This window comes from Streptomyces sp. BE20 (assembly GCF_036322525.1).
Classification (GTDB): Bacteria; Actinomycetota; Actinomycetes; order Streptomycetales; family Streptomycetaceae; genus Kitasatospora.
Genome location: NZ_JAQYWW010000680.1, coordinates 1 through 54,685 on the forward strand (window position 1 = coordinate 1; position 54,685 = coordinate 54,685).

A 54,685-nucleotide genomic window follows, 5' to 3' on the forward strand; every position below is an offset into this window, starting at 1 on the left:
AACGCGCGATCTCCAAGTACAACGCCAAAGGCACCATCGACCGGACCAGCTACAAAGCCACCATCAGCATCGACATCCTGACCACACCAGACCCGTGACAGGAATCCGCAAGCTCTATCTACACGGCATTGGGGCTAGCCCGGGCCGACTGCGGCCTCGATGTGGGCGAGCTGGGCGGCGAGGATCTCTTCGAACGCGGCGCGGCGGTCCGCCCCGAGAGGGCGGACGTCGCGGGCGAAGTGGGCCAGGGCCGGGAAGCGTTCGGGGTCGGCGCCGAGTACCGCGACGCGGAAGAGCTCCATGCCCTGTTCGTACTCTTCGGGGGTGACGGTGCTGACCCAGGCCTCGGAGGCGATCAACGCGGCGATGAGGACCGCGATCCGGTGGTAGCGCGCCGGGATCTCCTCGTCCGGCAGTCCCGACGCGCGCAGAGCCTCCAGCACCTCTTCCATGACCAGCCGGGAACCGGTGCCGCCTGACGCGTAGCGTCCCCAGACCGCGGCGAGCTGGGGCTGCCGGCCGAAGGCCTCTCTCACGCGCAGGGCCAGGGCGGTGATGCGCTGCTTCCAGTCGCCCTCGGGGCGGTGCCCGTCCATGGCCTCGAGAAGGATCCGGTCGGCGACCGCGCGCAGCAGTTCGGTCTTGCTGCGGAAGTGCCGGTAGAGGCTGGAGGAGTCGGTCCCGAGGGCCGCCGCCAGCTTGCGCACGCTGAACGAATCCGCGTCGCCCGTGCGCAGCAGCTCCGCCGCCGCATCCAGGATCTCTTCGGTCGACCAGCGCCTTCGGCCTGCCATCTTGCTCCTCTCGCCGGATCTCAGCCTAACCCATGCACTTGGTGTTGCACGCACCGCGTGCATAATGAGGACATGGATATGCCGCACGGCCCGGCAGGAGACGGGCCGGTGTGCCGTGCGTGGCCTTGCCATCCGGGTCGGGCGGCCGGTGCGGCGCTCACCCCGAGGAACACGAAAGGACGCATGACATGAAGAACCCACTGGATTCCGCGGCCTTGGACGCCGCCATCGAGGACGTCCACCGCGCCGGGATGCCGGGCCTGTTCGCCGAGGTGCGGGACGACGGCCAGGTCTGGCGCGGCGCCGCCGGGGTCGCCGATGTCACCACCGGCCGCCCCGTCACCGCCGGCATGCGGCACCGCGTCGGCAGCATCACCAAGACCTTCACCGCCGCCGCCGTCCTGCAGCAGGTCGAGAGCGGTCACCTCGGTCTCGACACACCGATCGGCCGGTACCTTCCGAAGCTGGTCCCCGGCGAACGCGGTGACGCCATCACGGTCCGGATGCTGATCAACCACACCAGCGGCCTCGCCGAGTACCTGCCGTACGCCTATCCCTCCCTCAAGGCGCTCCCCGCCCTCGCGGACACCGGACCGCAGAGCCTGGACGACCATCGCCTCACGCGGTTCGACCCCGCTGAACTGATCGAGATGGGGGTCGGCGCGCCGGCCGTCGGTGTCCCGGGCGGCACTCCGGGCGTGTACTCCAACACCAACTACCTGCTCCTCGTCCAACTCCTGGAACAGGTGACCGGCACGACGGCCGAGCGGTACATCACCCGGAACGTCATCGAGCGCGCCGGGCTCCGGGACACCGAACTCCCCGCCGGGCCGCACGTCACCGGGCCGCACTCGAAGCTCTACGAGGCGTGGTTCGGCATGATCGACCCGCCGCGCGACTACAGCGTCTACGACATGTCGTGGGTGGGGCCGTCGGCCTCGCTGATATCGACCGTCGCGGACCTCAACCGCTTCTACGGCATGCTGCTGGCCGGGAAGATCGTCAGCCCGTCGTCGCTGGCACAGATGCAACACACCGGCCCGGTCATCTCCCAGGAGGGGAAGACGATCGACTACGGCCTCGGCCTGTACCCGGTGGAAAGTCCCGGTCAGGGTACCTTCTGGGGCCACGGCGGCACGGTCTGGGGTGGCGGGGCACTGGCCATGATCCGTGCCGACGGCAAGCGACAGATGGCGGTCGCGGTGAACATGCAGAGGTGGAACAGGCTCGGCTCCTCCGGCAGGCCGCAGCCTCACCCCATCGACGACGCGCTTGCGACGCTGTACCGGATCGCGATGTACGGCTGACCGAAACCGCCCGCGACCTCCGGGTGGGCATCAACCAGTTGCCCCCGCGCATCGAGCCCCACCCTCGTGATCGGCGGCAACCGGGTCCTCACCGTCCCGGTCGAGCACAGCCGCGCCCTCCGCGTCGAGCTCGGCCAACCCCTTCGCCGAGCTCGACGCGCGCCACGTGCTGTTCCACGAGCTGGAGGACGCGTTCGTCCGGCTCGCGCCCGACTTCACGGACGTCCGAGACGTCCGAGACGTACGGCGGTTCAGGCGATGAGCAGGCGCAGGCCGAGCTCGGCCGCGTCGAGGGCGACGAGGTCGCGGTTGCGTTCGGCCCACCGGCCCGAGGAGAGGCCGTCCCGCAGTCCGAAGCCCCGCCGCCGGTAGGCGAGCACCTCCCGCAGCCGCTCCACGTCCACCGCCGAGTAGGCCCGGTACCCGGCCCCGGTCCGCGCGGACGGCTGCACGAGGCCGATCTCGTCGTCGTGGTGCAGCGTGCGAACGCTCACGCCGGCCAGCTCGGCCACACGCCCCACGGTCAGGTGCTCTTCCACGCCGCCGACGATGCCGCATGATGCCGCGTGAGGGTCGAGCACCCCGCTCCCGCCCCCGCAGCACCTCGTGCGGCTGCGTACGACCGGGCTCCGCCGCCACCGGTCGCCGACCCGACCGTCATACCGGTGCTCGGCCCCAGGCGGCGAGGGCCTCGAAGTCGGCTGCGGTCAGCCCGCGGGCGGGATGCACCCGGTGCAGCAGCGCGGGACCGGCATGGTGCTCGGCCACGTACGCACGGTCGGCCGGACCGATGTCGTCGTCCACCCAGGCGAACGGCCGTCCGGCAGCCCAGTCGACGATCGGCCAGGTCTTCGGGCAGGTGTCGTCCGGCCGCCACTCCGCCGGGCCCGGCAGCGGGATGTGCGGCAGCTCCGGCAGCCCGAGCGCCGGACCGATCCACGCGTTCGCGCCGTCCTGCCAGGTGGTCGCCCAGACGAGGTCGTACGGGAGTGCCCGCAGCTGCGCGCCGTGCGCCCGGTCCAGCCAGACCTCCACCGGCCCGGAGGCCCAGGCAGGTTCGGTCCGGAGCGGCCGGTACGTCGGCGGGCGCTCCGCCGCCGTCGCGTAGTACGGGTTGAGCGGTCCGTCGACGTCCAACAGGAGCAGGGGGCGTGGATCCACGGTACGGAACCGTACCGGGCGTCCGGTGTCCGGCATGATCGAAAACGGCTCGCAGCCGGGGCCGCGGGGCACCGATAATGCGCGCATGACGAACAGCACGCCACGCGGCACCGCGGAATCCTGGACCGTTTCGGCCGCCGACGTCGGCTCCCCGGAGGCCCTGGCGCTGCTGCGGGAGTACTACGTGGACGTCGCCAACCGGTACTACCGGCTCCACCTCGGCCGGGAGGGCACCGCGCAGGAGATCGAGACCGGGCTGGCCGACTCGCCCAGCGACGACCTCGCCCCGCCCACCGGGGTGTTCCTGCTCGGGCGGTACGACGGCGCGGCCGACGCCTGCGCCGGCCTGCGGGTGCTCGACCCCCGGACGGTGGAGCTGACCAGGGTGTACGTACGCCCCTCGCGGCGCGGCACCGGCGGGGGCGCGCAGCTGCTGGCCGCCGTCGACGAGGCGGCCCGGGAGCTCGGCGCCGCGCGGGTCGTGCTCGACACCCGTCTCGACCTGGTCGAGGCCCGCACGCTGTACCTGCGGCACGGCTACCGGGACATTCCCGCCTACAGCACCAGCCCCTACGCCGAGGTCTGGTACGGCAAGGACCTCGCGCCCGGCCGGACGGACGGCGCGGCCGGGGGCTCCGCCCCGGCCGGACGCAGCGTGCCGGGACCGGCCGTCGGCGGGCACCGTGCAGACCGTTGAGCTGCTCTGCGACGCGCCGTTCGACCGCGCCGTACGGACGTTCTGGCAGCGGCTGGCGGACGGCGGCGTGGACAGCCTCGCGCACAACACCCACCCCGGTCACCGCCCGCACCTGACCCTGGCCTCGTGCGCCCGGATGCCCGACGGCGCCACCGAGCGGCTCGACCGGCTGCTCCGCGACGCCCTGCCGCTGACGGTCCGGCTGACCGGCCTGCTCTCGTTCAGCGCGCGCAGCCGACGGCGGGTGCTGAGCCTGCCGGTGGTGCCGACCCTCGATCTGGTCCTGTTGCACCACCGCGTCTGGGAGGCGCTGGACGGGGCCGAGGACCCGGACCAGCACTACGTGCCGGGCCGCTGGTCCCCGCATCTGTCGCTCACCCGCCGCCTCACCCCCGAGGACATCGCTCTCGCCCACACCCTGCTCGGCCGTCACCCCGACCACGTCGGCAGCTTCGACGCGGCCCGCAGCTTCGACTCCGAGACGCAGCTGGCCCGTCCACTGGGTGCGGGGTGAGGACCGGATCGCCGAACGCCCCGCGATCCGGCCCTACCTGACGTACCGTCAGTTCGGCGTGGAGGCCGGGGCCTCCAGGGCTGCCGCGAGTTCGGCGGCGTCGGGCGGGTTGGCGCCGGGGCGGGAGACGGTCAGCGCCGCCGCGGCGGCGGCCCGGGTCAGCGCCTCGTCGAGACCCGCGCCGGTGTGGCGGGCGTGGAGCAGCGCGGCCGTGAAGGCGTCGCCGGCGCCGACGGTGTCGGCGACCTCGACCGGGCGGGCCGGCACCTCACTGCGGCGACCGTCGGCGGTGACGGCGAAGGCGCCGTCGGGCCCGAGCGTGACCGCGACGGTGGCCGGGCCGAGGCCGAGCCAGTGGCGGGCGACGTCCTCGGGGTCACGGCCCGGGTAGAGCCAGGCGAGGTCCTCGTCGCTCGCCTTGACGAGGTCGCTGAGCCCGACGCACCGTTCGACCCGGCGGACGGCCTCGTCACGCCCTCCCAGCAGCGCGGGCCGGACGTTCGGGTCGTAGCTGACGCCCGCACGGCCTCGCCAGTGCTCCACCAGCGCGAGCACCGAGGCCGCGCCGGGCTCCGTGACTGCGGCGATCGAGCCGATGTGCAGGTGGCCGGGCAGGTGCGGGAGTTCACCGGCCGGGAGGGTCCAGCCGATGTCGAAGGTGTAGCGGGCCCGCCCCTCGCCGTCGAGCCGGACCACCGCGGAGGGGGTGCGCAGCCCCTCCGCCGGGCCGGCGAGGACGGCGACGCCGGCCGACTCCAGGTGGGCCCGGATCAAGCCTCCGTAGGGGTCGTCGCCGAGCTGGGTCAGCAGGGCGGTCGGCAGCCCGAGCCGGGCCAGCCCGTACGCGACGTTGGCCGGGCTGCCGCCGGGGTGGACGGTGTCGGGCGCGCCGTCGGTGCGGACGACGTCGGCGACGCATTCGCCGATCACCACGAAGTGCGGGCTGGTCACGGGGCTGCTCCTGCCGGTCCGGGGCACCGGCGGGGCTGCTGGGCGGCCGGCACGGCTGCCCAGCCTACGAGGCGGCGGACCGGCGCGGTCCGGCGCGGACGGCGGGCGCGCGGACCGCGACTGCACCACCGGCGGGCGCGGCCGGGCCGGGCGGGAGCAGCGGGGCGGTCGGGGACGGCCGCAGGGGTGCGGCCGGGGAGCGCGGGTGCGACCGTAGGCATGAGTACGGCCGCCGGACCTGGCCAGGTTCTCCGGCGACCGTGGCCCCGCCCGTCAGGAGGTGGGGCTCTTCGAACCTATGACACTGCGCAGCCGCTCGGCTACCGCACTGGTCCGTCCGGGGGACGGCCGCGTGTCGTGCGGCGGCGACAGGGTCGACGGGAGCGAACGGACTGGGGGTTGTCGGACCCCTCTGCTACGTTCCGTGTCCGGAAGGTCGCTCTGCGGGACCGGGCCGCGCCCGGGCCGTGGAGCGCGCCGTACGACACGAGAGAGGTGATCACCTTGTCGAGGTGCCGCTCCGCCCTTGCCGCCGCCCTCGCCCTCACCGCCACCGCCCTGCTCGGCCTCGCCCCGCCGGTCTCGGCCGTCCCGGTACCGGGCGCGGACGTGGGAGCGGAGGCGACCGCGGGCACCGGGGACCCGGTGTTCCCCTCGCTCGGCACGACCGACTACGACGCGCTCGCCTACGACCTCGCCCTCACGTACCGGGCCGACACCCGCACCGTGGACGGCACCACCGTGCTGACCGCCCGGGCGCTCACGGCGCTGCGCAGCCTGGAGCTGGACGCCCTGGGGCTGACCGTGCACACGGTCCGGGTCGACGGCCGGCCGGCGGAGTTCCGCACGCACGACGAGAAGCTGACCGTGGTACCCGCCCTGCCCGTGCGGCGCGGCGCGGCCCTGCGGGTGGAGGTCGCCTACACGGCCGATCCGCGGGCCGCGCTGCCGCACACCGGCTGGGTGGTGACACCCGACGGCTTCGCGGTGGCGGGCCAGCCGGACGGCGCGCACACCGTCTTCCCGTGCAACGACCGCCCCGGCGACAAGGCCCGCTTCGCCATCGCCGTCACCGCGCCGGACGGTCTGTACGGCGTGGCCAACGGACTGCTCGCCGCCACCGAGCCGAACACCGACGGCACCACCACGCGGCGCTACCGCTCACGGGAGCCGATGGCGACCGAGCTGGTCCAGGTATCGGTGGGCCGGTACACGGTGCGTGAGAGCCGGGGCCCGGGCGGGCTGCCGCTGCGGGACGTCGTCCCCACCGCGCGCGCCGCCGCGCTGGAGCCCGCCCTCGCGCTGACCCCCGGACAGCTCGCCTGGGCGGAGGCGCACCTCGGCCGGTTCCCGTTCGAGACGTACGGCCTGATGCCCGCCGACACGGACGACCCGGCGGCGTTCGACTTCACCGGGCTGGAGACGCAGACGCTCACGCTCTACAAGCCGAACTTCCTTCGCCAGCCCGAGCACCTGATCGGCTCGCACATGGTGCACGAGCTGGTGCACTCCTGGTTCGGCAACAGCGTCTCCCCCGGCACCTGGGCCGACCTCTGGCTGAACGAGGGCCACGCCGACCTCTACGGCCTGATGTACCGCTACGAGCGCGGTTGGCCGGACTCGTCCGGCTACACCACCCTCGCGGACCGGATGCGGTCGGTGTACGCCAAGGGCGACCAGTGGCGCCACGACTCCGGCCCGGTCGCCGCCCCGACCGCCGCCACCCTCTTCGACAGCCAGCGGTACACCGGCGGAGCGCTGGTCCTGTTCGCCCTGCGGGAGCGGGTCGGCGCCGAGGTGTTCGACCGGATCGAGCGGGCCTTCCTCCAGCGCCACCGGAACGGCAGCGCCACCACCGCCGACTTCCTGCGGACCGCCGACGAGGTCTCCGGGCAGCAGCTGAGCGGGTTCCTGACGGAGTGGCTGTACGGCGAGCACACCCCGCCGATGCCGGGCCACCCCGACTGGACGGTGGACCAGGTGGAACGCGCCGCCCGCCGGAGCGCCGAGGCACCGCGCGGCTCCGGAACGCTCTGACACCCGGAGCGCTCTCCGCGCCGACCGCTCTGGACCTGGGCCGCCATGAAGCTGTACCGCCCTGAACCTGGACGGCCCTGAACCTGGACGGCTCCGGATCCCCGCCGGTTCGGCCCTCCGAACCGGCGGTCCGAACCGGTCGGGCGGACCGACGCGCCGGGTCGGTGCGCCCTGGCGCCGTCCGCGCGCCCCTGGACGGCCCCGGCGGACGCGCGGATCGTGGTGTCCACGGCCCGCCCGCCGCCCGGCAAAGTCCCGGCCGGCTCGCGGGCCGTCCACCGTTCGGGAACGGACCACCGTTTCGAGAACCGGTCACCGGACGCTAGACCCACCGCCGCGCGGGACCGGGGGCGCCGTACGGTGCGGTTCCCGGTTCACCTACCGTGGAGCCGACCCCTGCCGGGTCGCAGGCCGACGGCCCGGCGGCGGCGGAACGGACACCGCCCGTCCGGCCGGGGCTCGGAATGTCACTGCGGCGAGGCAACCGGAAACCCGGTCCAACGCGTTCAGCAGCCGTGAGAACGACAGCGAGGACACGGCGGCCACGGCCGACCTGCAGGGCCTCCGTCGCCGGCACGGCGGCGGAGGCGACCGAGACAACGGCGGAAACGGCATGGCGGGGGCAGCAGGATGAGGGACGCGACACCGGACTTCGAGGAGTTCGTCGCCGCCCGCAGCCCTCGGCTGCTCCGGATGGCGTGGCTGCTCACGGGCGATCCGCATCTGGCCGAGGATCTGTTGCAGACCGCGCTCGCCAAGGTCTGGCCCCGTTGGGAGCAGATCTCCATCGACCGGCCCGAGGCGTACGTCCGGCGGGTGCTGGTGAACTCGCACGTCTCCTGGTGGCGTCGGCGCTGGCACGGGGAACTGCCGCACGACCGACTGCCCGAGCCGCCGACCGACGCGGACCCGTTCGAGGACGTGGTGGTCGGCCAGGTGGTGGCCGCCGCCGTCCGGGCACTGCCGGCGCGGCAGCGGGCCGTCGTGGTGCTGAGATTCTTCGAGGACCTCAGTGTGGAGGAGACCTCCGAGGTCCTGGGTTGTTCCCCGGGCACGGTCAAGAGTCAGACGCACCGCGCCCTTCAGGCCCTGCGGGGCAAGATGCCCACCCGCGAGCTTCTGCTGCACGGAGGACACCGTGACGGGGCGTGAGTCCGACCCGGACGACGGCAGGCCGACCGGCCCCGAGGTCGAGGACGAACTGCGGATCCTGCTCCACCTGGCCGCCCCTCACCTCACGGCGCCCGACGACCGGATGGCCCGGGTCCGCGAGCGGGCCGCCCGGACCCGGCGGCGGCGCCGCACCGCCGCCCTCTCGACCGGGCTGGCCGTCGGCCTGACCGCCGCCGTGCTGGCCGCCGCCCCTGCCCTGGCACCGGGCCCGCCGGGTACGGCGCTCGCTCCGGGGTCCTCCGGACCCGTCGCGCCCGGCTCGGTGCCCCCGGGTGCGTCAGCGAGTGCGTCACCGGATGCCGCCCCGAGCGCGTCACCGAGCCGCAGCACCGGATCGGACACCGGCGGGCCGGTCAGGTTCCCCGAGCTGGACGGGGTGATCATCGACATCCCGCCCGACTGGTACCGGCTGTCGGTCCCCGGCACCGACAGCCGGAAGGACGACACCGCGTACGCGCGCGGCTACACCGCCAGCCAGCCCCTCGTCGGCGAGCCGGGGTGCCCGACCAGGAACGGGACCAGGGAACGGGTCTGCCTGGCCGACGGGGCGCTCGACGCCGGCGGGATGCTGGTCGGCCTCACGCTCGTCCGGGACCCGGTGGTGACGGGCGAGCAGAAGGGCCAGACGGGGCCCCTCTTCTACGCGGTACCCGAGAAGTCCTGTGTCGTCCAGGGCGGAACCCGTACGCTCCGGGGATACCGGACGGTGCAGGCGCCGTCCGGGCCGGCGGTCGTCGAGCTGACCGCGTGCCTGCGCGTGTCGGACGCCGTGTCGGTGCTGGCGGTGGAGCGGATCCTCGACTCGATCCGGGTGAACGGCGGGGCCGTGGACGCCCCGACCATCGCCCCCGAGTGACGGCGGGCCGGGCAGCCGGAGCGAGCCGGGGCGGGACAGCCGGGGCGGCCCGTAACCCGAGTGGCGCAGCGTCGTTGGACAGGGCATGAAGAAGCGCAGCATGCTCGCCGTCGCCTCGCTCGCCGTGGGCGTCGTGGCCTCCCTGACCGCTCCCAGCGCCCACGCCTCCGCCGTCGGCGGGCAGGGTGACCTGGCCGGGCCGCTCCAGGGCGCGCTGCCGGCCTCGGCGCCGGACGCGCTGCCCGGCCAGGTCGGCGACGCCGGCGGGGTGGTCGGGGAGGCGACCGGGTACGTGACGGGCCAGGCACCCGGGCTGGTCGGGCTGCCCTCCTGACACTCGGCCTGACCTCGACCTGACACTCGGCCGGACGCTCCTGCGGACCGTGGGCGCAACGGTCGGTCACGCGGGCGCGGTCGCCCCGCCGATGACCCTGCGGGCCCGGTGGCCCTGGCCGGACCGCGTGGTCCGGCCGGGGATCAGCCGAGCGGCGCGCCGAGGTCCTGGGTCCAGTAGAGGCCGGCCGGGCCGCCGGCCACGCCGATGCCGACGTCCTTGAAGGCGCAGTCCAGCATGTTCGACTGGTGGATCCCGCCGTCCATCCAGCGGGAGAAGACGACGGCCGGGGCGCTCGGTCCCCGGTCGAGGTTCTCGCCCCACTGCGACCAGCGGTAGCCGGCCGCTCCCAGCCGGGAGTCCGCGCGGGTGCCGTCCGGACTGACGTGGTCGAAGAACGTGCGCGCCACCATGTCCTCGGAGTGCTTCTGGGCGGCCGCGTGCAGCTTGGGGTCGATCCGCAGCGGGCCGCAGCCGATCCTGGCACGCTCGGCGTTGACCAGGTCCACCAGCTGACGCTCCGGGCTGGGCGGCGGAGTGGCCGAACGGCTGCTGCTCGGGGTCACAGTGGCCGGCGGTGTGCTCGGCACGGGCGGCTCGACGGGCGCGGGCTCGGCAGCGGCCGTGACGGTCGGGGACGGCACCGCACTCGGGGTCTCCGGCCGGGGCTCCGGCGGTGCGGGTATCGAGACCGTCGACGGGGTGTCGGGAGCGGCGGCCGGGGTGGTCGGTTCGGGCACGGTCTCGCCGGGCTGCGGGTGGTGGGGCCAGACCATGGCGAGTGTCGCCGCCGCCAGCACGGCCGCCGTTCCGCCGGCCAGGACGGTCTTCCGACGGGCGAACTCGGCCCAGCCGCCGTGCCCTCCGGCCGGGTCGGCCGGGGGCGCACCGGAGCCGCCGGGCGCCGTGGCGCCGGACCCGGTCCCTCCGGAGCCGGCGGGCGGAGCGGCCGAGGCGGCCGAGGCGGCGGAGGCGGCCTGAAGGGCGAGCCCGGCCGGGGAGTCCATCGGGACGGGGACCAGCGCCAGACCGGCCAGCAGTCCCTCGGCCGGGAAGAGGTCGCGGCCCAGTCCGTCGCAGGCGGCGCAGGCCCGGATGTGCCGGGCGATCCGCTTGCGCCAGACCGAGTCGGGCGCGCCGTCCCACCCTCCGGTGAGTTCGGCCAGTTCGGGGCACCGCGGGTAGGCGGTCAGCGCACGGACCACCACGCGGCCCGCCTCCAGTTGCTTCTTCATCCGCTGCACCCGGACGGCGGTGTGCTGGGGAGTCAGGTCGAGCGCGGCGGCCAGCTCGGCGCGGGTGAGTTCACCGCTCGCCTCCAGCCACCAGAGGGCGAGCAGTTCCTGGTCGTCCGGGTCCAGCCAGCGGGTGGCCTCGGCGACCTCCCGGCGCTGGCCGGAGAGGCCGAGCCGGAGGATGGTCAGATCGGTGAAGTCCGCGCGGGGGTCGGCCAGCTCCCAGGTCTCGTCGAGACCGCCCACGGCGGCCTGCTGCTGCCCGGTCGACCGCCGACGGACCTGGTTCATGGTGATCGCGACCAGCCAGGAACGGAACGCCTCGGGGTCGCGCAGGCCGTCCAGGCCGTCCAGGGCCCGGATCATCGTCTCCTGCGCGACGTCGTCCACGTCGGCATGGCCGTTCAGCGCCCGGCCGGCAACGTTGTAGACCAGCGGGAGCCAGGCGGCGACCAGCGCTTCCCGCGCCTGCGGATCGCCTGCCTGGGCCGCGAGCACCAGGGTCGTCCCGGTCCTGCTCTGCACGTCAACGTTCATGGGTCCGCACTCCGTCTTGCTGTCGTCCGTCCGCCGCTGCCTCCTCGGAGACCTTCGGGGAGTGCTCAGATAACAACAATTCGCGCGGATTCGGAAAATCCGAGGTCAGCGAGGGTCCGCCCCGGTCGGCCCCGGCCGGCCCCGGCCCCGACCCCTGCCGCCGGGGCCGGACGCGGGACCGGATCCCGGATCCCGGACGCGGTCACGACGGTGAGGCGAAGACCTGCGTCCACCAGGGGCCGCCGGATCCGGTCCGGACGCCGACACCGATCTGCTGGAAGGAGCAGTTGAGGATGTTGGCCCGGTGCCCGGGGCTGTTCATCCACGACTCCATGACCGCCGCCGGGTCCTTCTGGCCGCGCGCGATGTTCTCGCCCCAGCTGCTCCAGCGGTAGCCGGTCGCCTCGATGCGCTGGTCGGCGTGGTTGCCCTCGGGGCTGGCGTGGTCGAAGTAGCTGCGGGTCGCCATGTCCTCGCTGTGGACCTGGGCGGCGGTGTTCAGCCGGGAGTCCACGGTGAGCGGCCCGCAGCCGGCCTGGGCGCGCCGGGTGTTGACCAGGTCCGCCACCTGCTGCGCGTACTGGCTGTTCGACCCGCCGGGGCCGGCGGTGGAGGTCGGCCGGGCGCTGGTCGCGGACGGCTTGGCGGGGGCGGTGGTGACGGTCGTGGCGGCGGGAGACTCCGGCTTCGCGGTGGCGGTCGCGGAGGTGCTCGCGGCGGGGTTGCGCGGCGTGCCGGAGCCGGAGCCGGAGCCGGAGGCGGGCGCGGCCGAGCCGGACGGGCCGGGCACGACCGCGGAGGCCGACGGCGACGGCGTCGTCGACGGTGCGGCGGACGTGCCACCGGTGGCCGGGGCCGCGGTCGCGGCGCGGGCCGGGTCACCGGAGGCCGGGGAGGCCGCGGCCACGGCGGCCGGGTCGACGGCGCCGGCCCCGGGGACCTGGATGCCGTCGTGGTCGCCGGCCTCGGCCGCGATCAGCGCCTCGTAGGCCACGGCCTGCTGCCCGCCGTCGGTGCCCTCCTCGCCGCGGTACACCGCGAATCCGGCGCCGGCCAGCGCGGCTATCACCCCGGTCCCCGCGACGGCTGCGACCACCGCCACGATCGGTCCGAGGCCGCCGCGCCGCCGGCCGCGGCGGCCGGACCCGCGACGCCGTGCGGCGGCCCGCCGCGCGGCGCGTCCACCGACGCCGTCCTGGCGTCCGGTCGCGGGGAGGATGGTCGTCCGGTCTTCGCTGTTCACCTGCGCACGCTTCCTGTATCCGGGTCCGTCGGGAGGGTGCCGACACCTGGGAGACCCCGCGGCGGAGGGGGGATAACAGAAAGTACGAACGAATTTCCGAAGCATCTCGGCCAGGCGCGGCAAGGGTACGCGGTCGCGGTCAGCCCGCCCGTCGACGGGCCCGCTTCGCCTCGCGGTCGACCGCCCAGGCGTCGGCGACCGGCCCGAGGTGACCGAGCTTGTCGGGGTTGATCACGCGGCGGACGGTCTGGATCCGCCCGTCCAGCACATCGAGGACCACGACGTACGGTGCGCATCCCTCCGACGCGTACCCCCGTCCGGCGGTTCGACGGCCTGCCCTCCCCCACGTGCGGCGGGGCCGGCCGCGTGCCGCTACCCCCGTGGGGGTATCTGCGCCGAGGGCTTCCTCGGGTTCTGGCCCACCGTCCTCGACACGGAGGGGGCCGACCCGCGCGACGTGGGCTTCGCGAAGTGGCTCGTCGACACCGAGAAGGCGGTGCTCTCCTCCACGCTCCGCGAGGCGCCCTGGGAGCGCACGACGATCGTCGACGGACCGACCGCCGAGGTGGTCGCGGACCTGAAGTCCGCCGAGGGCGGCGACATCCTCGTGCTCTCCGGCGCGAGCGTCATCAAGGCCCTGCCGGCGGCCGACCTCGTCGACCGTCCGGCGCTCACGGTCTTCCCCGTCTTCCTCGGCGGCGGCCCCCGACTCTTCGACGACGGCCTGCCGACCGGGAAGTGGACACTCGTCAGTCAGGCCGCGGGCGAGCACGGCACGGTGGCCGCGGTCCACGACCGGGCCCGCCGAGTCGGGCGCCCGGCCCGCCCGGCCCGGCCGGTCAGTGCCCCGTCGCGGCGGCGGAGGCCGCCGGGGGCATGTCGTAGGTGACGAACATCGTGCGGATGGCGACCTGGTCGTACTTGCTGCGGGCCCGGTGGTTGTCGTCGGCGGTGATCCACCGGACCGTGTTCCAGTCCCGCTCGGCGGCGATCCCGCGCAGGCGGGCGAGCAACGCGTCGACCGCGCCGCCGCCGCGGACGGCCGGGGCGACGAAGAGGTCGTCGAGGAAGCCGGCGACGGCGCCGTGCAGGGGGCGGACGAAGGGGCGGTAGTGGGCCAGGCCGACCGGGGTGCCGTCGGTGTCGCGGACCAGCAGACCGTCCAGCTCATGGGCGGGGTCGGTGAGCCACGACCAGACCAGCTCGGCCTTCTCCTCCGGGCACGGGACCCGGTAGAACGCGCAGTACCCCCGGAACAGCTCCCGCCAGGCGGCGAAGTCCCCGCTGTCCGGGGCGTCCACGGTCCAGCGGGCGGGGGTGGTCTCGGACGTCATGGCGGGCTCCCCGGGTAGCTGCGGTCCTGGTGCGGTCCTGCGGTCGCGGGACAGCATGACGGACCGTCGGTTCGGAGCCGATCGACAGTCCGGCCAAGTACGGTCCCGCCCTCACTCCACCGCGGCAGCGGACAGGGCGGCAGGGCGGCGCGGCACGGGGCAGCGCGACCGCCCGGCAGCGCCGACCGGGAGCGGGACGGGCGGCAGCGGGGCGTGTCTGCCGCGCGCGATCGGTCCGCGTCGTCGATGCTGGACCCCGCCCGCCCACCCGTTCCCCCGTTCCCCGAGGAGCCCGCGATGCTGCTCCGGCACCTGGCCCTGACCTCCCGAGCCGTCGCGGCCGAGCCGGGCCGCCGGGCCAAGACCGAACTGCTCGCGGACTGCCTGCGCGGCCTCGGCCCCGAGGAGGCCCCGGCGGCGGTCGCACTGCTCTCCGGCGAGTCCCAGCGGATGCGGACCGGCATCGGACCGGCCGCCCTGCGCGATCTGCCGCCCGCCGGGGCCGAGCCCGTGCTCGGGGTCCGGGAGACGGAGCGGATCCTGGAGGAGATCTCCGCCGTGCACGGCACGGGCGCCCAGGCCGAGCGGCGCCGGCTGCTGGCGGGCCTCTTCGAGCGGGCCACCGAGGCCGAACAGACCTTCCTCCGCGCGGTCCTGATCGGGGACCTGCGCCAGGGCGCGCTGGACGCGGTGGTGGCCGATGCCGTGGCGCGCGCCGCCGGGGTGCCGGCGGCGGCCGTGCGCCGGGCGCTGATGTTCCGGGGCTCGGCGCGGGCGGTCGCGGCGGCGGCGCTGACCGGCGGCGTGCCGGCGCTGGACGCGTTCCGGCTGGAGGTGGGCCGCCCGGTCCGGCCGATGCTGGCGGCCTCGGCGCCGGACGTCGGGACCGCCCTGGAGCGGATCGACGGCCCGGCGGCACTGGAGTGGAAGCTGGACGGCATCCGGCTCCAGGTGCACCGGGACGGCGGCGAGGTGGCGGCCTTCACCCGCTCGCTGGACGACATCACCGCGCGGGTCCCCGAGGTGGTGGAGGCCGCCTTGGCCCTGCCGGTCCGGTCTGCCGTGCTGGACGGCGAGGCGATCGCGCTCGGCCCCGACGGCCGCCCGCGCCCCTTCCAGGAGACCGCCGCCCGGACCGCCGCCCGCCGGGACCCGGAACGCCTGCGCGCCGAGGTCCCGCTCAGCGTGCACTTCTTCGACCTGCTGCACCGGGACGGCGAGGACCTGGTGGACCGGCCCGGCCGGGAACGCTGGGCCGCCCTGACCGGGGCCGTCCCGGAGGATCTGCGGGTGGCGCGCGCCGAGACCGACGACGGCGACGAGGCGCTGGCCTTCTTCCGGGCCACCCTCGCGCGCGGACACGAAGGGGTGCTGGTCAAGGACCCGGCGGCCGGCTACCGGGCGGGCCGGCGCGGCGCCGGATGGATCAAGGTCAAGCCCCGGCACACCCTGGACCTGGTGGTGCTGGCCGCCGAGTGGGGCAGCGGGCGGCGGAGCGGCCTCCTCAGCAACCTGCACCTCGGTGCCCGCGCGGGCGCCGAACCGGGGCTGGGTCCGTGGGTGATGCTCGGCAAGACCTTCAAGGGGCTGACCGACGAGACCCTCGCCTGGCAGACCGCGGCGCTGCTCGCCCGTGAGGTCGAGCGGGACGCGTGGACGGTACGGGTGCGGCCGGAGCTGGTGGTGGAGATCGCCTTCGACGGTGTGCAGCGCAGTCCCCGCTACCCGGCCGGGCTGGCGCTCCGCTTCGCCCGGGTGGTGCGCTACCGGAGCGACAAGCCCGCGGCCGAGGCGGACACCGTGGCCGCCGTCCGGGAGATCGCCGCCGCCGAAGGGCTGTGAGGACGCCGCGCGACCGGGCCGGCCACCCGGGCGGTCGGCCCGGCACTCCGTCCGATCCGCAATCAAACGTCGGTTTTGCCACACGCGTTCACGAGCAGTGGCAAACCGGCCATTCTACGCAGGGCGGCCACGCACTCTTCGTGTGCGACGGGAGCTGGGGCTAGGTTGACACCGACAGCGGGGGCGGCACGGCCCGGGCAGTCCGGTGCCACACCAGTGAGAGGTGTCCGACCATGCGCGTGAGTGTCGATCCGGACCGCTGCTGCAGCTCCGGCCAGTGCGTCATGACCGTGCCGGAGCTCTTCGAGCAGGACGACGCGGACGGGCTGGTGAGGCTTCGTCCGGTCGTCGTGGAGCTCTCCCGGTTCGCCGACGTCCGACTCGCCGCCCAGCTCTGCCCGGGTGGCGCGATCACCGTCACCGAGGGCACCGGCCCCGCCGGGGGCTCCGACGGCCGGACGAGCGGCGACGCGGCGTAGGCACCGGACCCTCCCCGCCCCTGAACCACCCCGTCGCGCCGCGCCCCGTTCGCCGCACCGTGCCGCGTGCCCCCGCCTCGCGCATCGCGTCACGCATCACTTCGTCGACCTGTGCCCACGTCGTCATACGAGGAGACCTCACCTTGACGAGCACACCCGCCGCCCCGGCCCCGCTGCTCCCGGCCCGCCACGACACCCGTTGCCCGTACAGCCCGCCGCCCGTGTACACCGAAGCGGCCGGCTCCGGCCCGGTCAGCCGGGCCGAACTGCCGGACGGCACCTCCTGCTGGCTGGTCACCGGCTACGAGGAGGTCCGCACGGTCCTCTCCGACCGGCGGTTCAGCGCCGACGCCCGCAGGCCCGAGTTCCCGTTCCTCACCGTCGGGCAGCGCGAGATCATCGCCACCAACCCGTCCTTCCTCCGTCTCGACGACCCCGAGCACGCCCGGCTCCGCCGGATGGTCACCGGCGACTTCCTGGTCAGGCGGGTGGAGGCGCTGCGGCCCGGCATCCAGCAGATCGTGGACCGGGCGCTCGACCGGATGACCGCCGAGGGCGCGCCCGCCGACCTGGTCGCCCACTTCGCGCTGCCGGTGCCCTCCCTGGTGATCTGCCTGCTGCTCGGGGTCCCGTACGCGGACCGGGAGGCGTTCCAGGAGCGCAGCCGGCTGCTGCTCACCATCAACGCCGCGAAGGAGGAGGTCGCCCGGGCGCAGAACGAGCTCCTCGACTACCTCGGCGACCTCGCCACCCGGAAGCGGGACCGGCCCGGCGACGACATCCTCAGCCGGCTCGCGACCCGCGACGACCTCACCCCCCGGCAGATCGCCACGACCGGGCTTCTGCTCCTGGTCGCGGGCCACGAGACCACGGCCAACATGATCGGGCTCTCCACCGCCCTGGTGCTGCGCCACCCGGAGCAGGCCGCCCGGCTGGCCGACCCGGCAACGCTCCCCGGAGCGGTGGAGGAGCTGCTGCGGCTGCTCACCATCGTGCACACCGGGGTGCCACGGCTGGCGGTGGAGGACGTCGAACTGGGCGGCACGCCGGTCCGCGCCGGGGAGGGCGTGATCGCGATGCTGTCGACCGCGAACCGGGACGAGCGGCTGTTCGGCGGCGAGGACCGGCTGCCCAGCGACGAGCTGGACCTCGGCCGGGACGCCCGACGGCACGTCGCCTTCGGTTTCGGGGTGCACCAGTGCCTGGGCCAGCCGCTGGCCAGGGCGGAGCTGCAGATCGCGCTGGCCACGCTGTTCCGGCGGCTGCCGGGACTGCGGCTCGCGGTGCCGGAGAGCGAGCTGGACTTCCGCACCGAGGCGGTGATCTACGGGCTCAGGTCGCTGCCGGTCAGCTGGTGACCTCGGGGGCCGTCGGCCGGCGGGGGCGGCCGACGGGGGCGGGCGGGGTCCCGCGGAGCAGGGCTCGGGGGGCGGCCGGGTCGGGTGGTCAGTCACAGGAATGCTCTTCGAAAGGCCGGGCAGCCTTCCCCTCGAAGGTCGCCCGTGCGGCCTCCGTAGGGCCTCCGCACCGTCCTTCGCACGACCTCCCGCCGGCTTCCGGGCCGGTCCGGTTGGCCGTGGCGCGGGCGCGGAGGCAGGCTTGAGGGGCGAGAGAGAGCACGGCCGGTGTCCGTCCGGCACGGCGGCGTGTCGCGCCGGATCGGGGCGGCCCGGCCGGCCCGAGCAGAGGAGCCCGCGATGACCGACATGAGCGCACGCTCCGAGGTGGGCGCCGACCGGGACGAGGACGTCCGCGCGGCCGACCCGGAGGAGGGCATCACCTCGATGCAGAACCAGCACGCGCAGGACACCTCCCAGGCGGAGGGCGATTCCCTGGCGGAGCCGGGGGCGAGCGACTGACCGCTCCCGACGGGGGAGTGACGACGAGGCCGCCCGCTCCCACGGGCGGCCTCCGCGACCGACGGTGCCGCTCCGCGAGCGGTGGCGGACCGCGAGGGAGGATGGGCGCATGACCGAACAGCAGCAGGGCGCAGCAGGGCGCGGTGCGGCCGGGCAGGGCCCGGCCGCACCGGAACCGGCCGGGACGCGCGGCGCCGGACCGGTGGATCCGCCGGTGGACCCCCGGGCCTCGTGGGCCACCTGGACCACCCAGTCGATCATCAGCGGACCGGGCGGAGTGACCACCACGGAGGTCGGCCCGATCTCCGGCGACCTCACCGTGCACACCACGTGGGTGGACGGTGAGGCCCGCCTCACCGTGCAGTACACGGGGGCACTGGACTGGTACAGCGTGGCGGGAAGCCCGGTGCCGGCGTCCGACGAGGCCGCGGCGCGGGCCGTCCACCAGGCGATGGTCAACGGCGTCAAGTCCGGGCGGGGCGCCGGGGCGCCGTCACCCCCGGCGGGCTGACGGCACGGGCCGACGGCTCTCGGGGCTCCCTCGACTTCCCGGGCCCCGGGGGCTTCGGCCTTTCTTCGGCCACCGGGTCCGCGCACGGTCACCGGGTCCGCGCACGGGTGCCGCGGCCGGGTTCGGACGGCGGATCCGCGTCGGGCCCTGCGTCCCGGCGGCGCCTGCCCGGCCCGATCCCGCCGCCCCCGGCACCCCGTGCCCGGCGCCGGGGGCGAGCGGTCAGCCGCGCGGCTCGCCCCGGTGCACCGGGGCGGCGGCCGACCAGTAGCCCGGGTCTACCGGGAGGCGGCTCTTCAGGTCCTCGCGGACCTCGCGGGCCAGCTTGCGGGTGTCGCGGCGGTTCACCGTGGCCCCGATCCCCGCGCCCACCAGCAGCGGCGTCAGGGAGGGCAGCCGGCGCAGCGAGCTGCGGGTGAGCCGACGACGGACCTGCTGGCGCACCTCGGAGCCGAGGGCCATGGCGGCCAGGCCGGCCGGCTTTACGAGCAGGGAGCCGTCGATGCCGCGGCGGTTGGCCCAGGCGGTGACGTACGCGCCGGCCCGCTGGGCGGTGTTGCCCTGGGCGGGGACGCCGTAGACCTCGTGGAGTTCGGCGATCAGCTTGATCTCGACGGCCGCCACCGCGAGCGTCTCGGCGGCGATCTCCAGCGGCATCGCCGGAGGCACCGGGAGCATCGCGGCAGCGCCGACCCCGGCGCCGAGGGCGCTTGAGGCCCGGCCGGCGCCGACGATCAGCAGCTCGGCGAGCTTGTCGGCGTCGGCGGCACCGGGGTGCTGGGCCCGCAGCGTCGCGAGGTTGCGGACGGGGATGCGCGGCGCCGTGTGGATCAGCTGTTCGGCGAGGGCCCGGCCGCCGTACGCGGCTCCCTTGGCCGCGGCCTGGCCGCGGGTGCCGAGCCGACGGGCGATGTCGGCGACCAGCCGGGCGCCCCGCCGGCGGCCGCGTTCGACCCCGGCGCCGTACTCGACGACCTGTCCCACGGGGCCGCCTGGGGCTTCCGGGACGGGGCGTTCCAGCTCCTCGACCAGTTCGGCGAGTTCGTCGGCGACACGGTCCGGGGTCGGCTCGGGCTCACTCCCGCGTCCCGGCTTCCTGAAGATTGCCATGTTCTGCGGGTACCCGGTGGTGCCTCGCGGTACGCACCACCGGTGTCCGGGTCCTGTGACGGTCCCGCCACGGCCGCGTGCCGCCCGCCGCCGCCCCGCCGCGTCACCCGGTGATCTCGACCCCGCGCCAGAACGCCACCCGGTCCCGGACGTGCTCCGCCTCCGGCTTCGGGTCGGTGTAGTACCAGGCCGCGTCGGGGTTGGTCAGCCCGTCGACGTCGAGGGTGTAGTAGGCCGCCGTGCCCTTCCACCCGCAGACGGTGGTGGTGTCGGACGGGCGCAGGTACTCGGCGCGCACCGAGTCGGCCGGAAAGTAGTGGTTGCCCTCGACGACGGTGGTGTCATCGCTCTCGGCGATGACCGTGCCCTGCCAGCTCGCTGTGGTCATACCGCGATTCTGCCCGACGCCGTGCGCGGGGCCCGGCGGTCGGGGCGGGTTCCGGACAGCGGGCGAAGCCCGGGTGGCGGCGGGCTCAGGGCAGCGGGCTCAGGGCAGCGGTTCGGCGTGGACCGGGAAGTGCGGCGTCTGGTGGCCTCCGCTGGCGAGCATCCGCACCTCCCCCGCGTCGCTGATCTCGGCCCGGACGATGCCGCTGGCGTCCTCGTACACCGGGTGGCCACCGGGGCCGGTCGCGCTGGTGCGGGCGACCACCACGACGTCCTGCGGGGCCTGGGTGCCGGGGGTGCCGGGGAAGGTGAGTGCGTAACGGCTGGCTGAACTCATCGCCGGCCTCCTGGTCCCTGCTCGTCCTGCTCGTCCTGCCGGTCACTCCGGGTCGTTCCGGGTCACCGCCGGTCTGCCGTTGGTCGTCGCCTCTCGTCACGGCCCCGGGCGCTGGTCGCCGCCGAGCCGGTGCGGGCCCGTGGCCGGTGCTAGGCCGAGGCTCCGGCGGACCGTGCGACGGCGCCGCGGACCTCCAGTTCGTCGAGCAGCCGCCCGGTCGCCTCGGCCACGGCGTCCACCGCCCGGTCGAAAGCCTCCCGGTTGTGCGCGGCGGGGGCCCGGAAACCGGAGACCTTCCGCACGTACTGGAGGGCTGCCGCCCGGAAGTCCTCCTCGGAGGCGTCGGGCGTCACGGGTGGTCTCAGCGTCTTGATACTGCGGCACATGCTCCCAGTCTTGCGCGCGAGCGCCCGACTGGCGACCCCCGTACGTCACCGGTCCGCCATGACCGCCACACGGTGTGGTCATCAGACCGGATTAGGATTTCGGCCGAACAATCCTGACTCCTCCCGCTCGTCCCGGAGTATCCCCTTGCCTCTCGCGCTGGTCGCCCTGGCCGTGACCGCCTTCGCCATCGGAACCACCGAGTTCGCCGCCATGGGGCTGCTCCCCCAAGTGGCCGGCGACCTGGACGTCTCCATCCCGCAGGCGGGCTGGCTGATCTCCGCCTACGCCGTCGGCGTGGTGGTCGGCGCTCCGCTGCTCACCGCCCTCGCCGCCGGCCGGCCCCGGAAGACGGTGCTGGTCGCACTCGCCGGGTTCTTCGCCGCCGGAAACCTGCTCTGCGCGGTCGCCCCCGACTTCTGGTCCCTGGCCGCCGCCCGGCTGATCACCGGGCTGCCGCACGGCGCCTTCTTCGGCGCGGGCGCGGTCGCCGCGGCCGAACTCGTCGCCCCGCACCGGCGGGCCCGGGCCGTCGCCGTGATGTTCTCCGGCCTGACCGTCGCCAACATCGTCGGCGTACCGGCCGCCACCCTGCTCGGCCAGCACCTGGGCTGGCGGGCGACGATGCTGGTCGTGGTCGTGATCGGCGTGGCCGGGACGATCGCGATCGCGCGGCTGGTCCCGCACCTGCCCTCCCCCGCCCAGGCCGGCCTCCGGCACGAGCTGGGCGCGTTCCGCAGCGGCCAGCTCTGGCTGGCGCTGGCCACCGTGGTCTTCGGCTGCGGCGGGTTCTTCGCCTGTTACAGCTACATCACCCCGCTGCTCACCGAGGTCTCCGGGTACGCGACCGGGTCGGTGACCCTGGTGCTCGCCCTGTTCGGGGTGGGGATGACGATCGGCAACGTGCTCGGCGGATACGCGGCCGACCGTGCGCTGCGACCCACGGTCTGCGCCGCGTTCCTGCTGCTCGCCGCCGTACTGGCGCTGTTCGCGGTGACCGCACGCACCGAGTGGTCGGCGGCGGTGACGGTGGTGCTGGTCGGGCTGTTCGGCTTCGCGATCGTGCCGGCCGTACAGACCCTGGTCCTGCGCGAGGCCCGCGGCGCGCCGACGCTCGCCTCGGCGACCGTGCAGGGCGCGTTCAACCTCGCCAACGCCCAGGGCGCGTACTTCGGTGGGCTCGCCCTCGACGCCGGGCTCGGCTGGACCTCGCCGACGCTGGTCGGCTCCGGGCTGGCGGCCTCGGGGGCGGTGATCGCGGTGCTCGCCTGGGCCCTCGACCGCCGCCGGAAGGCACTGGCCGGGCCTGGCCCGTCGAGCGTTCCCGGCCCGGCTCCGGCCCCCGAGGCCGGCGTCCGCGCGGACGTCGGCGACCGGGTGGTGGGCGCCGGGGCCGGCGCGGGCTGCTGAGCGGTACCCGACCGGAGCCGCCCGGGCCGAGCCCGGCCCGGGCGGTTCCGCTACGCGGGCGCGCCGGGGGCGGGCGGGACGGGACGGAGGTCCCGGTGGCCCTCGGCCAGCAGCCGGTACCCCTCCGCGTTGACCTTGATGCCGGCGCGCTCGTCCTCGGTCAGCTTCCGCCGGACCTTGGCGGGGACGCCCGCGACCAGGGAGCCGGGCGGGACCTCCATGCCCTGGGTCACCACGGCACCGGCCGCCACCAGCGAGCCGGCGCCGATCCGGGCACCGTTCAGCACGGTGGCGTTCATCCCGACCAGGACGTCGTCCTCGATCACGCAGCCGTGCAGCACGGCGTTGTGCCCGACCGAGATCCGTTCGCCCATCACCAGCGGGAAGCCGAGGTCGGCATGGAGCGTGCAGTTGTCCTGAACGTTGCTGCCGGCGCCGACCGTGATCGCCTCGGCGTCGCCGCGCAGCACGGCGCCGTACCAGACGCTCGCCCCGGCACCGAGTGTCACGCTGCCGACCACGACCGCGTTCGGCGCGACGAACGCGGTCGGGTCGACGGCGGGTGCCCGGCCCGCGACCTCGGCTATCAACGGCTCTGCCATGCTGCGTCCTCCCGGTGACGACCGCCCATCAGGTGCGGGCCATGATGGCATCCCCGGCCGCCGGACCGGCCGGGGGCCCGGGCCTGCCGCCCCGGCGCCGGGTCCGCTCCGGGTCGGTCCGGCCGGTCCGGAGCGGCACTCGGTCAGGCGCCGGTCAGCTCCCGTCGGGCACCGGTCAGGTGCGCGGACCGTCCAGCACGCCCTCCACGGCCGGCACGACGGTGCGGGGCGCACCGGCGGCGGGGGCCGGCGGCGGGCCGCCGCAGACACCGGTGTTGATCAGGTTGTCGAACGCCGCGTTGGTGGCCGGGAGGTCCGAGACGTCGTACGCGTTGACCGAGGCCGCGAACTGCCGGCGGTTGTCGGCGTCGCCGAACACGAACGTGTTGTAGCCCGGGATGCCACCGGCGTGGCCCCAGACGTCGCCACAGGCGGTGGGCGTCCGCTGGAGACCGAGGCCGTACTGCGCCTCGCCGCTCTGCGGGGTGACCGCCTTCATCTCGGCCAGCAGGCGGGCGGGCAGCAGCCTGCCCCCGAGCAGGGCCTTGAGGAAGGTGGTGAGGTCGGCCGTGTTCGAGATTCCCGCGCCGGCCGCGTCCGCCATGCTCGGGTCCAGCTCGGTGACGTCGGCCGGGCCGGTGGGCAGCTTGTAGTAGCCGTGTGCGTGCGGACCGGGGACGGTCGTCGAGTGGATCGGCATCGAGGTGGCGGTCAGGCCGAGCCGCCGGACGATCCGGCGGTCCACCTCGTCGGCCCAGCTGCGACCGGTGACCCGCTCGATCAGCAGCCCGATCACGACGTAGTTGGTGTTGGAGTAGTGCCAGCCCTGCCCGGGCGCGAAGTAGGGCTGGTGGCCGTTGGCGATCGCGACGAGCTGCTCCGGCCGGTAGACCGTCCAGCGCCCGGTGTCGAGCCACCGCTGCATCGATTCGGCGCTCTCCTCGTGCGCGAAGGCGTCGTCCTCGGTGTAGTTGAAGAGGCCGCTGGTGTGGTCGAGCAGCTGGCGGACGGTGATGTCGCGTCCACCGGGGACGAGGCCGGGCAGGAAGCGCTCGACCCTGTCGTCCAGGCTCAGCCGGCCCTCGGCGACCAGTTGGAGAACCACCGTGGAGACGAACGTCTTGGTGACGCTGCCGATGCGGAACCGGCCGTCCGCGCCGGCCTTCCGTCCGGTGGCGAAGTCGGCGGTGCCCGCCGCGCCCTTCCACACCGACCGGCCGCGCTCGCTGACCCTCGCCAGCGTGGCCGAGGCCCCGCCCTGCTCCACCATCCTGCGTACCGCGTCGTCCAGCGCCTTCACGTCGACGCCCTTCCCGGCTCCCGCCACGACCACTCCGTCCGGCCCGGGCGCGCCGTGGGCACCGGCCGCCGGGGCGACCACGCCCACCAGGCCGGCGCCGGCCAGCGCGACCGCGAGCGCGCGGACCGCCGCGCCGCGCCGGCGCCCGGGCCTCGTCACCCCCGCCCGGTCTGCGGTCTCGCCGCCGACCCCGCCGTCCACCGTTCCCCTGTACGTCCCGGCCATGATGCCTCCCGAATCAGCGCCGACGGGTGTCCACAACACCCTTGCCTTCCATGGCAGCTGACACTCTGCCAGCCGTACACGAAGGAGGCGTCAGCCCCTGGTCCGGACCTTCTCCGCCCCTGGTCCCATCCTTTGCCGCGTGTCGCTCACCCTCAGGTCGGCGGCGCCCCCGACGGGCCTCGGGGTGCGCCTCCGACCAGGGGTGGAGACGCCGGGACGGAGACTCAGGGGCGGCGGCCGGCACCGGGAGGTCGGTGCCGGCACCGGCCTCGGGATCAGGCGACCGGGGCCTTCACCCGCAGCACCTCGACGAACGCCCGGAGCCACGCCGGGTGGTCGGGCCACGCCCGCGCCGAGACCACCACCCCGTCGACCACCGCTTCGCCGTCCACGTAGCTCGCGCCGGCCGCCCGCACGTCCGGCTCCAGAGCCGGGTAGGCGGCGCTGGTGCGCCCGGCCAGGACCCCGGCGGCGGCCGGAACCAGCGGGCCGTGGCAGATCTGCGCGACCGGCTTCTCGCTCTCGAAGAAGTGCCGGACGATCCGCTGCACGTCCGGATCGTTGCGCAGGTACTCGGGAGCACGGCCACCGGGGATCACCAGCGCCACGTAGTCGGCCGGGTCGACGTCGGCGAACGCGACGTCGGCGGGCCAGGTGTAGCCGGGCTTCTCGGTGTAGGTGTCGAAGCCGTCGACGAAGTCGTGCACGACGAACTGGAGCCGCTTCTTGGCAGGGGCCGCGATGTCGACCTGGTAGCCCTCCTCGCGCAGCCGCTGGTAGGGGTAGAACACCTCCAGTGACTCCGCGGCGTCCCCGGTGACGAGCAGGATCTTCGATGCCATCGCGACATCCCTCCGAATCGATCGATCGTCAGTTCTGTTGCATGCCCCGCCCGATGGGATCCCGGCGCGGGCCGCACCCAGCGTTCCGCGCCGTACGGCGCCCGCGCAACAGGGCGCACGGGCATCCGACGGCGCATGTGCGCCCACGTGCGCCGGACGTGGGCGGTGCACGCCCCCTGAACGGCCTGCGCCTAGACTCCCTGCTGCCCGTACCCCTGCCCACGGAGGGAATCCGCCCCGATGTCGGACCGCACCACCTACCTCGTCCTGCCCGGCTACCAGAGCTCCGGCCCGGACCACTGGCAGAGCCGCTGGGAGGCGGGCGACCCGGCGTTCGTCCGGGTCGAGCAGGCGGACTGGGACCACCCGGACCCGGTGGACTGGGTGGCCCGGGTGGACGCGGCGATCGTTACGGCAGCGGCGCACGGGCCGGTGGTGCTCGTGGCGCACAGCCTGGGCTGCGCGGCGGTGGCCCGCTGGGTGGCCGGGGCGCCGGCCGCGCGGACCGCTCTCGTCCGGGGCGCCCTGCTCGTCGCCCCCGCCGACATCGACCACGCCGACGTCCCCGAGCTCCTGGGCTTCCGTCCGGTCGCCCTGCCGCGGTTCCCGTTCCCGGCCGTCGCGGTCTCCAGCACCGACGACCCGTGGGTCACGCCGGACCGTGCCCGTTACTTCGCCGGTTCCTGGGGCGCCCGCTACGTCGAGCCGGGCGCGTACGGGCACCTCAACTCCGACTCGGGGCTCGGCGACTGGCCGGAGGGCCGCGAGCTGCTCGCCGCCCTCTGACACGACGACGGCGCAGCGGCGGCCGACTCGGCGGTCCCGGACTCGGCAGCCGGTGACGACGGGGGCCGCCGGCGGGGCGGACCGGCCGGCATCCCAGACTTCGGGGATGGGAAGTGGATCAGCCCTCCGGACAGAATCGGGGCAGACCGACTACCCGAAGGGTGTGCACCGATGAACCGTCTCTCCCGCTCGTTCGCCGTCCTCGCGCTCAGCGCCACCGCCCTGCTCACCGGGACGGCGGCCGCCCAGGCCGCCGCCCCGCCCGGCGCCACGACCGGGGACCTCGCGGTCGACCCCAAGCCGGTCGAGCAGGTCGCCGCCGCCCACAAGTGCGACGTCGAGTACACCGTCGCCTACTACAGCTACCGCCAGCAGGGCTACCCCGAGCTGGAGTCCCTGCTGCACGCGGAGAAGACCTACGCCCTCTGCGCCTCGGTGGGCTGACCGGCGCCCGGCTCCCCCGGGCCGGGGGCCGGCCGCGGTGCGTGACCGCGGCCGGCCCCCTCCCGTTCCCCGGGGCGGGGTTGCCCGGGCGTGACGGGAGGGGTTGGCGGGGCGGTCCCGTTCTCCGGGCGGGCGGTGGGTGTCGGAACTTCTCCCGCAGTTCGCCCGGAGGCCACCCGGCCGGGCGCGACGGCTCCTAGTCTGCGGGCGACGACCCCGACGCCACGCCACCAGGGCGACCAAGGAGAACCCATGACGACCCGTCCGCTCGACGGCAGCAGCCCGGCGGAGCCCGCCGAGGGCACCGGATCCTCCCGCCGCCGCTTCCTGCGCGCCACCGGCGCGGCCGGGATCGGCGCGGCGGCGTTCGCCACCGCCGGTGCCGGGGAGGCCTTCGCGGCCCCCGGCGGGGACCGGCCGGACGCCGAGCAGCCCGCCGCCGACGAGCGCGCCGCCGCCGCGGGCCGTCCGTCCGGCACCCGCCCGCCGGTGCGCACCGGTACCGGTCTGGACCGGCTGCCGCACCCGCTGATCGTCGGACACCGCGGTGCCCCCGGCTACCGCCCGGAGCACACCCTGGGCTCGTACGACCTCGCCCTCCAGCTCGGCGCGGACGTCATCGAGCCGGACCTCGTCCCGACCAAGGACGGCCACCTGGTGGTCCGGCACGAGAACAACATCACCGAGACCACGGACGTCGCCGACCACCCGGAGTTCGCGGGCCGGAAGACCTCGAAGACCATCGACGGCGCGGCGCAGACCGGGTGGTTCACCGAGGACTTCACGCTCGCCGAGCTCCGCACCCTGCGGGCCAAGGAGCGGCTGCCGCAGCAGCGTCAGCGGAACACGGTCTACGACGGCCGCTGGGCGATTCCCACCTTCCGCGAGGTGGCCGACTTCGCCCGCAAGCGCGGTCGCGAGCTGGGCCGGGACGTCTGGGTCTACCCGGAGACCAAGCACCCCAGCTACTTCCGCTCGATCGGCCTGCCCCTGGAGGAGCGGCTCGCGGACGAGCTGCGCCGCACCGGGCTGGCCGGGCGCAACGGACGGGCGATCCTGCAGTCCTTCGAGCCGAGCAGTCTCCAGCGGCTCGCCAAGCTGGTCGACAACCCGCGGATCCAACTGCTCAGCGGCGCGGCCAGCCGACCGTACGACTTCGAGCTGGCCGGGGACCGGCGCACGGTGGCCGACCTCGTGACCCCGGCCGGGCTGCGCTGGATCGCCGGCTTCGCCCACGGCATCGGCCCGACCACGCAGCTGATCGCACCGGTCGACGCCACCGGCAAGCTCCTTCCGCCGACCACGCTCGTCCGGGACGCACACGCGGCCGGCCTGCTGCTGCACCCCTACACGGTGCGCAACGAGAACGGCTTCCTGCCGCTCGACTACCGCAGGGGCACCGACCCGAACGCGTACGGCGACGCGATCGGCTGGGCCCGGTACCTGTACGAGCTGGGCGTGGACGGGTTCTTCACCGACCAGACCGACACCAGCGTGCTGGCCCGCCAGGACTTCTGGGCCGCCAAGGGCGTGCACTGACATCCGGCGCTCCCGGCTGAACGACCGTGCCCCGGACCCTCGTCGGACGGTCCGGGGCACGGTCGTCGGCGCGTCGCCGGACCCGGCCGGGGTCAGCCGTCGGCGGACCCGTCGGCGGATCCGTCGTCGGACTGCGTCCGCGTCTGCTCGTCCGGCTTGGTCTGCGGCTGGACGGGCTTGGCCGGCTGGGTCGGCTGCGAGGTGCGCGGCCGTCCGGGGGCGGTGTTGCGCCCGCCGGGCCAGGTCGGCGCAGTGTCCGTCGCGGAACCGCCCGGCCACGGGGAGCCACCGGAACCGGTGGGGCTCCCGGACGGGTCGCGCTTCGGCGGCGGGTCCGGGATGTGGACGGTCGCGAACTCCTTCTCGGGCATGCCCTTGACGGCGTCGCTCATGCCCATCTGCCAGATCGGTCCCGGGCCGGTGGCGCCGAAGACCTCCTCGTAGTACCGGCCGCCGATCCTGATGTTCTTCATCGGCACGCCCTTGGCCGGGCCGCCCAGCCAGACCGAGGCGGCCAGGTTGCCGGTGTAGCCGCTGAACCAGGCCGACTTCTTCTCGTCGCTCGTACCGGTCTTGCCGGCGATCTGCCGGTCGTCGTCGAGGCCGAGGTCGCGCCCGGTGCCGCCCTTCTCGGTCACGCCGAGCAGCACGGTGTTGATGACGTCGGCGGTGTTCTCGGAGAGCACCCGGTCGCACTTGGGCGGGCTGACCGGGATCTCCTTGCCGTCCACCGTGCTGATCCTGCTGATCGCGAGCGGCGCGCAGTAGGTGCCGCGGGCGGCGAAGGTGGCGTAGACGTTGGCCATCGCCAGCGGGCTCACCTCCTGGGTGCCCAGGCCGAGGGCCGGCAGCTCCTCCAGCGGCATACCGCTCGCCTTGCCCGCCACCCCGAGCTTGTTGGCCATCTGCTTGACCGCGCAGAGGCCGATCTCCTGCTCCATCTGCACGAAGTAGGTGTTGACCGAGAGCGCCATCGCCTCCTTGAGCTGGTACGGGCCGACCTCGCCCGCCGACTCGTTGGGGATGGTGCCGTTCTTCTTGTCGTTCTTCGCCAAGTTCTTCCAGGTGCCGTCGCAGGTGCTCATCGTCGGCCAGTCCATCCGGTTCGGCGACGGGTAGGACTGCGTGGCCGGCAGGCCGGCCTCCAGAGCGGCGGCGGCCACGATCGGCTTGAAGTTGGAGCCCGGCTGGAAGCCGTTGCCGCCGCCCATCGCCGCGTCGACGTTGTAGTTGACGACGGTCTGGTTCTTGTTCGGGTCGAGCCCGTACGGGCGGGTCTGGGCCATCGCGAGGATCCGGCCGCTGCCCGGCTCCACCATGGTCATCGCCGCGGAGACCTGGTCGGTCACGTTGACCCGCTTGGTCACCGCGTTCTGCGCGGCGGCCTGCTTGACCGGGTCGAGGGTGGTGTGGACGGCCAGGCCGCCCTGGTCCCACAGCTTCTTGCGTTCGGCCGCGGTCTTGCCGAAGACCGGGTCCTGCTTGACCACGCGCCGGACGTACTCGCAGAAGAAGCCCATCCCCGACTGCGCCGTGATGCAGCCGTTCTGCGGCTCCTTGTAGCGCAGGCCGAGCGGCGCGGCCTTGGCCTCACGGGCCTGCTCCGGGGTGAGGTGCTTGTTCTCCACCATCTTGTCGATGACGGTGTCGCGGCGCTTCTGCGCGGCCACCGGGTGGAGCTTCGGGTCGTACTGGGAGGGGTTCTGCACCAGCCCCGCCAGGGTCGCCGCCTCGGGGACGGTGAGGTCCTTCGCGTCCTTGCTGAAGTACCGCTGGGAGGCGGCCTGGATCCCGTACGCCTGGCGGCCGTAGAAGGTGATGTTCAGGTAGTTGGTGAGGATCTGCTCCTTCGTCAGCTCCTCCTCCAGCTTGATGGCGTACTTGAGTTCCTGGATCTTGCGGCCCAGGGTCTTGCGCTGGGCCGCCAGCACGGCCGCCTGGTCGTCACCGGCCTTCTCGACGTTCACGTTCTTCACGTACTGCTGGGTCAGCGTCGAAGCGCCCTGGACGGTGGCGCCGCTCTCGGCGTTCTTGGAGATGGCCCGCAGGACACCCTTGAGGTCGACCGCGCCGTGCTCGTAGAAGCGGGCGTCCTCGATGTCCACCTGGGCCTGGCGTATCAGCGGGGACATCTGGTCGGCGGCGAGCACCGTGCGGTCCCGCTCGAAGACCTTGGCTATCAGGCCGCCCGTCGAGTCGTATATCCAGCTCGCCTGGGTGAGCGGCGGGGTCCTGAAGTCGTCCGGGATGTTGTCGAATCCGTCGACGCTGTTCTTCACCCCGAGGCCGAGGGCGCCGGCCGCCGGCAGGGCGATGCCCGCCAGCAGGACGCCGGCCAGGGTGCTGTAACCGAGGAACTTCACCCCGTGGCCGAGCAGGCCCAACGGGGTCTCGCGGCGCCGGGGACGTGGCACCCAGGTGTCGAAGGGCTCCGGGGAGGCGTTGCGGCGGCTTCTCCGTGACATAGTCGGAACACTACGTCCACGAAAACCGCGCGAGGGGCCGGTGTTGGCCAACCTTGGTCACAAATCGGCGACAGATCGGCCTGGTTGGCGACGGCAGGTGGGCGGGTCGACGAACGATCCTTCGGACGGGGCGTCCGTTCGCACACGTGCCGACGGTTGGATCAAGGCGGCGGCAGCCGGTCGGCCGGCCGGCCGACGACGCACGGACAGACCGGAGGGGCGGACGGGCGGCGGCCCTGCGGAGCAGGCAGGCCGGGCACCCGGGCCGGCCCGGCGCGGCCGGCGGGAGTGGACCGGACGGGCGGCCGGCGGGCGCCGTCAGTCGCTCTTCTTCTTCCGCCGAAGGCCCAGGACCGCCCCCACCACGGCCGCCAGGAAGAGCACGCCGAGGGCCTGGTCGAAAGGACCGTCCGAGGAGCCCCCGGAGGCCGACGCGTCCGGCGACGCACCACCGGGCGGGGCGGCGGCACCCGGCGTCGTGGTGGCGGTCGGACGGGGCAGCGGCTTCACCGTGTCCGGAAGCTGACCGTCGTCCAGCGGCGCACGCCAGACCGGGCTGGCCTTGCCCTCGCTGCCGTAGAGCAGGGCCCGGCCGTCCGCACTGAAGGTGACCGACTCGCCTTGCTGCTGGAACGGGGTCGTGAGCGCGCCGAGGGGGGCCGGCGCGCCGTCCTTCCAGCGGTAGAGGGCGGCCGAGAAGTAGCCGCGCAGGACGAGCCTGGTGCCGTCCGGGGAGAAGGCGCCGTCGGTGATCCACGAGACCTCGCCGATCCGGCGGAAGGTGTTGACACCGGTCGGGGAGAGCTTCTCGGGCCCCTGGTAGAGGCCGCCGCCGCCCTGCCGCTTGCTGGCGATGTAGGCGCGGCCGGTGACGGGGTGGACCATCAGCGCCTCGGCGTCGCGCGGCCCGTCCTCGTAGCGGACCTTGTAGCGCGTCACCTCCACCGTCTGGTCGCGGAGTTCGGCGGGTTCGGCGAAGGCGTAGATCCAGACCTCGGGCCACTTGCCGCCGAGGTTGTCCCCGATGTCGCCGAGGTAGAGCCGACCGTCCGGACCGAGCGAGACCGCCTCGACGTCGCGCGGTTCGACGCCGCGCAGGGTGACGGTCGCGACGGTGCGACCCCCGGAGTCGACCGCGTAGACGTACGGGCCGTCGTCGCTGTCGTTGTGGGTCCAGTAGACCCCGGGGTGGACCTGGCTGGCGGCGAGCCCGCTGGACTCGGTGATTCGCGGGTCGGTGAGGGTGAACGCCTCGCCGGGGCCGTCGGCGGCGCGGGCGGGCGGTGCGCCGACCGCGAGGACGGCGCAGGCGCCGGTGCAGACGGCGAGCAGCGCGGTGGAGAGCCGCACGGCCGCCCCGGGGCCGGCGGGGTGCGTCGTCGCCGGCCTCTTCGTTCGCATCCTCAGCACCAGCCGATCCTCCCACGGCTCCCGCGACCGGGCCGGACTTCCCTTCTCGTCACCTTGACGAGATCCAGTGGCGCCCCATATCGTCGGCGTGACGACAAGGGGAACGCACTCATGGCCGACATCACCAGGCGCTTCGGACTGCGCCACCTGCGCGCCGTCCCGACCGCCCACATCCGCCACTTCCGGCGCGGCCGCCTCACGCACGACGGCACCGGGCTCGCCTTCTGGTTCCGCCCGCTCACCGCCGCCCTCTCCGAAGTCCCGGTCGACGACCGCGAACTCGCCATGCTCTTCCACGCCCGCACCGCCGACTTCCAGGACCTCACCGTCCAGGCCACCCTCACCTACCGGATCACCGACCCGGCGACCGCCGCCACCCGCGTCGACTTCGGCATCGACCCCGACACCGGCGCCTGGCGGGCCGCCCCGCTCGACCAGCTCGCCACCCTGCTCACCGAGACCGCGCAGCAGCACGCCCTCGGCCTGCTCGCCCGCACCCCGCTCGCCGCGGCGCTGGCCGACGGCGTCGCGACCGTCCGCGACCGGATGTCCACCGGTCTCACGGCCGAACCGCGGCTCGCCGAGACCGGGCTCGCCGTCATCGCCGTCCGCGTCGTCGCCCTGCGCCCCGAACCCGAGGTGGAACGCGCGCTGCGCACCCCCGCCCGCGAACTGGTCCAGCAGGAGGCCGACCGGGCCACGTTCGAACGACGGGCCGTCGCGGTCGAGCACGAGCGCGGCATCGCCGAGAACGAACTCGCCAACCGGATCGAACTCGCCCGGCGGGAGGAACAGCTGATCACCCAGCAGGCCGCCAACACCCGGCTCAAGGCCGAGGACGACGCCGCCGCCGACCGGATCCGCACCGACGCCGAGGCCGAGCGCCGCAGCAGGCTCGCGGTCGCCGAGGCCGAGGCCGCCCGGGCGCTCGGCGACGCCCGGGCCTCCAGCGAGGCGGCCTGGCTGGCCGCCCATCAGCAGGCCGACCCGGCCGTGCTGCGGGCTCTCGCCCTCATGCGGCTGGCCGAGCACCTGCCGCGCATCGACAACCTCACGCTCACCCCGGACCTGGTCACCGGCCTGCTCGCCAAGCTCGGCGCCATGGGCGGTCCGGCGGGCGGCGGTACGGCGGGCGGCGGGGGCGCGCGGTGACGCTCGCGCCCCGGGCGGTCCTGGTCCACCGCCGCACCGAGTACGAGGAACTGGTCGCCCACCACGGGACGCCCGGCCAGGCCTCGTACTTCCTGCACAGCCGGGGCCGTTCGATCGAGGACGTCGAGCGGCGCCACCGGCGGCAGGCCGAGGCCCTGGCCCGGGCCGCCGGCGCCGTCCCGCTCGACTGGCGCCGCACCCGGGTCGAACGGGCCGATCTGCCCCGGTTCCTCTTCGAGCCGGAGGACGTGGTGGTCGTGGTCGGCCAGGACGGCCTCGTCGCGAACGTCGCCAAGTACCTCGCCGGGCAACCCGTGATCGGGGTGGACGCCGACCCCGGCCGCAACCCCGGCGTCCTGGTCCGGCACCGCGCGGACGCGCTGCCGCTGCTCCTGCCGGCCGCCGCCGGCCCCGGGGTCTCGCGGCGCGTCGAGGAGCGCACGATGGTCGAGGCGGTGGCCGACGACACCCAGCGGCTGCTCGCGCTCAACGAGGTCTACGTCGGGCAGCCCGGCCACCAGACGGCCCGCTACCGCCTGGCTGTCGAGGGCCTCCCGGGGGGCGCTCCGGACGGCCCCGACGCCGGCGAGGCCCAGGCGTCCTCGGGCGTCCTGGTCGGCACCGGCACGGGCGGCACCGGCTGGTGCCGCTCCGCCTGGCTGGAGCGCGGGGCCCCGCTCGCCCTGCCCGGGCCGGACGCCGCCGCGCTCGCCTGGTTCGTGCGCGAGGCCTGGCCCTCCCCCGCCACCGGCACCGGACGGGTGCACGGGCTGCTCGACGCAGGCCACCGGCTGGTCCTGACCGTCGAGTCGGACCGGCTGGTCGCGTTCGGCGACGGCATCGAGAGCGACGCCCTGGAACTCGCCTGGGGCCAGACCGTGCGGGTCGGCGTCGCCGCCGCCCGGCTGCGGCTGCTGGTCTGAGGCCCGGGTGGAGCCGTACGCCCCGGGTCGCGACCCCGCGACCCGGGACACGGCTCAGGCCGGGCCTGCGGCTTCGGTGTGGCGGACGACCGCGACCGGGCAGTGGGCGTGCTGGATGACCGCCTGGCTGGTGGAACCGAGCAGCAGACCGGCGAAGCCGCCCCGGCCGCGGGCGCCGACCACCATCAGCTGGGCGTCGCGGCTCGCCTCGATCAGGGCCGGGCGGGTGTGCTGCTCCACCAGACGGGTCCGGACGTCGACGTCCGGGTACTTCTCGCGCCAGCCGACCACCGCGTCGGCCGGGACCGGCTCCGCCCGGTCGGCCGGGCCCGTGTGGGGGTGCCAGGCGTGCAGAGCGGTCAGCGGGGCCCTCCGTGCGGAGGCCGCCGCGAAGGCGAAGCCCACCGCCTCCGCGCCCACGCCCGAGCCGTCCACCGCGACCAGCACGTCGCCCTCCGGATCCGGCCGGCCGCGGACGATCAGTACCGGGCAGGCCGCGTGCGCCGCCAGGTGCACCGCCACCGAGCCGATCACCAGGGCGCTGAACCGGCCGAGCCCGCGGCTGCCGACCACGACCAGGCTCGCGCGGCGTGACCGGCCGGCCAGCACCCCCAGCGGCTCCCCGGTGGCGAGTTCGGCCTCGACCTCCAGAGCGGGATCCAGGGCCCGGGCCCGGCGTCGCGCGTCCGCGAGGACGCCCTCCGCCTGGTGGCGCAGCCCGCCCTCGGCCGGGCCGTTCGGGGAGGGGCCGAGCGACACGTGCATCAGCGGCCAGATGAACGCGTGCACGATCTTCAGTCCGCAGCCGCGCAGCCGGGCCTCGCGGACCCCGACGTCCACGGCGGCCAGGCTCGTCTCCGAGCCGTCCACACCCACCAGTACCGGGTCGCTCATCCGTTGCCTCCGCGCTGTCGGGTCCACCTGTTGCCGCCTGCCGTCCACCGTCGCCCACCCGCGCCCGCCGCCGCCGTCCACCGGACGCCGCCGGGCGCAGCCGGAACGTCTACGGGGTGTCGGCGTCCGCGCCCCGCTCCTGCTCGCGCACCCGCTCGTAGGGCACCACGGCGACCGGGCACGGGGCGTGGTGCAGGACGGCGTGGGCCACCGCGCCCACGTGGACACCCACCGGCGATCGGCGCACCCTGCGCCCCACCACCAGCAGCTCCGCGTCCGCCGCGCGCTCGGCCAGCACCCGGGCCGGCCGCGCGTTCACGGTCTCCTCCACCACTGTCACCTGCGGGTACTTCGCGCGCCACGGCAGGATCAGGGCGGCCAGTTCGCGCCGCGCCTGCGCCGACATCTCGCCGGTCACGTCGACACCGGCCGCGATGCCCGCGTACTGGTAGGACGGCGGAAGGGTCCACGCGTACACGGCGCGCACCGGCAGCCGCAGCCGCGCGGCCGACTCGAAGGCGTGGGCGAGCACCTCGTCGGCGCCGTCGTACGGGTCGACACCGGCGACGACCTCCGCCCCGGCGGGCGCGTCCGGGTCCTCGCCGCGGCGGACCAGCACCACCGGGCAGGCCGCCCGGCCGAGCACCCGGTGGCTCACCGAGCCCACCAGGAACCCCGCCACCGTGCCCAGCCCGCGCGAACCGAGCACCAGCAGCCCGGCCTCACCGGCCTCCACGACCAGGGCGCGCACCGCGTCGCCCGGCACGTGCACGGCGGTGACCGCCGCTTCCGGGCACCGGTCCCGCGCCCTCAGCTCGGCCTCGCGCAGCACCACGTCCGCCTGCCGCCGCTCCAGGTCGGCCGTGCCCAGGACCGACAGCGGCGTGACCGGGCTCGGCCAGGCGTGCACCAGCCGCAACGGCGCGCCGCGGCGGGACGCCTCGTCGGCCGCCCAGTCCAGGGCCGCCAGGCTTTCCGGCGAACCATCGACACCGACCACGACGGGAGCGGACATGGGGGACCTCCGGCATTCGTTCGGAGCGGCCGGGCGGGGTACCTCCCCGGCCGCACCCACCACCCTTCCCGCCGCGGACCCGTGCACCCAGGGCCCAAGGTCCCCCGCCCGGAGGACCGTCCGGCCCCTGGGACCTGCGGCGGCCCCGAGGCCCCGCGGCGGCGCGGCCTGCGCCGGGCCGCTACGGCAGCGTGAGGATCCGGGGACCGGCCTCGGTGATCGCCACGGTGTGCTCGACGTGCGCGGCCCGGCTGCCGTCGACCGTGCGGATCGTCCACCCGTCCGGGTCGGTGGCGTGCTCGTCCTTGCCGCCTGCGGTGAGCATCGGCTCGATCGCCAGCACCAGCCCCGGCTTCAACGGGAAACCCCGGCCCGGACGGCCCTCGTTCGGGACGTCCGGTTCCTCGTGCATCCGCCGGCCGATGCCGTGGCCACCGAACCCCTCGGGCAGACCGTAGCCCGCCTCGCGCGCCACGCTGCCGATCGCGTGCGCGACGTCGCCGATCCGGTTGCCGACCACGGCCGCCGCGATCCCGGCCTCCAGCGCCCGGCGGGTGGCGGCGATCAGCTCGGAGTCCTCGGGACGCGCCGTGCCGATGGTGAAGCTGACGGCCGCGTCACCGGCCCAGCCGTCCAGCACGGCCCCGCAGTCGATGCTGACGAGGTCACCGTCGCGCAGCCGGTAGCCGTCCGGGATCCCGTGCACCACCACGTCGTTGACGGAGGCGCAGATCACCGCCGGGAACGGTACCGGCGCGAAGCTCGGCCGGTACCCGAGGAAGGGCGAACTCGCGCCCGCGGCCCGCAGCACCTCGTGCGCCACCCGGTCCAGCTCCAGCAGGCTCACCCCGACCGCGGCGGCCCGCTCCACCTCCGCCAGCGCCGTGGCGACCACCCGACCGGCCTCCCGCATCGACGCCAGCGACGCCTCCGACTTGAACTCCACCATGCGATACCTCACTCCTGAGGAGCCAACGCCTCTGCGGGGTCGGCCTCCAATTCTTATACCGGTATTTCTATCACGGTCGGAGGGCGTGCGGGACCTGCGGCCGGGCACGGGGCCGCACCCGGCCGGGCCACGGGCGTCCGGGCCACGGAAGGCGCACCCCGGGATGTGGGTCCGGCCGGAGTCACCGAGCCTGGGTTCATGGGATCGATCGTTGTCCTCTTCGAGACGGAGCCCGACCGGGCACTCGGCCCGGACGGAGTCGAGCCCGCGGTGCTGGCGGTGCACGCCGCGGGCGCCGACCCGGACGTCCCCGAGGATCCGCAGCCCCGCACCCTCTGCGGCCTGGACACCGGCCCGATGGAGCACTCCCACTACCGGCCCGCCCGGCCGGGTGAGCCCTGGTACCCGCCGGGGCTGACCGACCGGCGCTGCGCCGAGTGCGAGCGGGCCCTGAGGACACGGTGACCGGGCACGCCGACCGCGGGGCGGCGGCGGGGCGGGTGGCTCTCCGCGGTCGGCGACGAACCTGACGGGAGCCGATGACCCGGGGGCGCTGCCTCCCGCCACGGCGCTGGCCTACCATCGGGGCATGGTGAGGACTCCGCTGACCCCTTGGGAGCGCGAGCGCGGCGAGCGCTTCGGTGCGCTGCTTCGCGAGGCGCGTGGCGCGCGCAGCATGGTGGAGGTGGCGGCGGCGGCCGGCATCTCGGCCGAGACGCTCCGCAAGATCGAGACGGGACGCGCGCCGACGCCCGCCTTCTTCACCGTCACCGCCCTGGCCTACGCCCTCGGCCTCTCGCTCGACGACCTCGCCGCCGCGTGCGGCGCCCCGGCCGACGACGAGGCGCTCTCGGCGTAGCCGCCGCGCGGCGAGCAGGACGGCCGGGTCGCGCAGGTCGGACGGGCCATACAGGCCGGACGGCCATGCAGGTCGTGCGGGTCGCGCACGGGCCGAACGGCCGGGTGGGGGCCGGCCGTTCGGGGCTGTGGTGGCTCCGGCGCGCCTCAGGCGGTGATGCCGCCGTCGAGGACGAGGTCGGCGCCGACCGTGTAGGCCGACTCGGGCGAGGCCAGGTGCAGGACGGCCGCGGCGACCTCCTCGACGGCACCGGCGCGGCCCACGGGAACGTCGCCCTTCATTCGGTCCGCCTTGTCGGCGGCGGTCTCGCCCGGGCGGGAGGACATGCCGGTGTCGACCGGGCCGGGGCTGACCAGGTTGATCCGCACGCCTTCGGCGATGTGGTCGCGGGCGGCGCTGCGGGTGAGCGCGGCGACGGCGGCCTTCGAGACGGCGTAGGCGCCCAGGCCCTCCAGACGCATGTGGACGCCCAGGTTGGAGGCGATGTTGACGATGGCTCCGCCGCCGTTGGCCCGCAGGTGGGCGATCTGGTGCTTCATCGCGAGCCAGGTGCCGGTGAGGTTGGTGTCGATCAGCCGCTGCCAGTCCTCCTCGGCGACGTCGGCGACCGGGCCGAGGCCGCCGAGTATGCCGGCGTTGTTGACCGCGATGTCCAGCCCGCCGAGCTGTTCGACGGCCTCCCGGACCAGTCGGGCGGCGTCCTGACCGTCGGCCACGGAGCCGACCAGGGCCACCGCGGTGCCGCCCTCGTCCTCGATCAGGGCGACCGTCTCGGCGAGCGCGCTCGCGGTCCGGCCGGCGACGGCCACCCGGGCCCCTTCACGGGCGAAGGCGAGGGCGACGGCGCGGCCGATGCCGCTGCCACCGCCGGTGACGAGGACGGAGGTACCGGTGAAGCGCGTGGTGGTGCGGGTCATGCGGGGACTCCTCGATCGAGGTCTAAATTGACCGTTCGGTTCAGTATCGGGACAGCAGTTCAGGCAGCAGTTCAAGCAGCAGTTCAGGCAGTGGTGCGGAGCGACGGACGAAAAGGCGGACCGGAGCAGCGGGGTCCGGGCGGGAACGGGCGCGGCGCGGGCCGGCCCGGGTCAGTCCAGCAGCGCCAGCGCCTGCTCGGAGGCGTCCCGCAGGCGCGCCGAGCCGTCACCGGCCTTGCCGATCACCCGCATGCCCTGGAACAGCACCAGCAGCAGCCGGGCCAGCGCCCGCGGGTCGCGCCCCTCGGGCAACTCCCCCTGGACCCGGGCCCGCACCAGGGCCGCGGTCAGCAGCGTCTCCAGGTGACCGAGGCTGGCCTCCACCCGACGGGCCGCGCCCTGGTCGTGCGGGGCCAGCTCGACCGCCGTGTTGGTGACGAAGCAGCCGCGCCGCGGACCGCCCTCGCCGTCCGCGGCGGACTCCCCCGCGAAGCGGCGGACCAGCGCGCGGACGGCCGGCAGCACCGGCCCGGGCTGGGACAGCTCGGAGAGCAGCAACGGGTTCTGCTGCTCCCCGTACCGCTCCAGCGCGCGCAGGTAGAGCTCGCGCTTGCTGCCGAAGGTGGCGTAGATGCTGGCGCGGGCGATCCCGAGGTGGTCGACCAGGTCGGCCATCGAGGTGGCCTCGTAGCCACGCCGCCAGAAGAGCTCCAGAGCGGACTGGAGCGCCACGTCGGGATCGAATTCCTTGGTTCGCGCCATGCCTTAACCGTAGCCGTTTCCAGATCGATCGGTCAAGAAAGATTGAGTGAGATCGAACCGGGCGGACGAGGAGCCGGGACGCACCGGGGCGGCGCCTGCCGGTATCCCCGCACGGAGCTCCGTGAAAGGCGGACGACAGGCGGGCCCCGGTCCGCGGGTCGCCCGGTCCGCCGATCCTCGGGGCATCGGCGGACCGGGCGACCGGAGGGTCGACCGCGCGGGGCCGGAGAGCGGCGGGCCGGCCGCCGCACCCCGTCAGACCACCGTCGGCAGCGGCGGTTCGACCGCCAGCGGGGCGGAGCTGCGGGCCCGGTGCTGTACGGCCCAGGTGGTCAGGGCGACCGTACAGGCGTGGTCGAGGTGGCGCAGCCCCGACCAGTCCAGTTCGACCGGACGGTCCGCCGGGAGCCGCTCCAGCGCGTCGAGCAGCCGGGGGAGGCGCAGGAAGGTCGCGTTACCGCTCAGCCGGACCCGCAGGCTGGGCTCGCCGGGGCCGTCCGCGGCGGGCGGCAGCTCCTCCACCCCGATCTGCAGGTGCGAGGTCTGCCAGGCCGACTTCACGACGGCCAGGCCGACGCCGATCAGCACTCCTTCGAACAGGTCGGTGGTGATGACCGAGACGGCCGTCACCGCGAGCACCGCCGCCTCGCCCCGGTGGTCCCGGCAGAGCGCGACCGTCCGCCGCACCGGGACCAGCTTGGCGCCCGCGTGCACCAGGACGGCGGCCAGCGCGGTCAGCGGGACCAGCCCGAGCGCACCCGGCAGCAGGGCGGTGAAGAGCAGCAGCCAGCAGCCGTGCAGCACCCGGGAGGCCTTCGTCCGGGCGCCGGCCTGGACGTTGGCGGCGCTGCGGACGATCACCGCGGTCATCGGCAGTGCCCCGAGCAGCCCGCAGAGGGTGTTGCCGACGCCCTGCGCGGTGAGTTCGCGGTCGTAGTGGGTGCGCGGGCCGTGGTGCATCCGGTCGACGGCCGCGGCACTGAAGAGGGTCTCGGCGGAGGCGATCAGGGTGAAGGCGAGAATCGTGCCGACGCCCGCCGTGCCGGCCAGGGCGCCGAGCGCGGCGCGGTCGGGGAGCTGGACCACGTCGACCAGGGCGGCCACCCGCACCCGGGCCACCGGCAGGTCCGCCGCGGCCGTGACCGTGGCGGCCAGACCGACCGCGGCCAGCGGGGCCGGCACCGCCCGGGCGAGCCGGGGCGGCAGGTACTTCCAGGCGACGAGGACCAGCAGGGTGCCGGCGCCGAGGGCCACCGCCGCGGGGTTCGCGACACCGGTGACGGCGTCGCGCAGCAGGGCGGGGACACCGGCGATCTTCTCGGTACCGGTGCCGGGGGCCCGGCGGTCGGCGAGCGCGTAGAGCTGCCCGAAGAGCAGGGTGAGGCCGATGCCGGCCAGCATGCCGTGCACCACCGAGGCCGACATCGCACGGAACCAGCGCCCCAACCTCAGTGCCCCCATGGCGAGTTGGAGCAGTCCGGTGAGCAGCACCAGCATCCCGAGGGCGGCGGCGCCGTACTGCTGGACGGCCTCGTAGACGAGGACGGTCAGGCCGGCGGCCGGTCCGCTGACCTGGAGGCTGCTGCCCGGCAGGGCGCCGACCACCAGGCCCCCGACAATGCCGGTGACGAGGCCGAGTTCGGCCGGCACCCCGGAGGCGACGGCGACGCCCACGCAGAGCGGGAGGGCGACCAGGAAGACCACCAGGGAGGCGGGCAGGTCGTGGCGCCAGGGCACGGCGCGCAGCGCTTCGACCGGGGCGTGGCGCAGGGCGCGGCGGGGGCGGGCGCGCCCGGGCGGGGCGTTGTGGCGCGGGCCGGCGGGCGGACTCTTGCGCCGGCGGGGCAGGCCGTTCACCGGACCACCGCCCCGGCACACGGGGGGAGGTCGAGGGCGGTGGTCCGGGTGGCCCCGGCGACGGGGCGGGCGGCCCCGGTCGCGGAGCAGGTGGTCCCGGCGGCCGGGGTTTCGGGCAGGGGGCGGCGTCGGGGCATGGGGCGATTCCTTCCGTGCGCCCGCCACGGCGGGCACTCAGCTGCTGGGAGGGCGGAACGGCGGCGGGCGGAACGGCGGCGGGCGGGGCCGGCGGGCCCGGCGGGCGGGACGGGCCCCCCGCCGGGTGGTCCCGGGCGATCCCGGATGGTCCCGGGTGAAGCGGAGCGGACCGGGCGTGCGCGGACCCGGCGGTCCGGGTGCGCGGGCGGCGGCGGGTGGCGGGTCGGGGCCGGTGCGGTCGCGCGGGCGGCTCGCCCCGGCGAGGTACGGGCGGCGGGCCGGGCGCACTCGGGCCCGAGCCGCCGGAGCTTCCCGCGTCGTCCTTGAGCATCCTTGGGCTTGCTGCGAACGGGACCCGAGCGCCGGAGCTCCCCCGCTCCCCGATCGGCCCTCAACCCCCCTTGCCACGACCCGAGTTGAACATGGCAACCATGACGGGTCCGGCGTGCCACCGACGGTACCCAGCGGCCCGCGGCAGGCCAACCTCCCCCACCGTCCCTTCACGCGGGACACACGCGAGGCTCGCTTTCGGGCCGGAATCCGGGCTTCGGACGGGCACGCACGTTCGCCGATCGAGCGCCCGGCCGAGAACCCGGCCCGGCGGCCGAACGGGCCGCCGCGGGCCCGACCGCGCGACCGGCGGGTCGGCGGCCGGAGGCGCCGACCCACTTCCACATTCTGTTGAACCTCCCCTTGACGCCTCGATGCGGCCCGCCCTACTTTGTTTCCACATAAAGAAACCTTTCTTCCGTATGGTGGAATTCTGGAGATGAGCCCTCCGATTCCCTGCGGGCCGACGACGCAGGAGAAGTCCGATGCCTCGTATGACAGCCGCCCGCGCGGCCGTGGAGATCCTCAAGCTCGAAGGCGTCGAGGTCGCGTTCGGCGTGCCGGGTGCGGCGATCAACCCCTTCTACGCCGCCCTCAAGGCCTCCGGCGGGATCCGGCACACGCTGGCCCGCCACGTCGAGGGCGCCTCCCACATGGCGGAGGGCTACACCCGGACCCGGGCCGGGAACATCGGCGTCTGCATCGGCACCTCCGGGCCGGCCGGCACCGACATGATCACCGGCCTCTACTCGGCGATCGCCGACTCCGTCCCGATCCTGTGCATCACCGGCCAGGCCCCGGTCGCCCGCCTGCACAAGGAGGACTTCCAGGCGGTCGACATCGCCTCGATCGCCAAGCCCGTGACCAAGGCCGCCACCACCGTGCTGGAGGCGGCGCAGGTCCCCGGCGTCTTCCAGCAGGCCTTCCACCTGATGCGCTCGGGCCGCCCGGGCCCGGTCCTGATCGACCTGCCGATCGACGTCCAGCTCACCGAGATCGAGTTCGACCCCGAGGCGTACCAGCCGCTGCCGGTCTACCGGCCCACCGCCAACCGCATCCAGATCGAGAAGGCCCTCACGCTGCTCCAGCAGTCCGAACGGCCGCTGATCGTGGCCGGCGGCGGCGTGATCAACGCGGACGCCGCCGAACTGCTGCGGAAGTTCGCCGAACTCACCGGCGTCCCGGTGGTGCCGACCCTGATGGGCTGGGGCATCGTCCCGGACGACCACGAGCTGAACGCCGGCATGGTCGGCCTGCAGACCTCCCACCGCTACGGCAACGAGACCTTCCTCGCCTCGGACTTCGTGCTCGGCATCGGCAACCGCTGGGCCAACCGCCACACCGGCGGCCTGGACGTCTACACCTCCGGCCGCACCTTCGTCCACGTCGACGTCGAACCGACCCAGATCGGCAGGATCTTCGCCCCCGCCCTCGGGATCGCCTCGGACGCCGGGGCGGCGCTCGAACTGTTCGTCGAGGTGGCCGGGGAGCTCAAGGCCGCCGGCGTCCTCAAGGACCGCAGCGCCTGGGCCGCCTCCACCCAGGAGCGCAAGGCACGGCTCCAGCGCCGCACCCACTTCGACGACGTCCCGATCAAGCCGCAGCGCGTGTACGAGGAGATGAACAGGGCGTTCGGGCCGGAGACCCGGTACGTCACCACGATCGGCCTCTCGCAGATCGCCGGCGCGCAGCTGCTGCACGTCCACCGGCCGCGGCACTGGATCAACTGCGGCCAGGCCGGGCCGCTCGGCTGGACCGTCCCGGCCGCCCTGGGTGTCGCCACCGCGGACCCGGAGGGCCAGGTCGTCGCACTCTCGGGCGACTACGACTTCCAGTTCATGATCGAGGAGCTGGCGGTCGGCGCGCAGCACCGGATCCCGTACGTCCACGTCCTCGTGAACAACGCCTACCTGGGCCTGATCCGTCAGGCACAGCGGAACTTCGACATCGACTTCCAGGTCAAGCTGGAGTTCGAGAACATCAACGCGCCGGAACTGGGCGTCTACGGCGTGGACCACGTCAAGGTCGCCGAGGGTCTGGGCTGCAAGGCGATCCGGGTCACCGAACCGGAGGGGCTGCTGCCGGCCTTCGAGGAGGCCAAGAAGCTCGCCGCCGAGTTCCGGGTCCCGGTCGTGGTCGAGGCGATCCTGGAGCGGGTCACCAACATCTCGATGGCCGCCGCCGACATCGACCAGGTGGTGGAGTGGGAGGAGGTCGCCACGCTCCCGGAGCACGCCCCCACGGCGATCCGGCCGCTGGCACCCTGATCCGTCCCGGCCGTCCCGGCCGCCGCCGCACCCGGTCGCTCACCCGGTGCGGCGGGGACCGGGGTCGCGGCGCGGAAGAAGGCCGGGTACGGTCGGCCGGACGCGGTCGGCCGGGCGCGGTCGGCCGGGCGCGGTCGGCCGGGCGCGGCGCACACCGTACCGACGGCCCGAGGCGTTCGGAACGAGGGCCGTGCGGGTACGTACCAGGGGCCGCCCGCGCGCGACCGCGGCGCGCGGGACTCTCCGTCCCGGGAGGCCGACGCCGTGTCCTTCACCATGACCAGCTCCGAACGCGAGCGCTTCCTGGCCGCCGTCCACGTCGGCGTCCTCGCCGTCGGCGGCGCCGGTCCGGCCGGCGCCCCGCTGGCCGTCCCGATCTGGTACTCCTACCGGCCCGGCGGGCTGGTCACCGTCCTCACCGGCCGCGACTCCGCCAAGACCCGGCGGATCCGGACGGCCGGCCGCTTCACGCTCTGCGCCCAGCAGGAGGAACCACCCTGCCGCTACGTGAGCGTCGAAGGGCCGGTGGTGGCGTTCGAGGACCGGCTCGACCCGGACGAGCGGGCCGCCATGGCCCGCCGCTACCTCTCCCCCGCCACCGTGCCGGCCTACCTGGCGGCCACCGCCGACCAGCTCACGGCCGACATAGCCATCCGGATGCGGCCCGAACGGTGGCTCAGCGCCGACTTCTCCAGCGTCGCCGAACGGCTGGCCGGACCGCCCGCCCCGGAACACCCGCGGCCCGTCGACGGTTGAGCGAGCGGGAGCGGCTACCGTTCCTGACGAGCCCGGTCCGTTACCGAAATCCGCAGACCCTCCGAAGGGGACCACACCGTGAGCCTGTACGACATCCCGCTGCGCACGCTGTCCGGCGAGGCCGCCTCGCTGGCCGACTACAAGGGCAAGGCGCTGCTGATCGTCAACGTCGCCTCCAAGTGCGGCCTGACCCCGCAGTACGCGGGCCTGGAGCGGCTCCAGGAGCGCTACGCCGAGCGCGGGTTCACCGTGCTGGGCTTCCCGTCGAACCAGTTCGCCGGGCAGGAGCCGGGCAGCGCGGAGGAGATCCAGAGCTTCTGCTCCACCACCTACGGCGTCTCCTTCCCCCTGTTCGAGAAGACCGACGTCAACGGCGAGGGCCGGCACCCGCTGTACGCCGCGCTGACCCGGACCGAGGACACCGAGGGCCAGGCCGGGGACGTCTCCTGGAACTTCGAGAAGTTCCTCGTCTCGCCCGACGGCACGGTGGCCGCCCGGATCCGGCCGCGCACGGAGCCGGAGTCGGACGAGGTCGTCGCCGCCATCGAGGCCGTGCTCCCGGCCTGACGCGCACACGCGACCGGTACGGGGAGGGCCCGGGGCACCGCCCCGGGCCCTCCGGCGTGCCCGCACCCGGTCGGCGGACCGGCGGACGTCGCCGGCTCAGGAGCAGCGGTAGGGGAACGAGGCGGCCGTCGTCCGGGCCTGCGGCGAGAGGATCTCCAGGGTCGCGGTGGCCTCCAGCGCACCCCGCCCCTCGAAGCTCCAGCGCAGCACCAGTTCGGTGCGGTGGGCGCCGGAGCGGACGTCCTGGAGGATCTCGCCGGAGGTCGTGCCGTCGCTGCGCAGCCAGCGGTACCGGAGGGTGCCGGCCCCGCCGTTGGTCTCCACCGTGGCCGTGATCACCGCCGTGCCCCCGCAGCCGGGGGTCTCCTGGCCGCTGGTCACACCGACGTCGGTGACCGCGAGGTCGGGTGCCCGGAGGCGCCAGAAGAGGAGGGCCAGGACGGCCGCCAGCACCGCCACCGGCACCAGCCACCGCCACACCCGGCGGCCCCGGCGCGGCTCCTCCGCGCCGGGGACGACCCGGCCGTGCCAGACGGCGGCGGCCTGCGGGGGGACTCCGGGACCGAAGCGCCGCAGCTCGCCCGGGGCGAACGGTCGCTCGGCCTCCGGGCCGCCGCCGGCCGGTCCCGTAGCGGGCGTTGCCGCGCCGGGCGGGGGCGGGCCGGGGACGGTGCTGCCGTACGCCGGGGTGTCCATCGGCGCGGTGGTCTCCGCCGGTCGAGCGGCGCCGCCCCAGACGCGGGGGTCGAGGAACGTCGCACCCGTGGCCTCGGTGGGGTCGATCCGCACGGTGGCCTCGGCGTCCGGCCCGCCGGTTCCGGGCACCGGCGGCGCGGCGGGGCGGTCCGGCCGGATCGACCGCTCCGGTGCCACCGGACCGGACCCGAGCCGGACGGTCGCCCGACCGCCGTCCCCGTCCTCGGCCCCGTCCCCGCCCTGGGCGAGCCGGACCGTCACCTCGGCGTCGCCGTCGGCCCCGCCGGGCCCCGGGCGGACGCTCTCCCCGCCCGGGGCGAGCCGGACGGTCCGGTCGGCGTCCGGGCCCGGGACCGGGGCGGAGTCTGGTCGGGACGTGGACATGGCTCCTCCAGCGAGCGGGATCGGGATCGGGATCGGGACAGGTCGTCCGGACGCAGGCAGGTCACGGACCGGACCGGGTGGGTGCGGATCAGCGGGGCGGGTCGCAGAGGTAGGCGGCCACGTCGGCCGACGTCCGGCCCGGCTTCGCCGCAGCCGGCACGGTGCCGACGCGCACGCCCCAGGTCGGGAAGGTGTCGGCCGAGCCGAAGTCGTGCGTCCGGGTCACGGTGGCGCGACCGTCGCGGACCACCACCGTCTCGGTCGCGACGGTGACCGCCCGCCCGCCCGAGCTGTGGTACCAGCTCAGCGTGAGGTCCCCGGTGCCCGCGCCCCGGGCGACCACCGTGACCGTCGCGGTCACGCTCCAGCGCCCGGCGCAGGTCAGCGAGTCGACGTTCACCGTGCCCACCGTCGCCGGAGCGACGGTCGCGGTCGGCGCCGGACCGAGGGTCGGGCTCGGACCCGCGGTGGTGGGCGCGCCGCCGACGGGCGGGGCCGACGGGGGCCCGACGGTCGGGGCCGTGGTGGGTGCGGCGGTGGGCACGCCGCCGACGGGCGGCGCCGGCGGCAGGCCGGTGGTGGGCGCGGCGGTCGGGGCCGTGGTGGGTGCGGCGGTGGGCACGCCGCCGACGGGCGGCGCCGGCGGCAGGCCGGTGGTGGGCGCGGCGGTGCCGGGCGGGAGCCCCGGCGGTGTCGGGGTCTTGCCGGTCGGCGAGGGCTTGGGGCCGCCGCCCGGACTGCCCGGGCCCGCCGTCGGCCCGACCGTCGGTACGGCCGTGGCGCCGGTGCTCGGGGCGTCCGGGCCCGTCGGCGTGGCCGTCGGAGCGGACGGGTCCGTGCTCGGGGCGTCCGGGCCCACCGGCGGGCCGGCCGGTGAGGGGTCGCCCGCCGGGTCGGGCGCGCCGAGGCTGGTGGTCGCCTCCGGGGCGGCGCCGCCCACGACCGTACGGCCACCGCCGTCGGCGGCCCCGGCCATGGCCATGCCCGCCAGCGTGGCGAGGGTCAGCGCGCCGGCCGCGACGCCGACGAGGGCCTTGCCGCGGGTGCCGAGCCGCACCCCGCGCCGGACCAGGGTCTCCCGGACGGCCGCGGACGGGTCAGGACCGGCCCCGACCACGGTCCCCGCCGTCGGGGCCCCGGTGCCGCCCAGGGTGGTGTGGGCCAGCGAGGTGCCTCCGGCGGCGGCGCCCGCACCGGGCAGCAGCAGCGCGAGCAGGGCGACCAGTGCCGTCAGGTCGAGCCGTCCCTTCTCCTCCCACTGCGGTCCGTACCCGGCGGCGGCGACCGCCTCCAGCTCCTCGACGAGCGCGCTCGCGCTGTCGGGCCGGTCCTCCGGATCCTTGGCCAGGCCGGACAGGATCAGCGGCCGGACCGGGTCCGGCGCCAGCTCCGCCGGGATCGGGGCCTCGGTGTGCTGGACGGCGAGTTCGGCGATCGTGGTGCCGCCGTAGGGACGGGCGCCGGTGAGGCACTCGAAGAAGGTGACGGTGGCGGCGTAGACATCGCCGGCCGGTGAGGCGGGCCGCCCCGCCCACTGCTCGGGCGGCATGTAGGCGGGGGTACCGGAGACGTCACGATCGTCACCGCTCGGCACGGCGATGCCGAAGTCGACCAGTTTGGAGGTGCCGACGGTGTCCACCAGGACGTTGGCGGGCTTGTAGTCGCGGTGCACCACACCGGCCTCGTGCGCGGCGGCCAGGCCGAGCAGCGAGCCCCTCAGCACGACCAGGGCGGCCTCCGGCGTGGTGGCACCCTCCGCCCGGAGCAGATCGCGCAGCGCGATGCCGTCCACCAGCTCCATCACGATGGCCGAGCCCCGCTCCCCCTCCACGTACTCGTAGAGCCGGGTGACGTGCGGGGAGTCGATGCCGGCGAGGACCTCGGCCTCCGTGCGCAGGCCGGGCGTGCCGACGGAGCCGTGGAGGTACTTGACCGCGACCGGGGTGCCGGTCACCCGGTGGCGGGCGCGCACCACCCGGCCGCTCGCCCCGGCACCGAGCTCCCGTTCGTGGAGGTACTCCGGGAGTTCCCACGGCCGTTCGTCCGAAGGCACCCGGGCATCCCTCGCGGCGGGGGCGGTCGCGCCCCCGGTCTGTCTGTGGTCCTGCTGCTTCCGGTCGTCCATCGCTTCGCGTTCTCCCCGTCGCTCCCGCGGCTCTGCGGCGTCGCACCTTACGGCACCACCGCCGCTACCTGGGACGCAGCCCGGGAACAGCGGGTTCCGGACCCCCGGAGCGGCCAGGTCACGATTCGGGTGATTCGCACAGGGTGCCAACCGTTCGGACGCCCGGAGGGTCGACCGGTCGGACGGCGGCCGGCTCGTCGGGCCCGACGCCCGGGCCCGACGCCCGGACCGACGGGGTCCGGGGGCTCACGCCAGCAGCAACCGCGTGCCCGGCGGCAGCTCACCGGCGTGGGCCGCGTCCCGCAGGTGGGCCAGCAGGGTCGTCCGCAGCGCCTCCGCGGCGCGGGTCAGCGGCACCTCCGAGTCGTGCGCCACCGCGATGCTGCGCCCCAGCCCCGGGGCGGCGAACGGGGTCACCACCAGCCCCGAGCGGGCCGCCACCATGCCGGGCAGCACGGCCGGCCCGAGCCCGGCCCGGACGAAGCCGAGCACCGCGTCCATCTCGCCTCCCTCGACCGCGAACTCCGGCTCGAACCCGGCCGCCCGGCAGGCCGCGAGGGTCGCCTCGCGCAGGTCGTAGCCCTCGCGGAACATGACCAGCGGGCGCCCGCGCAGCTCCGTCACCCGGACCTTCCGCCGCCGGGCGGGTGCCCGGCCCGCGCCGGCCCGGTCACCGGGCCCCGGCCGAGCGGCCTCGCGCTCCACCAGCACCAGCTCCTCGTGCAGCAGTTCCGTGACGGCCAGCGGATGCCCGGACCGTCCGGCCGCACCGCCCGGCCGGGTGATGACCAGCGCGAGGTCCAGCTCCCCCGAGGTCAGCGCCGGCACCAGATCGCCCGAGCCGCCCTCCCGGACCACCAGGGCCACCCCCGGGTAGCGGTCCCGGAAGACCCGCAGGACGTCCGGCACCAGGCTGGTGCAGAGGCTCGGCGGCGCCCCCAGCCGGACCCGGCCCCGGCGCAGCTGCACGGTCTCCTGGACGGCGAGGCGGGCGTTCTCGGTGTCGGCGAGGATGCGCCTGGCGAGCGGCAGCAGCGCCCCGCCGGCGTCGGTCAGGGCGATGTTGCCGCGCGTGCGGTGGAACAGCTCGGCTCCCAACTCCCGCTCCAGGGAACGGATCTGTTGCGAGAGTGAAGGCTGTGCCACATGCACCTCCTCGGCGGCCCGGGTGAAGTGACGGGTCTCGGCGACGGCCACGAAGTAGCGGAGTTGCTGGAGCTGCACCCGGCCAGGATAGGCCGCCCCGGCCGCCCGGCACGATAGCCGGAGGCTATGGTCGCGAGCCGAATCATGTCTTAGACGTACCGTCGCCGCCGTCCCTACCGTTGGCGCCATGACAACCGCGACTCGGACGGCCCGGCATCCGTCCACCCTGGCCACCCTGTGGCGGTCGACCGTCGGCAAGAAGGCGGTCATGGCCGTCAGCGGACTGGCCATGCTGCTCTACCTGGTCGCGCACATGCTGGGCAACCTCAAGGTGTTCTTCGGGCCGGAGGACATCAACGGCTACGCGGCCTGGCTGCGCACCCTCGGTCAGCCGTTCCTCGGGCACGAGTGGTTCCTCTGGATCGCCCGGGTCGGCCTGCTGGCCGCCGTCCTGCTGCACGGCGTGGCCGCGTACCAGCTGAGCCGGCGCGACCGGGCCGCCCGGCCGGCCCGGTACGCGCACCGGCGGCGGCGGGCGAGCTACGCGACCCGGACCATGCGCTGGGGCGGGGTGATCCTGGCGCTCTTCCTCGTGTGGCACATCCTCGACCTGACCACGCTGACCGTGAACCCCAACGCGGAGCACGGCAAGCCGTACCAGAACATCGTGGCCTCGTTCGGGACGTGGTACGGCTGCGGGATCTACATCGTCGCGATGCTCGCGGTCGGCCTGCACGTCCGGCACGGCTTCTGGAGCGCCGCGCAGACCCTCGGCGCCAACAACGCCCGCCGGGACCGCGCGTTGAAGCTGACCGCCAACGGCCTGGCGTTGCTGCTGACCGTGGGCTTCCTGTCCGTCCCCGTGGCCGTGATGACCGGAGTGGTGAGTTGAGCACCGACTACAGCGACTACCGGACCGGTGAGCCGGTCGCCGACACCCGGGCCCCCGCCGGGCCGATCGAACAGCGGTGGGACCAGCGGCGGTTCGACGCCAAGCTGGTCAACCCGGCCAACCGGCGCAAGCACACCGTCATCGTGGTCGGCACCGGCCTGGCCGGCGGCGCGGCCGGCGCCACCCTCGCCGAACAGGGCTACCACGTCGTCCAGTTCTGTTTCCAGGACTCCCCCCGGCGGGCCCACTCGATCGCCGCCCAGGGCGGCATCAACGCGGCCAAGAACTACCGCAACGACGGCGACTCGGTCCGGCGGCTCTTCTACGACACCGTCAAGGGCGGCGACTTCCGTGCCCGCGAGTCCAACGTGCACCGCCTGGCCCAGGTCTCGGTGGAGATCATCGACCAGTGCGTGGCCCAGGGCGTGCCGTTCGCCCGTGAGTACGGCGGCCTGCTGGACACCCGGTCGTTCGGCGGCGTCCAGGTCTCCCGGACCTTCTACGCCCGCGGCCAGACCGGCCAGCAGCTGCTGCTCGGCGCCTACCAGGCGCTGTCCCGGCAGATCGCCGCCGGGACCGTGGAGATGCACGCCCGCACCGAGATGCTCGACCTGCTGGTGATCGACGGGCGGGCGCGCGGGATCGTCGCCCGCGACCTGGTCACCGGCGCGGTCTCGACGTACACCGCCGATGCGGTGGTCCTCGCCAGCGGCGGGTACGGCAACGTCTTCTACCTCTCCACCAACGCCAAGAACTCCAACGCCACCGCGATCTGGCGGGCGCACCGACGCGGCGCGTACTTCGCCAATCCGTGCTTCACCCAGATCCACCCCACCTGCATCCCGCGCTCCGGCGAGCACCAGTCCAAGCTCACCCTGATGAGCGAGTCGCTGCGCAACGACGGCCGGATCTGGGTACCGAAGGCGAAGGGCGACACCCGACCGCCGGCCGAGATCCCGGAGGACGAGCGGGACTACTACCTGGAGCGAATCTACCCGTCCTTCGGCAACCTCGTCCCGCGCGACATCGCCTCCCGGGCCGCCAAGAACGTCTGCGACGAGGGCCGCGGCGTCGGCCCCGGCGGCCAGGGGGTCTACCTCGACTTCGCCGACGCCGTCCGCCGGCTGGGCCGGGACGCGGTGGAGGCCCGGTACGGCAACCTGTTCGAGATGTACGAACGGATCACCGCCGAGGACCCGTACCGGGTGCCGATGCGGATCTACCCGGCGATCCACTACACGATGGGCGGGCTCTGGGTCGACTACGACCTCCAGACCACCGTCCCGGGGCTGTTCGCCGTCGGCGAGGCCAACTTCTCCGACCACGGCGCCAACCGGCTCGGCGCCAGCGCCCTGATGCAGGGCCTGGCGGACGGCTACTTCGTACTCCCGCCGGTGCTCAACGACTACCTGGCCCGGGAGAGGCTCCCCGCCGTCCCGGCCGACCATGAGGAGATCGCCACGGTCGAGGCCGAGGTGACGGACCGGCTGAACCTGATCCTCGCGGTGGACGGCGACCGGACGCCCGACTCCTTCCACCGCGAGCTCGGCGAACTGCTCTGGGACGAGTGCGGGATGGCCCGCGACGCGGAGGGGCTGCGCCGGGCGCTGGCCCGGATCCCGCTCCTGCGCGAGGAGTTCTGGCGCCGGATCAAGGTCCCCGGCACCGGCGAGGAGCTGAACCAGTCGCTGGAGAAGGCCAACCGGCTGGTCGACTACTTCGAACTGGCCGAGCTGATGTGCCTGGACGCACTGCACCGGGCCGAGTCCTGCGGCGGCCACTTCCGCACCGAGAGCCAGACCCCGGACGGCGAGGCCGCCCGGCGCGACGAGGAGTTCTCCTACGCCGCCGCCTGGGAGTTCACCGGCACCGGCGAGGCGCCCGTGCTCCACCGCGAGCACCTCGACTTCGAGCACGTCCACCCCACCCAACGGAGCTACGCGTGAACCTCACCCTTCGGATCTGGCGCCAGGCGGGCCCGGACACGCCGGGCTCGATGACCACCTACCAGGTCGGCGGGATCAGTCCGGACATGTCCTTCCTGGAGATGCTCGACACCCTCAACGAGGAGCTGATCACCCGCGGCGACACGCCCGTCGCGTTCGACCACGACTGCCGCGAGGGGATCTGCGGCGCCTGCGGCATGGTCATCAACGGCCGGGCGCACGGCCCCGAGCGGACCACCACCTGCCAGTTGCACATGCGGCACTTCACCGACGGCGACACCATCGACGTCGAGCCGTGGCGCGCGGCGGCGTTCCCGGTGGTCAAGGACCTGGTGGTGGACCGCTCGGCCTTCGACCGGATCATCGGCGCGGGCGGCTACATCACCGCCCCGACCGGGAGCGCGCCCGACGCGCACGCCACCCCGGTGCCCAAGGAGGCCGCCGACACCGCGTTCGAGCACGCCGAGTGCATCGGCTGCGGCGCCTGCGTGGCCGCCTGCCCGAACGGGTCGGCGATGCTCTTCACCTCCGCGAAGGTGGTCCACCTCACCATCCTCCCGCAGGGCGCGCCGGAGCGGAGGTCGCGGGTGCGCGAGATGGTCTCCGCGATGGACGCCGAGGGGTTCGGCGGCTGCACCAACACCGGCGAGTGCGCCACGGCCTGCCCGAAGGGCATCCCGCTGCCCAGCATCGCCGCGATGAACCGCGAGTTCCTGCGCAGCTCGTTCGGCTGAACCGCCGGCGGGCCCGGGGTCCGCCGCCGCCCGCCGCCCGGCCGGCCGTCCGCTGCTCCGGCGTCCGCTACTCGGCCGGTCCGGCCGGGGCGGGCAGCCCGGCGAGGGCGTCCGCTACTCGGCCGGTCCGGCCGGGGCGGGCAGCCCGGCGAGGGCGTCCGCGAGGGCGCGCAGGTCCGCGGGCCGGACGGACGGGCCCATGGCGGCGAGCCGGAACGGCGAGAGTGCGCCGAGCATCGCCCGCAGGCCCGGGGCGGCCAGCATCGGCAGCCGCTCCAGGACGGCCGCGGCGGCCCGTTCGTCCTCCAGCAGGGTGCGCAGCGGGGTGTGCACGGAGAGCGGGGTGTCCGGGAAGTCCCCGGCCTCGGGGAGGGGTTCGGCGGAGGCGAGTGCCTGCGGGCGCTGGGCACGGACCTGGAGGTGCTCGGCCGTGACCGGCCCCGCGGCGGGCAGGCCGAGCCGTTCGAACTGGTCGGCCGGGGCGTCGGCGTCCCGCAGCGCCTGGGTGAGCAGGGCCGCCAGCTGGAGCTCCAACGCGTCGTCGACCAGCGGCTGTTCCTGGTCCGGATCGGTGTAGAGGTCGAACAGCAGGGTGCCGAAGGCGTACGGGTTGCCCCAGGCGTTGGCGGGCAGCCGCAGGACGGGCATGCCCTTGGTGAAGGGCAGCGGTCCGGCCAGGGTCGCGGGGGCCAGCTCCTGCGGCGTGAAGGGGCCGTGCATGTGGGTGGGCATCAGGGTGTGCTCGTACAGCGGGCGGTGGTCGGCGTCCTTGCAGGCGCGCATGTAGACGTACCGGCCGTCGGTGATGTTGACGTGCCCGCCGAAGACGCCGAACAGGCCGTGCAGCCGGACGGGGGTGTCGTGGGCGACGGTGTCGGCGAGCGGGCGGCCCTGCATGTCGGGGGTGCGCGGGACACCGAAGTACTCCAGCAGGGTGGGCCCGAGGTCGACGGTCTGGACGAGGGCGGCGCGGCGGCCGGTGGCACGGGTGCGCGGGTCCCAGACGAACAGCGGGGTGTGGATGTTCTCGTCGTACCAGGGCTGGATGTTCTTCCCCCACCAGCCGCGCTCGCCGAGCAGCAGGCCGTGGTCGGTGCAGACGATCAGCAGGGTGTCGTCCCAGAGGTCGTGCTCGTCGAAGGCGTCGAGGACCCGGCCGAGCGAGTCGTCGCACATGGTGAGCAGCGCGGCGTACTCGTTGCGGGCGTGTTCGACGGCCTCGGGGCTCTCCGTGACGCGCCTGTAGTCGGGCCAGTCGAAGTGCGGGCCGT

Annotated in this window: 52 protein-coding genes and 3 pseudogenes (1 of these 55 cut by a window edge); 27 read left to right on the top strand and 28 right to left on the bottom strand. The window is 74.8% G+C overall.

The window, feature by feature from the left end:
- Positions 1–134 precede the first annotated feature (134 nt).
- Positions 135–794: a TetR/AcrR family transcriptional regulator gene (locus PUR61_RS14490; protein ID WP_329879238.1), complete on the bottom strand. Its 660-nt coding sequence runs from the start codon at positions 792–794 to the stop codon at positions 135–137.
- Positions 795–982: 188 nt separating this feature from the next.
- Here PUR61_RS14490 and PUR61_RS14495 point away from each other — a divergent pair, with 188 nt between their 5' ends.
- Positions 983–2,101, top strand: coding sequence for a serine hydrolase domain-containing protein (locus PUR61_RS14495; RefSeq protein ID WP_329879239.1), 1,119 nt, complete (start codon positions 983–985; stop codon positions 2,099–2,101).
- Between the two features lie 341 nt (positions 2,102–2,442).
- Here the strand turns inward: PUR61_RS14495 and PUR61_RS14500 are convergent.
- A pseudogene (locus tag PUR61_RS14500) lies at positions 2,443–2,622 on the bottom strand (MerR family transcriptional regulator); the annotation flags it as partial.
- Between the two features lie 136 nt (positions 2,623–2,758).
- On the bottom strand, positions 2,759–3,298 hold the full coding sequence (locus PUR61_RS14505; protein ID WP_329879240.1) for a hypothetical protein: 540 nt from the start codon (positions 3,296–3,298) through the stop codon (positions 2,759–2,761).
- A 49-nt stretch (positions 3,299–3,347) separates the two neighbouring features.
- On the opposite strand from PUR61_RS14505, the gene PUR61_RS14510 reads away from it, so the two are divergent.
- Both PUR61_RS14510 and PUR61_RS14515 read left to right on the top strand, forming a co-directional pair.
- Positions 3,348–3,959 (top strand): GNAT family N-acetyltransferase, encoded by a 612-nt coding sequence (locus PUR61_RS14510; protein WP_329879241.1) that lies wholly within the window; start codon positions 3,348–3,350, stop codon positions 3,957–3,959.
- Positions 3,946–4,473 carry a 2'-5' RNA ligase family protein gene (locus PUR61_RS14515; protein ID WP_329879242.1) on the top strand — a complete coding sequence of 176 codons (528 nt, stop codon included), beginning with the start codon at positions 3,946–3,948 and terminating at the stop codon, positions 4,471–4,473. The genes PUR61_RS14510 and PUR61_RS14515 overlap by 14 nt, the downstream gene beginning before the upstream one ends.
- Positions 4,474–4,521: 48 nt before the next feature.
- Here PUR61_RS14515 and PUR61_RS14520 read toward each other — a convergent pair whose 3' ends face one another.
- Positions 4,522–5,424 carry a carbohydrate kinase family protein gene (locus tag PUR61_RS14520; protein ID WP_329879243.1) on the bottom strand — a complete coding sequence of 301 codons (903 nt, stop codon included), beginning with the start codon at positions 5,422–5,424 and terminating at the stop codon, positions 4,522–4,524.
- A 495-nt stretch (positions 5,425–5,919) separates the two neighbouring features.
- Here PUR61_RS14520 and PUR61_RS14525 point away from each other — a divergent pair, with 495 nt between their 5' ends.
- The 4 genes from PUR61_RS14525 (at position 5,920) to PUR61_RS14540 (ending at position 9,824) form a co-directional block, all read left to right on the top strand.
- A complete protein-coding gene (locus tag PUR61_RS14525; protein ID WP_443035172.1) occupies positions 5,920–7,461 on the top strand; it encodes a M1 family metallopeptidase in 1,542 nt (513 codons plus the stop codon).
- Positions 7,462–8,091: 630 nt separating this feature from the next.
- Positions 8,092–8,613 (top strand): SigE family RNA polymerase sigma factor, encoded by a 522-nt coding sequence (locus PUR61_RS14530; protein ID WP_329879245.1) that lies wholly within the window; start codon positions 8,092–8,094, stop codon positions 8,611–8,613.
- Positions 8,600–9,490, top strand: coding sequence for a hypothetical protein (locus PUR61_RS14535; protein WP_329879246.1), 891 nt, complete (start codon positions 8,600–8,602; stop codon positions 9,488–9,490). Before PUR61_RS14530 ends, PUR61_RS14535 begins: the two co-directional genes overlap by 14 nt.
- 85 nt (positions 9,491–9,575) lie before the next feature.
- A complete protein-coding gene (locus PUR61_RS14540; protein WP_329879247.1) occupies positions 9,576–9,824 on the top strand; it encodes a hypothetical protein in 249 nt (82 codons plus the stop codon).
- 143 nt (positions 9,825–9,967) lie between these two features.
- On the opposite strand, the gene PUR61_RS14545 is transcribed toward PUR61_RS14540, so the two are convergent.
- The 3 genes and pseudogenes from PUR61_RS14545 to PUR61_RS14555 all read right to left on the bottom strand — a co-directional run.
- Entirely contained in the window at positions 9,968–11,596 is a 1,629-nt protein-coding gene (locus tag PUR61_RS14545) for a sigma-70 family RNA polymerase sigma factor (RefSeq protein WP_329879248.1), read from the bottom strand.
- Between the two features lie 202 nt (positions 11,597–11,798).
- A complete protein-coding gene (locus tag PUR61_RS14550) occupies positions 11,799–12,839 on the bottom strand; it encodes a CAP domain-containing protein (protein WP_329879249.1) in 1,041 nt (346 codons plus the stop codon).
- Between the two features lie 139 nt (positions 12,840–12,978).
- Positions 12,979–13,116: pseudogene (locus PUR61_RS14555) on the bottom strand (RNA polymerase subunit sigma-24); the annotation flags it as partial.
- Positions 13,117–13,221: 105 nt separating this feature from the next.
- On the opposite strand from PUR61_RS14555, the pseudogene PUR61_RS14560 reads away from it, so the two are divergent.
- A pseudogene (locus PUR61_RS14560) lies at positions 13,222–13,644 on the top strand (dihydrofolate reductase family protein); the annotation flags it as partial.
- Between the two features lie 34 nt (positions 13,645–13,678).
- On the opposite strand, the gene PUR61_RS14565 reads toward PUR61_RS14560, so the two are convergent.
- Complete coding sequence (locus tag PUR61_RS14565) at positions 13,679–14,173, bottom strand: GNAT family N-acetyltransferase (RefSeq protein WP_329879250.1); 495 nt, start codon at positions 14,171–14,173, stop codon at positions 13,679–13,681.
- A 297-nt stretch (positions 14,174–14,470) separates the two neighbouring features.
- On the opposite strand from PUR61_RS14565, the gene PUR61_RS14570 reads away from it, so the two are divergent.
- The 5 genes from PUR61_RS14570 (at position 14,471) to PUR61_RS14590 (ending at position 18,864) form a co-directional block, all read left to right on the top strand.
- Positions 14,471–16,015, top strand: a complete 1,545-nt coding sequence (locus PUR61_RS14570; protein WP_329879251.1) for an ATP-dependent DNA ligase — start codon at positions 14,471–14,473, stop codon at positions 16,013–16,015.
- A 233-nt stretch (positions 16,016–16,248) separates the two neighbouring features.
- On the top strand, positions 16,249–16,494 hold the full coding sequence (locus tag PUR61_RS14575) for a ferredoxin (protein ID WP_329879252.1): 246 nt from the start codon (positions 16,249–16,251) through the stop codon (positions 16,492–16,494).
- A gap of 143 nt (positions 16,495–16,637) precedes the next feature.
- Positions 16,638–17,852, top strand: a complete 1,215-nt coding sequence (locus tag PUR61_RS14580; protein WP_329879253.1) for a cytochrome P450 — start codon at positions 16,638–16,640, stop codon at positions 17,850–17,852.
- Between the two features lie 339 nt (positions 17,853–18,191).
- Positions 18,192–18,353 (top strand): hypothetical protein, encoded by a 162-nt coding sequence (locus tag PUR61_RS14585; protein WP_329879254.1) that lies wholly within the window; start codon positions 18,192–18,194, stop codon positions 18,351–18,353.
- A 109-nt stretch (positions 18,354–18,462) separates the two neighbouring features.
- A complete protein-coding gene (locus PUR61_RS14590) occupies positions 18,463–18,864 on the top strand; it encodes a hypothetical protein (RefSeq protein ID WP_329879255.1) in 402 nt (133 codons plus the stop codon).
- A gap of 222 nt (positions 18,865–19,086) precedes the next feature.
- Here the strand turns inward: PUR61_RS14590 and PUR61_RS14595 are convergent, their stop codons facing one another.
- The 4 genes from PUR61_RS14595 to PUR61_RS14610 form a co-directional block, all read right to left on the bottom strand.
- Entirely contained in the window at positions 19,087–19,974 is an 888-nt protein-coding gene (locus PUR61_RS14595; RefSeq protein ID WP_329879256.1) for a hypothetical protein, read from the bottom strand.
- Positions 19,975–20,077: 103 nt separating this feature from the next.
- The gene (locus PUR61_RS14600) at positions 20,078–20,362 is read right to left on the bottom strand and encodes a DUF427 domain-containing protein (RefSeq protein ID WP_329879257.1); all 285 of its coding nucleotides are present in this window, start codon (positions 20,360–20,362) and stop codon (positions 20,078–20,080) included.
- Positions 20,363–20,461: 99 nt separating this feature from the next.
- Positions 20,462–20,698, bottom strand: coding sequence for a DUF6296 family protein (locus PUR61_RS14605; protein WP_329879258.1), 237 nt, complete (start codon positions 20,696–20,698; stop codon positions 20,462–20,464).
- A gap of 149 nt (positions 20,699–20,847) precedes the next feature.
- On the bottom strand, positions 20,848–21,084 hold the full coding sequence (locus PUR61_RS14610) for a DUF2277 domain-containing protein (RefSeq protein WP_329879259.1): 237 nt from the start codon (positions 21,082–21,084) through the stop codon (positions 20,848–20,850).
- A 145-nt stretch (positions 21,085–21,229) separates the two neighbouring features.
- Here PUR61_RS14610 and PUR61_RS14615 point away from each other — a divergent pair, with 145 nt between their 5' ends.
- A complete protein-coding gene (locus tag PUR61_RS14615; protein ID WP_329879260.1) occupies positions 21,230–22,492 on the top strand; it encodes an MFS transporter in 1,263 nt (420 codons plus the stop codon).
- A 50-nt stretch (positions 22,493–22,542) separates the two neighbouring features.
- Here PUR61_RS14615 and PUR61_RS14620 read toward each other — a convergent pair whose 3' ends face one another.
- From PUR61_RS14620 to PUR61_RS14630, 3 genes are all read right to left on the bottom strand, one after another.
- Positions 22,543–23,094, bottom strand: coding sequence for a gamma carbonic anhydrase family protein (locus PUR61_RS14620; RefSeq protein WP_329879261.1), 552 nt, complete (start codon positions 23,092–23,094; stop codon positions 22,543–22,545).
- A 175-nt stretch (positions 23,095–23,269) separates the two neighbouring features.
- Positions 23,270–24,619: a serine hydrolase domain-containing protein gene (locus PUR61_RS14625; protein ID WP_329879262.1), complete on the bottom strand. Its 1,350-nt coding sequence runs from the start codon at positions 24,617–24,619 to the stop codon at positions 23,270–23,272.
- Positions 24,620–24,894: 275 nt separating this feature from the next.
- Positions 24,895–25,461, bottom strand: coding sequence for a DJ-1/PfpI family protein (locus tag PUR61_RS14630; protein WP_329879263.1), 567 nt, complete (start codon positions 25,459–25,461; stop codon positions 24,895–24,897).
- A 240-nt stretch (positions 25,462–25,701) separates the two neighbouring features.
- On the opposite strand from PUR61_RS14630, the gene PUR61_RS14635 reads away from it, so the two are divergent.
- From PUR61_RS14635 to PUR61_RS14645, 3 genes are all read left to right on the top strand, one after another.
- The gene (locus PUR61_RS14635; protein ID WP_329879264.1) at positions 25,702–26,247 is read left to right on the top strand and encodes an RBBP9/YdeN family alpha/beta hydrolase; all 546 of its coding nucleotides are present in this window, start codon (positions 25,702–25,704) and stop codon (positions 26,245–26,247) included.
- 171 nt (positions 26,248–26,418) lie between these two features.
- On the top strand, positions 26,419–26,691 hold the full coding sequence (locus PUR61_RS14640) for a hypothetical protein (protein ID WP_329879265.1): 273 nt from the start codon (positions 26,419–26,421) through the stop codon (positions 26,689–26,691).
- 252 nt (positions 26,692–26,943) lie between these two features.
- Entirely contained in the window at positions 26,944–28,230 is a 1,287-nt protein-coding gene (locus PUR61_RS14645) for a glycerophosphodiester phosphodiesterase (protein WP_329879266.1), read from the top strand.
- A 92-nt stretch (positions 28,231–28,322) separates the two neighbouring features.
- Here PUR61_RS14645 and PUR61_RS14650 read toward each other — a convergent pair whose 3' ends face one another.
- Both PUR61_RS14650 and PUR61_RS14655 read right to left on the bottom strand, forming a co-directional pair.
- Positions 28,323–30,695, bottom strand: coding sequence for a transglycosylase domain-containing protein (locus PUR61_RS14650; protein WP_329879267.1), 2,373 nt, complete (start codon positions 30,693–30,695; stop codon positions 28,323–28,325).
- A gap of 318 nt (positions 30,696–31,013) precedes the next feature.
- On the bottom strand, positions 31,014–32,096 hold the full coding sequence (locus tag PUR61_RS14655; RefSeq protein WP_329879268.1) for a hypothetical protein: 1,083 nt from the start codon (positions 32,094–32,096) through the stop codon (positions 31,014–31,016).
- Positions 32,097–32,216: 120 nt separating this feature from the next.
- Here PUR61_RS14655 and PUR61_RS14660 point away from each other — a divergent pair, with 120 nt between their 5' ends.
- Positions 32,217–33,257, top strand: a complete 1,041-nt coding sequence (locus PUR61_RS14660) for an SPFH domain-containing protein (protein WP_329879269.1) — start codon at positions 32,217–32,219, stop codon at positions 33,255–33,257.
- Complete coding sequence (locus tag PUR61_RS14665; protein ID WP_329879270.1) at positions 33,254–34,180, top strand: hypothetical protein; 927 nt, start codon at positions 33,254–33,256, stop codon at positions 34,178–34,180. Before PUR61_RS14660 ends, PUR61_RS14665 begins: the two co-directional genes overlap by 4 nt.
- A 54-nt stretch (positions 34,181–34,234) precedes the next feature.
- On the opposite strand, the gene PUR61_RS14670 is transcribed toward PUR61_RS14665, so the two are convergent.
- The 3 genes from PUR61_RS14670 to map all read right to left on the bottom strand — a co-directional run bounded on the left by PUR61_RS14670 (position 34,235) and on the right by map (position 37,038).
- A complete protein-coding gene (locus tag PUR61_RS14670) occupies positions 34,235–35,074 on the bottom strand; it encodes a universal stress protein (RefSeq protein ID WP_329879271.1) in 840 nt (279 codons plus the stop codon).
- Positions 35,075–35,183: 109 nt separating this feature from the next.
- On the bottom strand, positions 35,184–36,089 hold the full coding sequence (locus PUR61_RS14675) for a universal stress protein (protein WP_329879272.1): 906 nt from the start codon (positions 36,087–36,089) through the stop codon (positions 35,184–35,186).
- Positions 36,090–36,270: 181 nt separating this feature from the next.
- Entirely contained in the window at positions 36,271–37,038 is a 768-nt protein-coding gene (map, locus tag PUR61_RS14680) for a type I methionyl aminopeptidase (RefSeq protein ID WP_329879273.1), read from the bottom strand.
- Positions 37,039–37,236: 198 nt separating this feature from the next.
- On the opposite strand from map, the gene PUR61_RS14685 reads away from it, so the two are divergent.
- Positions 37,237–37,503, top strand: coding sequence for a hypothetical protein (locus PUR61_RS14685; RefSeq protein ID WP_329879274.1), 267 nt, complete (start codon positions 37,237–37,239; stop codon positions 37,501–37,503).
- A 124-nt stretch (positions 37,504–37,627) separates the two neighbouring features.
- Complete coding sequence (locus PUR61_RS14690; protein WP_329879275.1) at positions 37,628–37,897, top strand: helix-turn-helix domain-containing protein; 270 nt, start codon at positions 37,628–37,630, stop codon at positions 37,895–37,897.
- 146 nt (positions 37,898–38,043) lie between these two features.
- On the opposite strand, the gene PUR61_RS14695 is transcribed toward PUR61_RS14690, so the two are convergent.
- The 4 genes from PUR61_RS14695 to PUR61_RS14710 form a co-directional block, all read right to left on the bottom strand.
- Complete coding sequence (locus tag PUR61_RS14695) at positions 38,044–38,814, bottom strand: SDR family NAD(P)-dependent oxidoreductase (protein WP_329879276.1); 771 nt, start codon at positions 38,812–38,814, stop codon at positions 38,044–38,046.
- 171 nt (positions 38,815–38,985) lie between these two features.
- Positions 38,986–39,576, bottom strand: coding sequence for a TetR/AcrR family transcriptional regulator (locus tag PUR61_RS14700; protein ID WP_329879277.1), 591 nt, complete (start codon positions 39,574–39,576; stop codon positions 38,986–38,988).
- A gap of 255 nt (positions 39,577–39,831) precedes the next feature.
- Entirely contained in the window at positions 39,832–41,346 is a 1,515-nt protein-coding gene (locus tag PUR61_RS14705) for a SulP family inorganic anion transporter (protein ID WP_329879296.1), read from the bottom strand.
- A gap of 83 nt (positions 41,347–41,429) precedes the next feature.
- Positions 41,430–41,570 carry a hypothetical protein gene (locus tag PUR61_RS14710; protein WP_329879278.1) on the bottom strand — a complete coding sequence of 47 codons (141 nt, stop codon included), beginning with the start codon at positions 41,568–41,570 and terminating at the stop codon, positions 41,430–41,432.
- An 816-nt stretch (positions 41,571–42,386) separates the two neighbouring features.
- Between PUR61_RS14710 and gcl the strand changes: the two genes are divergently transcribed.
- The 3 genes from gcl to PUR61_RS14725 all read left to right on the top strand — a co-directional run bounded on the left by gcl (position 42,387) and on the right by PUR61_RS14725 (position 45,491).
- A complete protein-coding gene (gcl, locus tag PUR61_RS14715; protein ID WP_329879279.1) occupies positions 42,387–44,168 on the top strand; it encodes a glyoxylate carboligase in 1,782 nt (593 codons plus the stop codon).
- Between the two features lie 264 nt (positions 44,169–44,432).
- Positions 44,433–44,924 (top strand): pyridoxamine 5'-phosphate oxidase family protein, encoded by a 492-nt coding sequence (locus PUR61_RS14720; RefSeq protein WP_329879280.1) that lies wholly within the window; start codon positions 44,433–44,435, stop codon positions 44,922–44,924.
- Positions 44,925–45,002: 78 nt separating this feature from the next.
- A complete protein-coding gene (locus PUR61_RS14725; protein ID WP_329879281.1) occupies positions 45,003–45,491 on the top strand; it encodes a glutathione peroxidase in 489 nt (162 codons plus the stop codon).
- Between the two features lie 96 nt (positions 45,492–45,587).
- Here the strand turns inward: PUR61_RS14725 and PUR61_RS14730 are convergent, their stop codons facing one another.
- The 3 genes from PUR61_RS14730 to PUR61_RS14740 form a co-directional block, all read right to left on the bottom strand.
- Entirely contained in the window at positions 45,588–46,571 is a 984-nt protein-coding gene (locus tag PUR61_RS14730; RefSeq protein WP_329879282.1) for a hypothetical protein, read from the bottom strand.
- A gap of 88 nt (positions 46,572–46,659) precedes the next feature.
- Positions 46,660–48,624, bottom strand: a complete 1,965-nt coding sequence (locus tag PUR61_RS14735; RefSeq protein WP_329879283.1) for a serine/threonine-protein kinase — start codon at positions 48,622–48,624, stop codon at positions 46,660–46,662.
- A gap of 318 nt (positions 48,625–48,942) precedes the next feature.
- Entirely contained in the window at positions 48,943–49,920 is a 978-nt protein-coding gene (locus PUR61_RS14740; protein WP_329879284.1) for a LysR family transcriptional regulator, read from the bottom strand.
- Between the two features lie 109 nt (positions 49,921–50,029).
- On the opposite strand from PUR61_RS14740, the gene PUR61_RS14745 reads away from it, so the two are divergent.
- The 3 genes from PUR61_RS14745 to PUR61_RS14755 are packed head-to-tail and all read left to right on the top strand — an operon-like array spanning position 50,030 to position 53,414.
- Positions 50,030–50,734, top strand: coding sequence for a succinate dehydrogenase cytochrome b subunit (locus tag PUR61_RS14745; RefSeq protein WP_329879285.1), 705 nt, complete (start codon positions 50,030–50,032; stop codon positions 50,732–50,734).
- Positions 50,731–52,680 carry a fumarate reductase/succinate dehydrogenase flavoprotein subunit gene (locus PUR61_RS14750; protein WP_329879286.1) on the top strand — a complete coding sequence of 650 codons (1,950 nt, stop codon included), beginning with the start codon at positions 50,731–50,733 and terminating at the stop codon, positions 52,678–52,680. The genes PUR61_RS14745 and PUR61_RS14750 overlap by 4 nt, the downstream gene beginning before the upstream one ends.
- Complete coding sequence (locus PUR61_RS14755; protein ID WP_329879287.1) at positions 52,677–53,414, top strand: succinate dehydrogenase/fumarate reductase iron-sulfur subunit; 738 nt, start codon at positions 52,677–52,679, stop codon at positions 53,412–53,414. The genes PUR61_RS14750 and PUR61_RS14755 overlap by 4 nt, the downstream gene beginning before the upstream one ends.
- 114 nt (positions 53,415–53,528) lie before the next feature.
- Here PUR61_RS14755 and PUR61_RS14760 read toward each other — a convergent pair whose 3' ends face one another.
- Positions 53,529–54,685, bottom strand: the 3' portion of a protein-coding gene (locus PUR61_RS14760; RefSeq protein WP_329879288.1) for a sulfatase. It continues 631 nt past the right edge of the window; 1,157 of the gene's 1,788 nt are visible here — the last part of the coding sequence; its start codon lies off the right edge, out of view; its stop codon occupies positions 53,529–53,531.

Coding starts and splice junctions, on each gene's coding strand:
- PUR61_RS14490 (WP_329879238.1), bottom strand. CDS start 794: ATGGCAGGCCGAAGGCGCTGGTCGACCGAAGAGATCCTGGATGCGGCG.
- PUR61_RS14495 (WP_329879239.1), top strand. CDS start 983: ATGAAGAACCCACTGGATTCCGCGGCCTTGGACGCCGCCATCGAGGAC.
- PUR61_RS14505 (WP_329879240.1), bottom strand. CDS start 3,298: ATGCCGGACACCGGACGCCCGGTACGGTTCCGTACCGTGGATCCACGC.
- PUR61_RS14510 (WP_329879241.1), top strand. CDS start 3,348: ATGACGAACAGCACGCCACGCGGCACCGCGGAATCCTGGACCGTTTCG.
- PUR61_RS14530 (WP_329879245.1), top strand. CDS start 8,092: ATGAGGGACGCGACACCGGACTTCGAGGAGTTCGTCGCCGCCCGCAGC.
- PUR61_RS14540 (WP_329879247.1), top strand. CDS start 9,576: ATGAAGAAGCGCAGCATGCTCGCCGTCGCCTCGCTCGCCGTGGGCGTC.
- PUR61_RS14545 (WP_329879248.1), bottom strand. CDS start 11,596: ATGAACGTTGACGTGCAGAGCAGGACCGGGACGACCCTGGTGCTCGCG.
- PUR61_RS14565 (WP_329879250.1), bottom strand. CDS start 14,173: ATGACGTCCGAGACCACCCCCGCCCGCTGGACCGTGGACGCCCCGGAC.
- PUR61_RS14570 (WP_329879251.1), top strand. CDS start 14,471: ATGCTGCTCCGGCACCTGGCCCTGACCTCCCGAGCCGTCGCGGCCGAG.
- PUR61_RS14575 (WP_329879252.1), top strand. CDS start 16,249: ATGCGCGTGAGTGTCGATCCGGACCGCTGCTGCAGCTCCGGCCAGTGC.
- PUR61_RS14585 (WP_329879254.1), top strand. CDS start 18,192: ATGACCGACATGAGCGCACGCTCCGAGGTGGGCGCCGACCGGGACGAG.
- PUR61_RS14590 (WP_329879255.1), top strand. CDS start 18,463: ATGACCGAACAGCAGCAGGGCGCAGCAGGGCGCGGTGCGGCCGGGCAG.
- PUR61_RS14595 (WP_329879256.1), bottom strand. CDS start 19,974: ATGGCAATCTTCAGGAAGCCGGGACGCGGGAGTGAGCCCGAGCCGACC.
- PUR61_RS14600 (WP_329879257.1), bottom strand. CDS start 20,362: ATGACCACAGCGAGCTGGCAGGGCACGGTCATCGCCGAGAGCGATGAC.
- PUR61_RS14605 (WP_329879258.1), bottom strand. CDS start 20,698: ATGAGTTCAGCCAGCCGTTACGCACTCACCTTCCCCGGCACCCCCGGC.
- PUR61_RS14610 (WP_329879259.1), bottom strand. CDS start 21,084: ATGTGCCGCAGTATCAAGACGCTGAGACCACCCGTGACGCCCGACGCC.
- PUR61_RS14620 (WP_329879261.1), bottom strand. CDS start 23,094: ATGGCAGAGCCGTTGATAGCCGAGGTCGCGGGCCGGGCACCCGCCGTC.
- PUR61_RS14625 (WP_329879262.1), bottom strand. CDS start 24,619: ATGGCCGGGACGTACAGGGGAACGGTGGACGGCGGGGTCGGCGGCGAG.
- PUR61_RS14630 (WP_329879263.1), bottom strand. CDS start 25,461: ATGGCATCGAAGATCCTGCTCGTCACCGGGGACGCCGCGGAGTCACTG.
- PUR61_RS14635 (WP_329879264.1), top strand. CDS start 25,702: ATGTCGGACCGCACCACCTACCTCGTCCTGCCCGGCTACCAGAGCTCC.
- PUR61_RS14640 (WP_329879265.1), top strand. CDS start 26,419: ATGAACCGTCTCTCCCGCTCGTTCGCCGTCCTCGCGCTCAGCGCCACC.
- PUR61_RS14645 (WP_329879266.1), top strand. CDS start 26,944: ATGACGACCCGTCCGCTCGACGGCAGCAGCCCGGCGGAGCCCGCCGAG.
- PUR61_RS14650 (WP_329879267.1), bottom strand. CDS start 30,695: ATGTCACGGAGAAGCCGCCGCAACGCCTCCCCGGAGCCCTTCGACACC.
- PUR61_RS14655 (WP_329879268.1), bottom strand. CDS start 32,096: ATGCGAACGAAGAGGCCGGCGACGACGCACCCCGCCGGCCCCGGGGCG.
- PUR61_RS14660 (WP_329879269.1), top strand. CDS start 32,217: ATGGCCGACATCACCAGGCGCTTCGGACTGCGCCACCTGCGCGCCGTC.
- PUR61_RS14670 (WP_329879271.1), bottom strand. CDS start 35,074: ATGAGCGACCCGGTACTGGTGGGTGTGGACGGCTCGGAGACGAGCCTG.
- PUR61_RS14675 (WP_329879272.1), bottom strand. CDS start 36,089: ATGTCCGCTCCCGTCGTGGTCGGTGTCGATGGTTCGCCGGAAAGCCTG.
- map (WP_329879273.1), bottom strand. CDS start 37,038: ATGGTGGAGTTCAAGTCGGAGGCGTCGCTGGCGTCGATGCGGGAGGCC.
- PUR61_RS14685 (WP_329879274.1), top strand. CDS start 37,237: ATGGGATCGATCGTTGTCCTCTTCGAGACGGAGCCCGACCGGGCACTC.
- PUR61_RS14690 (WP_329879275.1), top strand. CDS start 37,628: ATGGTGAGGACTCCGCTGACCCCTTGGGAGCGCGAGCGCGGCGAGCGC.
- PUR61_RS14695 (WP_329879276.1), bottom strand. CDS start 38,814: ATGACCCGCACCACCACGCGCTTCACCGGTACCTCCGTCCTCGTCACC.
- PUR61_RS14700 (WP_329879277.1), bottom strand. CDS start 39,576: ATGGCGCGAACCAAGGAATTCGATCCCGACGTGGCGCTCCAGTCCGCT.
- PUR61_RS14710 (WP_329879278.1), bottom strand. CDS start 41,570: ATGCCCCGACGCCGCCCCCTGCCCGAAACCCCGGCCGCCGGGACCACC.
- gcl (WP_329879279.1), top strand. CDS start 42,387: ATGCCTCGTATGACAGCCGCCCGCGCGGCCGTGGAGATCCTCAAGCTC.
- PUR61_RS14730 (WP_329879282.1), bottom strand. CDS start 46,571: ATGTCCACGTCCCGACCAGACTCCGCCCCGGTCCCGGGCCCGGACGCC.
- PUR61_RS14745 (WP_329879285.1), top strand. CDS start 50,030: ATGACAACCGCGACTCGGACGGCCCGGCATCCGTCCACCCTGGCCACC.